General features: G+C 67.7%; 51 protein-coding genes (2 of these 51 only partly in view). 31 read left to right on the plus strand and 20 right to left on the minus strand.

Translation table 11 applies throughout. The features are described 5' to 3' along the window. The 3 genes from ON34_RS38265 to ON34_RS35700 form a co-directional block, all read left to right on the plus strand. On the plus strand, window positions 1-805 hold the 3' end of the coding sequence (locus tag ON34_RS38265) for an MFS transporter (RefSeq protein WP_040772650.1). Its footprint begins 839 nt before the window's first position; 805 of the gene's 1,644 nt are visible here — the last part of the coding sequence; its start codon lies beyond the left edge, outside the window; the stop codon is at window positions 803-805. Window positions 806-906: 101 nt separating this feature from the next. Continuing rightward, window positions 907-1,863 (plus strand): DMT family transporter, encoded by a 957-nt coding sequence (locus ON34_RS00285; protein WP_245547817.1) that lies wholly within the window; start codon window positions 907-909, stop codon window positions 1,861-1,863. A gap of 55 nt (window positions 1,864-1,918) precedes the next feature. Then, window positions 1,919-2,074, plus strand: a complete 156-nt coding sequence (locus tag ON34_RS35700; RefSeq protein WP_157172128.1) for a hypothetical protein — start codon at window positions 1,919-1,921, stop codon at window positions 2,072-2,074. 56 nt (window positions 2,075-2,130) lie between these two features. Here ON34_RS35700 and ON34_RS00290 read toward each other — a convergent pair whose 3' ends face one another. Together ON34_RS00290 and ON34_RS00295 are read right to left on the minus strand one after the other, a co-directional pair. Then, window positions 2,131-3,669: a Rieske 2Fe-2S domain-containing protein gene (locus tag ON34_RS00290; protein WP_040772654.1), complete on the minus strand. Its 1,539-nt coding sequence runs from the start codon at window positions 3,667-3,669 to the stop codon at window positions 2,131-2,133. A 41-nt stretch (window positions 3,670-3,710) separates the two neighbouring features. Next, window positions 3,711-4,649, minus strand: coding sequence for a hypothetical protein (locus ON34_RS00295; protein ID WP_051021979.1), 939 nt, complete (start codon window positions 4,647-4,649; stop codon window positions 3,711-3,713). A 119-nt stretch (window positions 4,650-4,768) separates the two neighbouring features. Between ON34_RS00295 and ON34_RS00300 the strand changes: the two genes are divergently transcribed. The 4 genes from ON34_RS00300 (at window position 4,769) to ON34_RS00315 (ending at window position 7,088) form a co-directional block, all read left to right on the plus strand. Next, the gene (locus ON34_RS00300; RefSeq protein WP_040772656.1) at window positions 4,769-5,518 is read left to right on the plus strand and encodes a lysophospholipid acyltransferase family protein; all 750 of its coding nucleotides are present in this window, start codon (window positions 4,769-4,771) and stop codon (window positions 5,516-5,518) included. 11 nt (window positions 5,519-5,529) lie between these two features. Further along, complete coding sequence (locus ON34_RS00305) at window positions 5,530-6,291, plus strand: lysophospholipid acyltransferase family protein (protein WP_040772658.1); 762 nt, start codon at window positions 5,530-5,532, stop codon at window positions 6,289-6,291. Between the two features lie 105 nt (window positions 6,292-6,396). Then, on the plus strand, window positions 6,397-6,630 hold the full coding sequence (locus ON34_RS00310; protein ID WP_157172129.1) for a hypothetical protein: 234 nt from the start codon (window positions 6,397-6,399) through the stop codon (window positions 6,628-6,630). Beyond that, window positions 6,594-7,088 carry a hypothetical protein gene (locus ON34_RS00315; protein WP_157172130.1) on the plus strand — a complete coding sequence of 165 codons (495 nt, stop codon included), beginning with the start codon at window positions 6,594-6,596 and terminating at the stop codon, window positions 7,086-7,088. Before ON34_RS00310 ends, ON34_RS00315 begins: the two co-directional genes overlap by 37 nt. A 111-nt stretch (window positions 7,089-7,199) precedes the next feature. Here the strand turns inward: ON34_RS00315 and ON34_RS00320 are convergent, their stop codons facing one another. From ON34_RS00320 to ON34_RS00340, 3 genes are all read right to left on the minus strand, one after another. Next, on the minus strand, window positions 7,200-7,673 hold the full coding sequence (locus tag ON34_RS00320) for an NUDIX domain-containing protein (RefSeq protein ID WP_040772663.1): 474 nt from the start codon (window positions 7,671-7,673) through the stop codon (window positions 7,200-7,202). Then, window positions 7,670-8,419: a DUF5919 domain-containing protein gene (locus tag ON34_RS00325; RefSeq protein WP_040772665.1), complete on the minus strand. Its 750-nt coding sequence runs from the start codon at window positions 8,417-8,419 to the stop codon at window positions 7,670-7,672. The genes ON34_RS00320 and ON34_RS00325 overlap by 4 nt, the downstream gene beginning before the upstream one ends. A gap of 929 nt (window positions 8,420-9,348) precedes the next feature. Further along, window positions 9,349-10,167: an AraC family transcriptional regulator gene (locus ON34_RS00340; RefSeq protein WP_218003841.1), complete on the minus strand. Its 819-nt coding sequence runs from the start codon at window positions 10,165-10,167 to the stop codon at window positions 9,349-9,351. Window positions 10,168-10,253: 86 nt separating this feature from the next. Between ON34_RS00340 and ON34_RS00345 the strand changes: the two genes are divergently transcribed. Then, a complete protein-coding gene (locus tag ON34_RS00345) occupies window positions 10,254-11,123 on the plus strand; it encodes an NAD(P)H-binding protein (protein WP_040772893.1) in 870 nt (289 codons plus the stop codon). Window positions 11,124-11,217: 94 nt separating this feature from the next. Then, window positions 11,218-11,562, plus strand: coding sequence for a hypothetical protein (locus tag ON34_RS00350; RefSeq protein ID WP_157172131.1), 345 nt, complete (start codon window positions 11,218-11,220; stop codon window positions 11,560-11,562). A gap of 265 nt (window positions 11,563-11,827) precedes the next feature. Here ON34_RS00350 and ON34_RS00355 read toward each other — a convergent pair whose 3' ends face one another. From ON34_RS00355 to ON34_RS00370, 4 genes are all read right to left on the minus strand, one after another. Further along, window positions 11,828-14,077, minus strand: a complete 2,250-nt coding sequence (locus ON34_RS00355) for a heavy metal translocating P-type ATPase (RefSeq protein ID WP_040772671.1) — start codon at window positions 14,075-14,077, stop codon at window positions 11,828-11,830. Window positions 14,078-14,119: 42 nt separating this feature from the next. After that, on the minus strand, window positions 14,120-15,064 hold the full coding sequence (locus ON34_RS00360; RefSeq protein WP_245547818.1) for a DUF8832 domain-containing protein: 945 nt from the start codon (window positions 15,062-15,064) through the stop codon (window positions 14,120-14,122). A 20-nt stretch (window positions 15,065-15,084) separates the two neighbouring features. Next, entirely contained in the window at window positions 15,085-15,294 is a 210-nt protein-coding gene (locus ON34_RS00365) for a heavy-metal-associated domain-containing protein (RefSeq protein ID WP_040772673.1), read from the minus strand. A gap of 135 nt (window positions 15,295-15,429) precedes the next feature. Continuing rightward, a complete protein-coding gene (locus ON34_RS00370) occupies window positions 15,430-16,179 on the minus strand; it encodes a carboxymuconolactone decarboxylase family protein (protein WP_040772897.1) in 750 nt (249 codons plus the stop codon). 127 nt (window positions 16,180-16,306) lie between these two features. On the opposite strand from ON34_RS00370, the gene ON34_RS00375 reads away from it, so the two are divergent. Further along, window positions 16,307-16,864 carry a TetR/AcrR family transcriptional regulator gene (locus ON34_RS00375; RefSeq protein WP_040772899.1) on the plus strand — a complete coding sequence of 186 codons (558 nt, stop codon included), beginning with the start codon at window positions 16,307-16,309 and terminating at the stop codon, window positions 16,862-16,864. A gap of 231 nt (window positions 16,865-17,095) precedes the next feature. Here the strand turns inward: ON34_RS00375 and ON34_RS00380 are convergent, their stop codons facing one another. Together ON34_RS00380 and ON34_RS00385 are read right to left on the minus strand one after the other, a co-directional pair. Further along, on the minus strand, window positions 17,096-17,812 hold the full coding sequence (locus ON34_RS00380) for a sterol desaturase family protein (RefSeq protein ID WP_083889054.1): 717 nt from the start codon (window positions 17,810-17,812) through the stop codon (window positions 17,096-17,098). Between the two features lie 23 nt (window positions 17,813-17,835). After that, window positions 17,836-18,558, minus strand: coding sequence for a FadR/GntR family transcriptional regulator (locus ON34_RS00385; RefSeq protein ID WP_040772674.1), 723 nt, complete (start codon window positions 18,556-18,558; stop codon window positions 17,836-17,838). Window positions 18,559-18,825: 267 nt separating this feature from the next. Here ON34_RS00385 and ON34_RS00390 point away from each other — a divergent pair, with 267 nt between their 5' ends. Together ON34_RS00390 and ON34_RS00395 are read left to right on the plus strand one after the other, a co-directional pair. Then, window positions 18,826-19,425, plus strand: a complete 600-nt coding sequence (locus tag ON34_RS00390) for a DUF2867 domain-containing protein (RefSeq protein ID WP_040772676.1) — start codon at window positions 18,826-18,828, stop codon at window positions 19,423-19,425. A 13-nt stretch (window positions 19,426-19,438) separates the two neighbouring features. Continuing rightward, on the plus strand, window positions 19,439-19,894 hold the full coding sequence (locus tag ON34_RS00395; RefSeq protein WP_040772678.1) for a DUF6463 family protein: 456 nt from the start codon (window positions 19,439-19,441) through the stop codon (window positions 19,892-19,894). A gap of 7 nt (window positions 19,895-19,901) precedes the next feature. Here the strand turns inward: ON34_RS00395 and ON34_RS00400 are convergent, their stop codons facing one another. The 6 genes from ON34_RS00400 to ON34_RS00425 are packed head-to-tail and all read right to left on the minus strand — an operon-like array spanning window position 19,902 to window position 27,722. Then, window positions 19,902-20,564, minus strand: coding sequence for a hypothetical protein (locus ON34_RS00400; protein WP_245547819.1), 663 nt, complete (start codon window positions 20,562-20,564; stop codon window positions 19,902-19,904). Continuing rightward, window positions 20,561-22,240 carry an ABC transporter family substrate-binding protein gene (locus ON34_RS00405; protein WP_040772680.1) on the minus strand — a complete coding sequence of 560 codons (1,680 nt, stop codon included), beginning with the start codon at window positions 22,238-22,240 and terminating at the stop codon, window positions 20,561-20,563. The genes ON34_RS00400 and ON34_RS00405 overlap by 4 nt, the downstream gene beginning before the upstream one ends. Window positions 22,241-22,272: 32 nt before the next feature. Then, window positions 22,273-23,973: an ABC transporter family substrate-binding protein gene (locus tag ON34_RS00410; protein WP_040772682.1), complete on the minus strand. Its 1,701-nt coding sequence runs from the start codon at window positions 23,971-23,973 to the stop codon at window positions 22,273-22,275. 13 nt (window positions 23,974-23,986) lie between these two features. Beyond that, window positions 23,987-25,831 carry an ABC transporter ATP-binding protein gene (locus tag ON34_RS00415; protein WP_040772684.1) on the minus strand — a complete coding sequence of 615 codons (1,845 nt, stop codon included), beginning with the start codon at window positions 25,829-25,831 and terminating at the stop codon, window positions 23,987-23,989. Further along, window positions 25,828-26,748: an ABC transporter permease gene (locus ON34_RS00420; protein ID WP_040772686.1), complete on the minus strand. Its 921-nt coding sequence runs from the start codon at window positions 26,746-26,748 to the stop codon at window positions 25,828-25,830. The genes ON34_RS00415 and ON34_RS00420 overlap by 4 nt, the downstream gene beginning before the upstream one ends. Continuing rightward, entirely contained in the window at window positions 26,745-27,722 is a 978-nt protein-coding gene (locus ON34_RS00425) for an ABC transporter permease (protein WP_040772688.1), read from the minus strand. Before ON34_RS00425 ends, ON34_RS00420 begins: the two co-directional genes overlap by 4 nt. Window positions 27,723-27,876: 154 nt before the next feature. Between ON34_RS00425 and ON34_RS00430 the strand changes: the two genes are divergently transcribed. Next, window positions 27,877-28,698: a Cof-type HAD-IIB family hydrolase gene (locus ON34_RS00430; protein ID WP_040772690.1), complete on the plus strand. Its 822-nt coding sequence runs from the start codon at window positions 27,877-27,879 to the stop codon at window positions 28,696-28,698. A 28-nt stretch (window positions 28,699-28,726) separates the two neighbouring features. Here ON34_RS00430 and ON34_RS00435 read toward each other — a convergent pair whose 3' ends face one another. Then, complete coding sequence (locus ON34_RS00435) at window positions 28,727-30,997, minus strand: N-acetylmuramoyl-L-alanine amidase (protein ID WP_245547820.1); 2,271 nt, start codon at window positions 30,995-30,997, stop codon at window positions 28,727-28,729. 279 nt (window positions 30,998-31,276) lie between these two features. Here ON34_RS00435 and ON34_RS00440 point away from each other — a divergent pair, with 279 nt between their 5' ends. Beyond that, window positions 31,277-32,974: a SpoIID/LytB domain-containing protein gene (locus ON34_RS00440; protein ID WP_083889055.1), complete on the plus strand. Its 1,698-nt coding sequence runs from the start codon at window positions 31,277-31,279 to the stop codon at window positions 32,972-32,974. Between the two features lie 107 nt (window positions 32,975-33,081). Here the strand turns inward: ON34_RS00440 and ON34_RS00445 are convergent, their stop codons facing one another. Beyond that, entirely contained in the window at window positions 33,082-33,582 is a 501-nt protein-coding gene (locus ON34_RS00445; RefSeq protein ID WP_040772692.1) for a MarR family winged helix-turn-helix transcriptional regulator, read from the minus strand. A 105-nt stretch (window positions 33,583-33,687) separates the two neighbouring features. Here ON34_RS00445 and ON34_RS00450 point away from each other — a divergent pair, with 105 nt between their 5' ends. Then, window positions 33,688-34,662 (plus strand): EamA family transporter, encoded by a 975-nt coding sequence (locus tag ON34_RS00450; protein WP_051021985.1) that lies wholly within the window; start codon window positions 33,688-33,690, stop codon window positions 34,660-34,662. 52 nt (window positions 34,663-34,714) lie between these two features. Then, window positions 34,715-35,479 carry a MerR family transcriptional regulator gene (locus ON34_RS00455; RefSeq protein ID WP_245547821.1) on the plus strand — a complete coding sequence of 255 codons (765 nt, stop codon included), beginning with the start codon at window positions 34,715-34,717 and terminating at the stop codon, window positions 35,477-35,479. A gap of 131 nt (window positions 35,480-35,610) precedes the next feature. Here ON34_RS00455 and ON34_RS00460 read toward each other — a convergent pair whose 3' ends face one another. Further along, the gene (locus ON34_RS00460; RefSeq protein ID WP_040772694.1) at window positions 35,611-36,255 is read right to left on the minus strand and encodes a TetR/AcrR family transcriptional regulator; all 645 of its coding nucleotides are present in this window, start codon (window positions 36,253-36,255) and stop codon (window positions 35,611-35,613) included. A 109-nt stretch (window positions 36,256-36,364) separates the two neighbouring features. Here ON34_RS00460 and ON34_RS00465 point away from each other — a divergent pair, with 109 nt between their 5' ends. From ON34_RS00465 to pks13, 15 genes are all read left to right on the plus strand, one after another. Then, window positions 36,365-37,087: an SDR family NAD(P)-dependent oxidoreductase gene (locus ON34_RS00465; RefSeq protein WP_040772696.1), complete on the plus strand. Its 723-nt coding sequence runs from the start codon at window positions 36,365-36,367 to the stop codon at window positions 37,085-37,087. Between the two features lie 244 nt (window positions 37,088-37,331). Further along, window positions 37,332-38,561, plus strand: a complete 1,230-nt coding sequence (gene glf, locus ON34_RS00470) for a UDP-galactopyranose mutase (RefSeq protein ID WP_040772698.1) — start codon at window positions 37,332-37,334, stop codon at window positions 38,559-38,561. 7 nt (window positions 38,562-38,568) lie between these two features. After that, entirely contained in the window at window positions 38,569-40,503 is a 1,935-nt protein-coding gene (locus tag ON34_RS00475; RefSeq protein WP_040772699.1) for a glycosyltransferase, read from the plus strand. Window positions 40,504-40,577: 74 nt separating this feature from the next. Continuing rightward, a complete protein-coding gene (locus tag ON34_RS00480) occupies window positions 40,578-41,138 on the plus strand; it encodes a phosphatase PAP2 family protein (protein WP_051022013.1) in 561 nt (186 codons plus the stop codon). A 1-nt stretch (window position 41,139) separates the two neighbouring features. Next, window positions 41,140-42,066, plus strand: a complete 927-nt coding sequence (locus ON34_RS00485) for a decaprenyl-phosphate phosphoribosyltransferase (protein ID WP_040772700.1) — start codon at window positions 41,140-41,142, stop codon at window positions 42,064-42,066. Window positions 42,067-42,070: 4 nt separating this feature from the next. Further along, complete coding sequence (locus tag ON34_RS00490) at window positions 42,071-44,008, plus strand: arabinofuranosyltransferase AftB family protein (RefSeq protein WP_051021987.1); 1,938 nt, start codon at window positions 42,071-42,073, stop codon at window positions 44,006-44,008. Window positions 44,009-44,235: 227 nt separating this feature from the next. Continuing rightward, on the plus strand, window positions 44,236-45,303 hold the full coding sequence (locus ON34_RS00495) for an alpha/beta hydrolase (RefSeq protein ID WP_245547822.1): 1,068 nt from the start codon (window positions 44,236-44,238) through the stop codon (window positions 45,301-45,303). A gap of 298 nt (window positions 45,304-45,601) precedes the next feature. Beyond that, a complete protein-coding gene (locus tag ON34_RS00500; protein ID WP_051021988.1) occupies window positions 45,602-46,663 on the plus strand; it encodes an alpha/beta hydrolase in 1,062 nt (353 codons plus the stop codon). Window positions 46,664-47,479: 816 nt separating this feature from the next. Continuing rightward, window positions 47,480-48,520, plus strand: a complete 1,041-nt coding sequence (locus tag ON34_RS00505; RefSeq protein WP_245547823.1) for an alpha/beta hydrolase — start codon at window positions 47,480-47,482, stop codon at window positions 48,518-48,520. A 217-nt stretch (window positions 48,521-48,737) separates the two neighbouring features. Further along, entirely contained in the window at window positions 48,738-50,537 is a 1,800-nt protein-coding gene (locus ON34_RS00510) for an alpha/beta hydrolase-fold protein (RefSeq protein WP_051021989.1), read from the plus strand. A gap of 290 nt (window positions 50,538-50,827) precedes the next feature. After that, a complete protein-coding gene (locus ON34_RS00515; protein WP_040772703.1) occupies window positions 50,828-51,346 on the plus strand; it encodes a DUF732 domain-containing protein in 519 nt (172 codons plus the stop codon). Continuing rightward, entirely contained in the window at window positions 51,337-52,329 is a 993-nt protein-coding gene (locus tag ON34_RS00520) for a cutinase family protein (RefSeq protein ID WP_373291840.1), read from the plus strand. Before ON34_RS00515 ends, ON34_RS00520 begins: the two co-directional genes overlap by 10 nt. Window positions 52,330-52,497: 168 nt before the next feature. Further along, the gene (locus ON34_RS00525) at window positions 52,498-53,541 is read left to right on the plus strand and encodes an LLM class F420-dependent oxidoreductase (protein ID WP_083889068.1); all 1,044 of its coding nucleotides are present in this window, start codon (window positions 52,498-52,500) and stop codon (window positions 53,539-53,541) included. A 190-nt stretch (window positions 53,542-53,731) separates the two neighbouring features. After that, window positions 53,732-55,648, plus strand: a complete 1,917-nt coding sequence (fadD32, locus tag ON34_RS00530) for a long-chain-fatty-acid--AMP ligase FadD32 (RefSeq protein ID WP_040772706.1) — start codon at window positions 53,732-53,734, stop codon at window positions 55,646-55,648. 107 nt (window positions 55,649-55,755) lie between these two features. Then, on the plus strand, window positions 55,756-57,671 hold the 5' portion of the coding sequence (gene pks13, locus ON34_RS00535) for a polyketide synthase Pks13 (protein WP_051021990.1). It continues 3,418 nt past the right edge of the window; 1,916 of the gene's 5,334 nt are visible here — the first part of the coding sequence; its start codon is at window positions 55,756-55,758; the stop codon falls past the right edge of the window.

Below are 57,671 nucleotides of genomic sequence, written 5' to 3' on the forward strand. Positions count from 1 at the left end.
CGGTTGCGCGTCGAACCCTGATCTAGGTGCGCCGGGAGATGCCGCTCGCGACGGCGAGACGGCAGTCACCGGCGGTGGCACGCCGGGTACGGACGGCCGCGTCGCCAGCTCGGACATGCCGGTCGGCCGCCCGGTTTCGGGTGTCGGCGAGCGACATGCGCTGCTGGAACGGCCGCGGCCGTTCGAGCGGTACCTGCGCATGCTGAAAGCCGGTGTGGCCGAAGCGATTCGTGTGCGGACAGTCCGCTATGCCGTGCTGCTGGAAGCGTTGCTGTTCGGCATCACGGCTTTCGACGAATACTTCGCTCTGCTCGCGCAGCAGGCGGGTGTCTCCACCGTCGTGGTGCCGCTGCTGGTCGGCCTCACCGTGCTCGGTTCACTGGTCGGTTCCGTGTTGGGCGGGCGGACCGAAGGGATGTCGGGCCGGACGATGGGAATCGTGATGGGTATCGCCGGTGTGCTCTTCCTCGGGGGCGCGCTGGTCGCGGGGCTCGCGGCCCGGCGGCCCGATGTGATGTATCCGCTGACGGTTCTCGGATTCACCGCGATCGGCATCTCCTACGGCATCGTGCACAACGCGGTGGTGGTCGCGGGCGCCCGCCTCCAAGACGCCATCGAGGGCCCGGCGCGAGCCACGGTGACCTCCGTCTCCGGCCTGCTGAGCGAGGTGGTCGCGCTCGCGGTCTTCGGCTTCGCCGCCGTAGTGACCATCCGGTACTCCATGTCCACCCTCCTGGCCTCCCTCGGCATCGCCATGCTCGCCATAGCCACCCTCGCCTCCCGCTGGCTTCCTCGTCGTCGGTGAGTGGCACATCATGGAGACCCGCTCTCGCGTTTTGCCGCACTGAGGTGCCACTCGCGTTGGCCGGGCATGGTGGCCGGTGGGGTGGCGGTAGCGTGCGGGTTGTGACTGTGCAGGTGAGGGTGGGGCTGGTCTTCGGGTTCGGGATCGGTGCTGGTGTCGCGGTGCAGGGACGGATCAATGGTGCGCTCGGTGCGCGCCTGCACGATGGGATTTTGGCTGCCGCCATCAGTTTCGGCGCTGGGCTGCTCGTGCTGGCGGTGGCCTTCGCGGTCAGCGGGCGGTTGCGCGACGGCGTGCGGCTGGTGCGGCGGGCGTTGACAGACGGTGCGTTGCGTCCGTGGCAGCTGCTCGGCGGCCTGTGCGGCGCGTTCTTCGTCGCCTGCCAGGGGCTCACCGTCGCGGCCATCGGGGTCACCGCGTTCACCGTGGCCGTCGTCGCGGGACAACTGCTCAGCAGCCTGATCGTCGACCGTCTCGGTCTGGGCCCCAGCGGCAGCACGCCGGTGACCACGGTGCGGCTGGCCGGTGCGGTACTCGGCGTGGTCGCGGTGCTGGTCGCCGGATTCGGTCACGGCCGCGCCGCAACCGGTGGTCTCTCCGTGCCGGAAACGCTGCGAGATGCGCCGACCGCTCTGCTGATCGTGCTTCCCGCGCTGGCCGGGATCGGTCTGGCCTGGCAGCAGGCGGTGAACGGCAAGGTCGGAGCCGTCGGCGGTCCCATGTCGGCGGCCCTGGTCAATTTCTGCGTCGGTCTGTTCGCGCTGCTCGTACTCGCGGCCGCGGTACTCGCCACCTCCGGTGGTCCGGCCGAATTCCCTACCGAGCCATGGCTGTATCTCGGCGGATTCATCGGCGTGGCGTTCATCGCGCTGGCCGCCCTGACCGTCCGCTGGATCGGTGTGCTGCTGCTCGGCCTCACCTCGGTCGCAGGGCAGCTGCTCTTCGCCCTGGTCCTCGACCTGTTCACCCCGACAACCGCGGGCCTGTCGATGACCGCGACCGTCGGTTGCGTGCTGACTCTCGTCGCGGTCGGCGTCGCCACTCGATCTCGGTCCTGAAAAGCCCGGTCGAGTCATTCATGTCCGAAGCGCATGAATGTGGCATGGTGCGCTCATGCTGATCGAATACGGGGTGTGGGTTTCGCGGCTCGCTCTGTGTGCCGTGTTCGGGCTGTCGGCGTCGGGCAAGCTGGCGGATCGGAGTGCGACCCGGCAGGCGATAGGGGACTTCGGTGTGCCGCCGTCGAGGCACACCCGCGAGATCAGCTAGTAGTTCGGTCGGCAACGCCTCCGGCCGACGTGGAAAACGTCGGCCGGAGATCGGGCTCAGCTCAGCTTGCGCGACCGCAGTTCGTGGCCCTTGGACGTCTTGCAGCGGCCCGACTCCAGATCCCACTGCCAGCCGTGCAGGTTGCACGTCAGTGTGTTGCCGTCCACCACGCCGAACTTCGACAGGTCCGCCTTCAGGTGGGGGCAGCGCCGCTGGACTTCCCAGCCGCCGAGTTCGGTGGAGGCGGAATCGTCGTGCGCCTCGGCGAACCAGCCGTCGGCATAGGCGATCCGCTCGTCGGTGAGGCATTTGAAGAAGGTGTAGAGGAATTCGTTGTAGCCGCCGATGCGCCAGGCTTGGAAGCGGGTGGACAGGAAGATGGTGTTCACCCAGTCCGGCTCCTGGTCGCGCAGCACCGTGCGCACCAGTTCCGGCGCGATGCGGAAGCCGTAGCGGTAGCGGCCCTCGCCCTCGATGGGGCCGCGCACCGTGCGCTTGGGGAAGTCCAGCACCACGGTTTCCTCGCCGATCACCAGACCGACCGGGTAACCGATGCCGTCGCAGATCAGGTCGCTCTGCGCCATGATCGGCTCGAACAGCTTCTGCAGCGGTTCCAGCAGCGAGCCCTCGCCGGTGGCCCAGGTCGCCTTCTCGGCTTCCAGCACGGGCGCGAGGCGCTGCGCCATCCGCTCGATGTACTCGGCCTTGTTGTCGTAGATCTCGGCGGGGTCGCTCGGATGGGTCAGCGTCAGCTCGGCGCCGCGCACGTCGGCGACCGAACCCGGGATCATCAGGATCCCGCCCGTGTTGCCGTGGATCTCCATCTGCTCCAGGAACACCTTCTGGTCCGGGAAGATGTTGCCTTCGTCGCCGCGGTCGTCATTGAGGTAGCGCAGCTCGTCGTCCAGGAACACCGGCGGACCCGCCGAAGGCACCACCCAGGTCGCGCCGACCTGTTCGATGTAGCTGCGAGCCCGGTCCATGCCGCGCTGACGTTTCTGCTTGCCGAAATTCGACTTGGTGCGGGCCGGGATGTCGTAGACCATCGGGTACCAGATCGCGCCCGAGTATTGCAGCAGGTGGATATCGACGTGACCGAACGCGTCGTGCAGCACGTCCATGTCGACCGGGCGGGCGTCGTTCATGTTGAAGCAGGTGGTCTCGCCGTCGGAGACGACCAGCCCGGAGTCGCCGATCGGGCCGTCGGCGGGCGCGCGCAGCGCGATGATCATGATGTCCAGGTCGCCACCCGGGCCGGTCACCGTGTGCTTGACCGAGTCCTCGGTTTCGAAGAACTTGTGGAAGCCCAGGTGCTCCAACTCCCGCCGCAGGTCCGGCACCGGGTAGTCCGGCAGCAGCACGGTCGCGTCCTTGTCGACGTGCTGGGCCAGTGTCTTCGCGTCGAAGTGGTCGCGGTGTAGATGCGAGACGTACAGGAAGTCGCATGCGCCCAGCTGGTCCCAATCCAGCTGGGTGTTGTCGGGGAACGGGAACCACGAACCGAAGTACGCGGGGTTCACCCAGGGGTCGCAAAGGATCGACCCGGCCGCGGTGCGGATGTGGAATCCGGCGTGTCCGACGCTGGTGATCTGCACTAGCTGCTCCTCCTGCTGTTACCAGCCAACCAGGGTAGTAGTTACGGCGAGACGTCGCCGATGCAGTAGCCGTCCGGCCCCGAGCGCAGGGTGAAGGTGCGGGTCTGCGTCACACCCGCGGAGTTGGTCACCGGGACGAGCACCGTGACGTAGTCGGCGTTCAGTTGCTCCGAGCGGATCTGCTGGTCGGCGAACTCGGTGGTCCCGGTCAGCATGCCCTGGTTGTCGGCCAGCGGGGCGGGGATCGGGCGTCCGGTTGAGGTGGGATCCCAGGTGGCTGGGGCCGCCTTGCAGACCAGCGGGTAGGTGCCCTCCTTGTCGGCCGGGTCCAGGGGAGACCCGACGAAGCGGGACAGGTAGCGGCGCACGGTGTGCCTGGCGTCGGCGTCGTTGTAGGTGATCTCCGCGCCCGCGGCGGCGACGCGCGGACAGGCGTAACCGGTCTCGATCTCGGCGCGGTCGACGGCGACCGTGGTGGTCCTGCTCTGCCAGACGACGGTGTCCTTGGTCGCCGTGCCCGGCTGGGCGAGGGCGGCCAGGATGGACTGCTGGTCGTCGTACATGTCGGCCACGTTCTTCGGCGCGATGGTCCAGCATTTTTCCTGCATCTCGGCGATGCTGTGCGATCGCAGATCGGCAGCCCAGCGCTGCACCGCGCTGGTCGCGGCGGGCAGTCCCTCGACCGCGCCGACCGGGGGAGCGCCGGCGGGTACCGGCGGCAGCGACGGGGTGCTCGGCGGCGCTGACGCCGGGACGGCGGCGGGTGGCGTCGTGCGCGGGGCAGCCTGTGGGGCGCTCTCGTCCGGGATGCCGACGACGGAATCGCAGCCGGTCAGCAGAACTGCTGCCAGCAGGGCGAAACCGACTCCGCCGACCCGGCGCCGGGGCGCGGATGACCGGCCCAGGTTCGTTGATGCCCGAATCCGATCGCGTGCTGAGCTGTTGTCGTATCCACGCGGTACCCGTCGGGCGCGTTCCACTTCGACGATCCTCTTCTCTAAGGGCGTGCGGTTGGGGCTGCTCAGGCGTCCTCGCTCCGGCGCTCACGGCTGGCGGCGCACTGCCGGAGGGGACGGTCAGCGACTACGCTAGCGGACTTGTGGAACCCGTCTATCGGACGATCATCGGGCTGGCCCGTGCCGTCTTCTTCATCGAAGGTCTGAAGTTCACCGTCAAGGGCGATGAACATATCCCCGCTCGCGGTGGCGCCGTGCTGGCGGTGAACCACACCGGCTACATGGACTTCACCTACGCGGGTCTGCCGGTGCGCACCCCGAAGCGCTACATCCGGTTCATGGCCAAGAAGGAGGTCTTCGACGACAAGATCTCCGGTCCGATCATGCGGGCGCTCAAGCACATTCCGGTGGACCGTTCGGCGGGCGCCGATTCGTACCAGGCCGCGGTGGAATATCTGCGCCGCGGCGAGCTGGTCGGCGTGTATCCCGAGGCGACCATCAGCCGCAGCTTCGAGATCAAGGAATTCAAATCCGGCGCGGCGCGCATGGCCATCGAGGCGGAGGTGCCGATCATCCCGATCGTCATCTGGGGTGCGCAGCGGGTGTGGACCAAGGGCTTCCCGAAGCGGCTCGGCCGCACCAACACGCCCATCTCGATCGCGGTCGGCGAACCGATCCAGCCGTTCGAGCCCGCCGCCGAACTCACCGCGAAGCTGCGCTCGACCATGCAGGAGATGCTGCTCGACCTGCAGAAGGACTACGTGCACGAGCCCGGCGCCTACTGGGTGCCCGCCCGGCTCGGCGGCAGCGCTCCTACCCTGGAAGAGGCGGACGCGATGGACGCCGCCGAGGCGAAGGAGAAGGCCGCTCGCAAGAACGCGGCGGAGCAGTAGCGGGAGTTGTGATGGCGCGGGAACCGGTGTACGACATTCTCACCGGCCTGGCCCGCACCATTTTCCTGGCGCAGGGCCTGCGCATCGACATCGAAGGCCAAGAGCGCATTCCCCGTTCCGGTGGCGGGGTCCTCGCCGTCAACCACACGGCCTATCTGGACTTCATGGAAGTCGGGCTGGTCGGGCGCAAGTCCGGCCGCAACGTCCGATTCATGATGAAGGCCGAACTCGAACACGGCATCATCGGCTTCCTCATGAAGCACTGCAAGGCGATCGGCGTCGATCGCACCGCGGGCGCGGAGTCGTACGCCCGCGCGGTGACGGCACTGCGCGACGGCGAACTGGTCGTGGTCTACCCCGAGGCGACGATCAGCCGCAGCTTCGAGCTGAAGGAATTCAAATCCGGCGCGGCCCGGATGTCCATCGAAGCCGACGTGCCGATCATTCCCCTGATCATCTGGGGCGCACACCGCATTTGGACCAAGGACATCCCGAAACAGCTGGGCCGCCACAACTTCCCGATCAACATCCGCATCGGCGCCCCGATCCCACCCGCCGAACCGGCGGACGCACTTACCGCCACGATGCGTGCCCGCATGAGCGAATTGCTGGAGGAAGCCCAGCGGAACTACCCGATGCCGCAGGGAGCGCGCTGGGTCCCCGCGCGCCTCGGCGGCTCCGCACCGACTCTCGCCGAGGCCGCTGTCCTGGAAAAGGAGGAAATGGCAAGGCGCAGAGCCAAGGCCGCCGGTCGTACTCCAGGCCAGGCCTAGCTGTCCTGGTCAGTTCGGCAACTTTTCGGATACGACATCTCGGCAGATCATGAGTGCGCGCCGACGGCATATGAGCCATCATGAGGATGGTCGAATCATCGGCGCGTGGGACGGAGCAGTGAAGTGGAGCAGGCCACGGTATATCGCTGGAACATCCGTAACGGCACCGGAGTGCTGACCCGCCCGGCCGGTCCGCCCGCATGGTTCCACCTGTCCAGCGTCGTAGAGGGGGATGTGCTCGTCCTGCAGGAGGGGGACCAGGTCGACGCTGAAATCGAAGATGTACCACAGGGGGAATTCGAATGCAGGGCAGTATCCGTGCGCAGGCACGTCGAATAGCCACTGTCGTTGCAGTACTCACGGCGATCATCGCGGCCATGCTCGCTTTGGTCCCCAACGTCACAGCAGAACTCGCCGGGGTCTATCACTACCATCCGAACGACACTCGCTATCGCTACGACGGGATACACGGCAGCTTCACAGGCGACGTGATCTACGCCAGCCAAAATCCGAACGGCGGAAATAGGCTGCTCTGGTCGCTGAAACTTTCGCCGTCCGTGCAGGCACTCGTGCAAGGCCCAATGACATGCGGCGCCATCGTCGAAGGCAAGCGTGGATACAGCGATTACCACGCTAGCGTCCCCGCGGACTACTGGTGGCACTCTGCTGTCACGGATCTCCAACTCGACACAACCTATCGGCTTCGCGCGCGGTGCGAGTTCACCGCCACAAACGGCCACACCATCGCCCCTGGCAACGTCCAATACAGTGTCGAGTTCACCTTGCATTCGACATAGAGAGCGATACGCGCAACACCGCAGTTGGGGCCGCGACACCCCTTCCGATCGACGGATCTCAGCCCATTTCGGCAGCGGGTGCTGCCCTGCAACAGGGGTTCGGCAATCCGTTCATCCTAGATACGGCTGCTTTCGATTTTCGGTGTGATGCCGCAAGCGGAGCCGGACGGTGTCGTGTACTGGTTCGTCTCGGAGCTGGTCCGGATGGAGGAAACGGACGTCGGTGGACTCGTCGCTGACCAGTAGTTGACCGCCGATCACCTGGGCGTAGTAGGTCACGTTGAATTCCTGCCGTACCTCGCCGTCGGAGTAGGCGATGACGTGTTCTGGATCGGTGTAAATGCCGAGTAGACCAGTAATTTCGATGTCGAGACCGGTTTCTTCCTTGGTCTCGCGGATCACGCACTGTTCGAGCGTTTCGCCGATTTCCATGGTGCCGCCTGGGAGGGACCAATTACCCGAATCGGCTCGGCGCTGCATGAGAATCGCACCATTATCGTCGACGACCAGGGCAGAGCCACCCGGCACGAGGCTATTGGCCTTCGGAGCGTTGGGGTCGCGGTAGTAGTCGCGTCGATTGCTCATTCTCCGCCCTTGGCTGAGTATGGGGTACCTGACTCCCAGATTTGTTCGAACTGGTCAGCGTACGAAGAGAAGATCCCGTGCGGCGACAGCCGACGTAGATGCAGCGCAGGGTGCTGATAGCCACGGGCCCGGACGAGGTATGGGGTGACGATCATCTGGTTGTCGAATCGAAATATCGAGTTGTATAGATGTGTGGTGTGCAGCCTGATAGCGCAGCCGCCGACCTCTGACAGAGGTCCGAGCATATTAAGAGCGTTGTTGATCCGACCTGGCAGCGTTCCGGCCATCTGCTCCAGGCTGTCACGTTCAGCGACGTGAGCACAGTCCGGATCTGCAAAGGCCAATCGAATTTCAGCCCCGTTCCGGCACTTGCCGACGATACGGTCGGCAGCGTCGGGCAATAGCTCGAGGATGAACGGGTACGCGTACCCGACGATGTCGATCCGCTCGGTGGCACTGAGCAGTAGAGACACCCACATCTCACGCGGAACATCGGCCCGATGTGCGTATGCGCCGATCACTTCGGCGGTGGCTGGCGCTCCGCTGCTGAGGTCCGGTCGTGTCTGCGGCCATAGACTCGCTTCGGACTCGCCCAATATGGTTGCGACCGCAAGGCGCGTGCGCCTGTGCGGCACTCGCCCGGCCAGCCAACGATTGACCGTCTTCACATCGACAGCAACGGCCGTTGCCAGTGCTGCCGCATCGAGCTGGGCTCGCAGCATCGCCGACCGCAGGCGCTGACTCATACCGCCACGGTAGCGGACACTTCTGAGACGTTTTCAGGCATTTGAAATGTCCCGCGAAGTGTCCTCGCCATAGTTCCGGCGTCCCGCCGCCGTTCGTAGCGTCGGAGTCATCGGCTTTCTATGTGAGCGAGGGGTTACGAATGGAAGCTTGTGGGGATACGCCGCGGTCGCGGTGCCTGTTCTATCGGCGGGAGTGCGATCTGCCCGCAGTGGTCGACCCGCCCGAGAGTGGTCGGGTCGTAGTGCGCGCCGGGTATGTGTGGGCGATGACGATGCCAACTCGGCTGGGGCAGGCGGTGAAGGCGCACATGCAGAGTCGAGGTCCGCTGGGGCCTGTTGTGGGACATCCGCGTTCGGGCCGATGGACGTTTCTGATCAGGCCGGATCTGCCTGATGATGTGCGGCTGTTCGCCGAGTTGTTCCGGCTGGACGTGTCGGTTGCGCGGGCCGGGGCGACCATCGCGCTGCCGTCGCCCACGGCGTCGGTCGGCGCGATTCGGTGCTGGATAGTGGCTCCACGCAGCAACTTTCGACCATCGGGGCAAGTTGTCGTCGAAGCGATTCGGGCGTGGGCGGACCAGGTTCCGCCCGATCACCGGGCTCACGGGTGATGCGGTATGCCGGATACCGAAATCTCCACGCTGGAATCGAGTGTGTGGTGAGTGGGGACGAGTCCCCGAATCCGTCGGAGCCGGATGTCCGCCTGAGTGTGTTCTGGCACGGACTTCGGCTGGAGTTCGCGGCGTGCTTCACCGCGGCGATGACGTTCGCGCAGGAGTGGCGGCGTGCTCATTACCCGGACGCGGTGGAGATCTTGCCCGATGGGGCTGAGGGTCTGCCTCGGCTTCCTTGCGAACGGTTGTATTCGGAGCCTGTCGACCTTCCGGAGAACCGAGACCCTTGCCGGTGAGGAAATGGGCCTTCGGTTCTCAGGAGCGAACAGGGCCGCCGCAGGGGGTAGCGGCCGGTACATCTCCGCGGAGGAATGACGTGGGTGGAACGCCCATCAGGCTCCGGAAGTCGGCTGTCATGTGGGATTGGTCGTAGTAGCCGGTGGTGGCGGCGATGTCGGCCCACGGGGTGTCCCTGGCCTGGGACAGGACTTTGCGGACTCGGTCGATGCGGGCGAATTGCTTGGGAGACACGCCGATTCCGGTGGTGAACAGGTTGCGGAGTTGGCGTTCGCTCACCGAGAGCCGCGCGGCGAGCTCGGAAACCGGGACGGGGTCGCCTTCGGCGATGGCGGCCACCGCCGTGGCGAGTAGACGGCGGTGGGCGCGCTGGGCCGGATCTTCGGCGGCACGACGTGGCAGTTCGTCTTCGAGATACGGAACAACTTCGTCGGGCGCGAGTTCGACCAGTTCCGTGGCGAGGTGGGCGGCTGGGCCGGGCAAATCCTCCAACCGCACGATCCGATCGGTGAGGTCTGCTGCCGAGACGCCGAGCAGCGAGCGGATGGCACCAGGAGCCAGACGCAGGCGCACGCAGCCCGCTGGTTTGTTCGCCCGCGAGTAGATCGCCTTGGTCTGCGGCCCGACCACCAGCGCGTCTCGCGGACCGTCGTGCTCCGCGCGCAGCACGATGGTGGTCGCCGTCTGCGGAACGTGCGCGAACGGCTCGGACAGGTCCACCACGGTCGGGATCCGACCGAGTTCGGCCAGCCACGGACGCAGCGACTCCGGCGCGGGCTCGGACGATTCGACCAGATCGGCCGTCACGACGGGCGGCGGGCGCAGCACGGTGGTCACCGCATCCACTGTAGGCAGTCCGCGCCCCGGCGGGTGTGCCGAAATTTCCTAGAAGACCTGCGCTGACGCACGGCACGGTGATCCTCATGATCGTGATCACCGGTGCCACGGGCACCATCGGGAGTGAAATAGTCCGTCAGCTCGCCGACCGGGACGTGCCGGTTCGCGCCGTCACCAGGGATCCTGGTCGCGCCCAAGTCCCGGCAGGCGTAGAGGTAGTTCGCGGCGACTACACCGACCTAGCGTCCATGCGGGCGGCGATGGACGGCGCGGACGCCGCGTTCATCGTCGGCGTGCTCGGCCCCGAATATGTGGACGCCGACCGCGCGCTGATCGCCACGGCGCGCGAGGCAGGGGTCGGCCGCATCGTCAAGCTTTCCGCCATCGGTACCGGCGAGGCCGGGCTCGGGCGCGTCGGCACCTGGCATTTGCCCGGTGAGCAGGCCGCGCGCGAGAGCGGCGTGGACTGGACCATCCTGCGCCCCAGTTCCTTTGCCTCCAACACGTTGAGCTGGGCCGAGGCCATTCGTTCCGGGAAGCCCGTGACCAACCTGACCGGCGGCGGCGCACAGGGCGTCATCGACCCCCGCGACGTCTCCGCGGTCGCCGTCGAAGCGCTGGTGTCCGCCGAGCACGCGGGCAAGATCTACACCCTTACCGGCCCCGAGTTGCGCACTACCCACGACCTGGCCGCCACCTTGGCTGATGTCGTCGGACATCCCGTCGAGGTCGTCGACATCGCGGAATCCGAAGCGCGGGAGTACATGCTCGCGTCCGGCATGTCCGCTGAATTCGCCGACGGGGCACTGGCAGGCCAGGCATACGTTCGTGCGGGACACAACGCGATCGTCACCGATGACGTGCGGCGCATCCTCGGTCGCGCCCGCACCTACGCCGAATGGGCCGCCGATCATGCGAGCGCGTTCCTGGCGGACGCGAGCGTGGCGACCCACTGACGCAGATGTGATTGAGGTCACATAGAATTGCCGAACTCTGCGCGCTGGGCAAGGGTGGCATGGCCAATGTGCCTATATGAAAAGGGGATTGCGGATGCGTCGTCGGGTCATGTCCGTCTTGGTCGCGTTGACAGCGGGAGGTTCGGCCGCGGCGTTCGGCGGCGCGAGCGCCTCCGCGGTGGCGCTCAACCCGTTCCCCGGCGGCACCGAGGTCTATTTCGACCACGGTGAGTCCACCGCGATCGCGAATCTGAACCTCGGACCGGCGCTGAGTCAGGTGGCGGTCGCCTGGTCGCCGCAGGCCAAAGCGACACTGGGAGCGGGTATCACCGAGCACGCTCAGTGGGCCAGCGAGTCTCCGACCGGTGCGGTGTCGATCGAGGTGTACGGCATGTTCATCCAACCCTCGCTCGTCACGGTCACCACCATCCGTGGCTGAGCCCCTTTCCATTTCGGATTCGGTTGCGGTCGGGGTAGTCTCGCCCATGGCGTTATGCGCATGCATTACCGGAACCTTCGCCGCTCGGGCGTAGGGCTCGGTGTGCCGCTGCCAGCACGCATGCGGCGGCGCATCGGGCTACCGCCCGCGCCGCCGGATGCCGCAGCACACGCGCCGCGCTGTTGGTGAATGCCGACATGAGGACCTCCTGGCGTATACCCGGACGGGACGACACTGCGTGTGTCGTCCCGTCCGGTGTTTTTAGTTATCGCGCCGTCGATCGGAAGCTGCGCAGCCGCAGACTGTTGCTGACCACGAAGACCGAGGAGAACGCCATCGCCGCGCCCGCGAGCATCGGGTTCAGCAGGCCCGCCATGGCCAGGGGGATCGCGGCCACGTTGTAGGCGAAGGCCCAGAACAGGTTGCCCTTGATCGTCGCCAGGGTCCGGCGCGAGAGGCGGATCGCATCCGCCGCTGCCCGCAGGTCGCCGCGGACCAGAGTCAGATCGCTGGCTTCGATGGCCACGTCGGTGCCGGTGCCCATGGCAAGGCCCAGGTCGGCCTGGGCCAGGGCCGCGGCGTCGTTCACGCCGTCGCCCACCATGGCGACCGCCTTGCCTTCGGCTTGCAACCGCTTCACGGTGTCCACCTTGTCTTGCGGCAGCACCTCCGCGATCACCTCATCGATGCCGACCTGCGCGGCGATCGCTTCCGCGGCGGCCTGGTTGTCGCCGGTGAGCATGATCGGGGTGAGACCGAGCGCGCGCAGCTGGGCGATCGCTTCGGCGGAGGTCGGTTTCACCGCGTCGGCCACGACCAGCACACCGCGGGCGGTGCCGTCCCAGCCGACCGCGACGGCGGTCTTGCCCTCGGCCTCGGCCGCGCGCATCGCCTCCGTCAGGTCCTCGTCCAGGTGCTGGGACCAGTCGGCGAGCAGCCGCGCCCGCCCGACCACCACCGCGTGACCGTCCACCACGCCCTGCACGCCCAGGCCCTCGACGTTGGCGAACCCCTCGACCGGCTTCAACTCGCCCACCCGCTCGCGAGCGCCCTTGGCGATGGCCTGGGCGATCGGGTGCTCGGAGGAATCCTCGAGCGCTCCAGCCAGTTCCAGAATCCGCGAGACCTGCTCGCCGTCGGCGGGGATGACCTCGAGCAGGGTCATCCGGCCCGCGGTGACCGTTCCGGTCTTGTCCAGCACGACGGTGTCCACCCGCCGGGTCGATTCCAGCACTTCAGGGCCTTTGATCAAGATGCCCAGCTGGGCGCCGCGTCCGGTGCCGACCATCAACGCGGTCGGTGTGGCCAGCCCCAACGCGCACGGGCAAGCGATGATCAGCACCGCCACCGCGGCGGTGAACGCCGCAGCCACCGATCCGCCGGTGCCGAGCCAGAATCCCAGTGTCGCGACCGACAGCGCGATCACGATCGGCACGAAGATCCCGGAGATCCGGTCGGCCAGCCGCTGCGCCTGAGCCTTGCCGGTCTGCGCGTCTTCGACCAGCTTCGCCATCTGCGCCAGCTGGGTGTCGGACCCGATCCGGGTGGCGCGCACGACGATCCGCCCGCCGACGTTCACCGTCGCGCCGACCACCGCGTCGTCGCGACCGACCTCCACCGGCACCGACTCACCGGTCAGCATCGATGCGTCGACGGCCGAGGAGCCCTCCACCACGACGCCGTCGGTGGCGATCTTCTCCCCCGGCCGCACGACGAATCGGTCCCCGACGATCAGCTGTTCCACCGGAATCCGCTGCTCGGTCCCGCCGCGCAGCACCGATACCTCTTTCGCGCCCAGCTCGAGCAAGGCACGCAGCGCCGCACCCGCACGCCGCTTGGCGCGTGCCTCGAAGTAGCGCCCGGCCAGGATGAAGGTGGTGACACCGGCCGCTGCCTCCAGGTAGATGCTGCCGGTGCCGTCGATGCGGGAGACGGTGAACTCGAACGGGTGGGTCATCCCCGCCGTGCCCGCGGTGCCCCAGAACAGCGCGTACACCGACCAGCCCAGCGCGGCGAGTGTCCCCATCGAGATCAGGGTGTCCATGGTGGCGGTGGCGTGGCGCAGGTTGGTCCACGCGGCACGGTGGAACGGCAGCGCGCCCCACACCACCACCGGGGCGGCGAGGGTCAGCGACAGCCATTGCCAATTGGTGAACTGCAAGGCCGGGATCATCGCCATGGCGACCACCGGCACCGACAGCACCAGCGATACCAGCAAGCGGGTCCGCAGCGCGGCTGCCGGGTCCTCCTCGGCGGGCGCGGTTTCCTCCGGTTTCGCAGCAGCGGGCAGGGCCGCGGTGTACCCGGCCTGCTCGACGGTGGCGATCAGGTCATCCGGCGAGACGTCGCCGGTGACCTCGACCCGCGCCTTCTCGGTGGCGTAGTTCACCGTCGCGGTGACGCCGTCGAGCTTGTTCAGCTTCTTCTCGATGCGAGCGGCGCAGGACGCGCAGGTCATGCCACCGATCACCAGCTCGACCTGGGCGGAGGACGGTGGTTGCGTCGCGGTGGTCATCGTGGATGCTCCGTTCTGTGCGGGCGGTGGTGGATCGACGGGTCAGTGGCTGTGGCCGCCCGGCACCAGCTGCTGACCAGTGTGTTCGGTGTGCGTGGTGACGCCTGCGGCGGGGGTGTCCTGGACGGTCAGGGTGAATTCGGCGGTGCGTACCACGCCCTCGTGCTGGAAGTCGAGGAACAGGCGGTAGTCGCCCGCGCTCGGCGCCGTGAGGGCGAAGGTGATGCCCGGTCCGGCCGCGGTCACGCCGTCACCCGGGTGGCCTTCCGGGTGGACGTGCAGGTAACCGAGGTCGGCGGCGCGCAGTGCCACCAGGTGGCCGTAGGCCCCGAGGTAGGGCTGGAGGTCGGTGACCGGCTTGCCGCCACGCTGCACCGACAGGGTCACCGTCGAGGGCCGACCGGGGACGACGACGCCGTCCAGCGCCACGGTGTAATCGCCGACCGTGGCGGTGGTGGTCGCGGCCGGGAGTTGTTGCGGGTCGTACTTACCCGCCACCCGGAGATCCGCGCCCAGGGTCATGTTTTCGCCGCCGTCCGGGGTGAAGTCGGCGAAGACCCGATAGTCGCCCGCGCGGGTGAGATCGAGCGGGACGCTCCAGGTTCCGTCTGCCCCCAGCACCGGGTGCACGTGCTGGAAGGCGACCATGTCGCGGCGGACGACGATCAGATGCAGATCCTTGTCGTGGCTGCGCACATAGCGAGTGACGGCCGTCCCGTTCTGGTCCAGGATGCGGAAGCGAAGCGGCACATCCGGTGCCGGTGCGGCCTGCGTGGTGTCGAGCCGCAGGGTGTATCCGCGGTCGGTTGCCATCATTCCTCCAGGTAGCGCCTCTGAGTGGGTCGCGCCCGGTTCGGCGGATCCGTCGTGTGTCCCCGAGTTGTGCGCGGCGGGCTCGGGGCCGATGACCGCGCCGGTTGCGAGAGCGATCCCGAAGACCGCCGCGAGGCCGAGGGCGAATCCGCCGAACTTGGTGGAAGCGTTCATCGGTGTGCTCCGTTCGGTGCTCAGTCGGCGACCGCGTAGCCCGCGCGGGCCACGGCGGCGGACACTTCGGCGCGCTCGACCGGGCTCGCGCTCTCCACGGTCACCCGGCCGCTGGCGAGGTCGACGGCGACGGAGCTGACGCCGTCGATACGGCCGATCTCGTCCCGGACCGAGGCGGCGCACCCGCCGCAGGACATTCCGGTGACGGTCACGGTGGTGGCGGTGCTCATGTCGCTCTCCTCTTCGGGTTGCCGTGTGTTGCTGCGTCTACCATACCCCCCTAGGGTATAACTCTGTCAAGAGTGCTCCGGCACACATGACAAAGCCCGGCCCGCGCGCGGACCGGGCTCGGTGAGCGGTCGGGATCAGGCCGCGTAGGTCACCACGGCGACCGCTGGGGCGGAGACGACCTGAACATCGGCCGATTCCGAGACCTTGACGTGCAAGAAGCCGCCCTCGATCGCGATCTGGACGTCCTCCACGGTGCGTGCGGGAACTCCGGCACTGTTCAGCAGGGAGTACCCCTCGACGAGCGCGACTTCGGTCGCGGTCCGCCACTGTGCGTTCATCGGTGCGCCTTTCATCGGTGCGGTGGGTGGGAAATCCAGTTCCGGTTCGGCGACGTGATTGAAGTAGTTGGACAGGATGTTCAGCGCGATGTGGCCGACGACCTCGGTCAGTTCCGCGTCGCTCACGCCGTGAGTTCGCGCGGCGGCGAGGACGCTGTCGTCGAGTCGGCCGCGGGAACGCGATACGGCGCGGGCGACGCGCAGGATCGCGTCGGCGTGCGGGTCGTCGGCGCGTGCCGCGCGAGTGTCGGCGATCGCCTGCTCGGTGAAGCCCATCTTGCCTGCCCGCATGGTGTGCGCGGCCACGCAATAGTCGCAGCCGTTCTCGCTCGCGACCAGCAGAGCGAGTTGTTCGCGAGTGCGGGCGGAGAGCTTGCCCCTGGTCAGTGCGTCGCGCAGGCCGAGGTAGCCGCGCAGGGTGGCCGGGCTGTTCGCCATGGCGGCGTAGAGATTCGGAACGCGGCCCAATTGGCGTTGCACCTCGGTGAGCAGGTCGGCCTGCTCGGCGTCGGCGGTGTCGGCGGACACCAGGGGTAGGCGGGACATCGAAGCCTCCAGCTCGGACAAGATGGTACCGATCGGTTCCGATCGGTTGAATCAAGACGGTACTGACCGGTTCCATGTAGGTCAAGCAAAACGGTACTGACTGGTGCCGTTCTGCTACGGTGTCACCATGGCAACCCGGGCCAAGCAGCGTTTGCTCACCACGGCGGAGGAGTTGTTCTATACCGAAGGCATCCGTGCCGTCGGCGTAGATCGGCTGCTCCAGGAATCGGGCGTGGGCCGCGCGTCCTTCTATCGCCACTTCGCGAGCAAGGACGATCTCGTCGTCGCGGTGCTGGAAGACCGTGACCGCCGCTGGCTGGACTGGCTGCGTGAATCCGTCGAGGCGCGAACCGACGACCCCGCCGCCCGCCCGCTCGCGGTCTTCGACGCGCTCGCAGACCGGTTCGCCCGCAAGGACTTTCGCGGCTGCGCTTTCATCAACACCATGGTCGAGGTAGCCGATCGCGAGAGCGCGGCGCACCAGGTCGCCGATCGCCACAAACGCCGCGTGATCGCCTACCTGACCGAACTCCTCACCGAGGCCGGTCGATCCGACGCCCCCGAACTGGCCACCGAACTCGCCCTCCTGGTCGACGGCGCCATCGTCACCGCCCTCCGCGAGGGCACTCCCGACGCAGCCGCCCGCGCCCGCGGCATCGCACAGCGCCTGCTCGCGGCGGGGTGATCCGCTCACTGAGCGGTGCTCGTCGACCGTCGGTGCGGCTCGACGGCGCGCCCTTGTCAGAGCCGAACTCGTGGACGCCCCTCCGGGGCTTTGCTCAGCGGGTCGCCAACAGCGGATCGTCGCCGTGGCACGCGAACCGTTCGCCGACCACGGACTAGAGCTCACCCTCCACGACGTGGCCGAGTGCGCTTTCGGGTCCTGATCCCCGCCAAGCGATGGCAGCTGCCGAGGTCAGGCCGAGTGCAAGTTGCGGGCGGTGGGGGAGGTTTCCGTCGTCGCCGGGTCGGGGTAGGTGCCGAAGAGGCGGTCGGCGGTGCCGGAGGTGGTGACCGTGAACCAGTAGTGCTCGTTCTTGTAGTGGTGGTGGCGGTGGTTGCGCCAGACGGCGCGGTAGAGGGAGCCTTGCGGTTTGTAGTCGGTGTGGATCAGGTAGTGCGTCCACTCGTAGCCGAGGCCGAGCAGTGTGATGGTGATCAGGAAGGCCAGGCCGAGGCCGAGGCGTGGGAAGGCGAACGCGGCGAGGGCGATCAGGACGACGATCAGGATGGCGAGCGTCCTCGTCGGGATGAAGATCAGTGGGATGTTGCGCGGATCGACATGGTGCTCGCGGTGTTTGCGGGCCAGCTCGCTGTCGAGCGGGATCGGGCCGAGCCGCCGCGGCCGCCAGTGCAACACGGTGACGTGCACGATCCACTCGAAGACCGGGAAGACCACCAGCATCACGGCGGGCACGAGCAGGTCGGGCGGTTGCCAGTCGCCGACGACGATCCGGCCGATCACCGCGCCGGCCAGCGTGGTCGCGATCATCCACGGCGAGGGATGCCGAAGGAATTCGCGGAACGCTTGCCCGAGGGTCAGCCCGCGGCGCAGTGCCCGCTCGTCCCGGCGTACTTTCTCGTGCGCCTGCGCCTCGACCGTATCCGGTTCGGACGCCTTGGATTTCGTCATGGTTGTTCCTACGTGATGCGTGATCAGGATCCGCCGAGGACCTCGATCAAAGCGGTGGTCGCCGGTTCGAGCAGCGCCCGAGCGGTAGTGGCGGCCTTCTGCGGCCGGCCCGCCACGATGGCGGCGGCCAGTTCGCGGTATGCCTCGACGTTGCCCACCTCGGCGGACATGATCGGGGCGAGCGCCGCGAGCGCCGGTTCATAGGCGGCGCGCAACATGTTGAACATCAGCCGGAACACGATGGAGTCGGCCGCGTCCACGACGTGATCCCAGAACTCCATCGCATGCCGTTGCTGGGCGATCGGATCCTGTTCGGCGGCAAGCGCTTCGACGGAGGCGCCGAGCAGCGCGCGGATCTCGTCGGCGCCGGCCGCGCCGACCCGGCGTGCGGCCAGCTCCGCCACCTTCGGTCCGTTGTGCAGCCGCGCCTCCAGGATGCTGCGCGCCACCGCGGGGTCCAGTTCCCCGGCTTGCACCAGCAACCTGGGCAGGACCTCGAGTCCGGCCCCGCGCCGGTAGTCCAGCACGGTGGTCGCGTCCCCCTGACGCACGGACACCAGCCCCGCAGCCGCGAGTCGCTGCAGCGCCTCCCGCACCGCGGGCCGCGAGACGCCGAGGGCCTCCGCCAACTGCCGCTCGCTGGGCAGGGTCGACCCTGGCGCCAGCTCCCCACTGAGCACGTCCGCCGCGATCTGCTCGAACACGTCCGCCGACACCGACCGCTTGACCACAGGTTGCAACGCCATGCGTCTACTGTGCGCCGAGTTGGTCAGGAGGTCAAGTGGTCAGACCAATTTGCCGCCATCGCCGTCATTGCTCTGCGACACGATGCCACCGTGGTGCGCAGCGCCACGGACTTCGTCACGATTCGGCGCACTGTCCCGGAACTGCACCACCTGTGGATCGGGCCGGGCGAAGCTGCTGGGCAACCCGCCGTCGCGGATTGAGTGCGGCGCATTTATTCGGTACCGTACAGGTGATCTATACGGTGCCGTATAAATGGGAGGCGAACCGTGTCACGACTCGCGACGACCACCTACACCGATCATCCGTGGCGTATCCACGAATTCACCAAGGACTTCTCGGTAGAGGACGTCTGGTCGTACCGCACTCCGGGAGCCGGGCCGGACGACTTCCCGACGATGCTCGCGGCCTTGCGAGCTGCGGGCGGACCGGCGAAACAGACCTGGCCGGTGCGGTTCTTGTTCGCCGTTCGGTGGAAGCTCGGTGCACTCCTCGGCTGGGACAAACCATCCGCGGGCGTCGGTAAGCGGGTGGCCTCGCTCCGCGACCGCCTCCCCGACGACATCCGTGACGCTCCCCGCGGATTCGACGACGAGAAAATGCCGCTCAAAGGGGTTTACGAACTCGACATGGAATCCGCCCGCGAGCTGGCCAACAAAACCGTGCACACCGTGATGCACCTCGGCTGGGTGCGAGGAGCCGACGGCGAGTACGAACTGCGAATGGCCGTCCTGGTCAAGCCCAACGGTTTGTTCGGGCGGCTCTACATGGCCGCCATCAAGCCATTTCGATACCTCATCGTCTACCCGGCGCTGACCCGGCAGTGGGAACGCGCATGGCGCGAGCGCGACGATGCCGAGGCGGAGTAGGAAGAAGGTCACGATGAACTCCGGAAAGCGTTTGCTCCGCTGGGCGAGCGGAATCATGGTCGTGCTGGGAACAGGGCATCTGGCCTTGCTCGCGCTCGCCGCCTGGGACGAGATCACCGGCTGGATGGACCAGGGGCTATGGGCAGCGGTGCCGCTCACGCTCACCGACGGAGACGCCGTCCAGACGGTGGAATCCCTGGAGAGCAGGGTCACTTTCTGGGCAGGTCCGGGAAGCTTCGCCGTGCCGCTGATTCTCTTGGGGTTGCTGACCTGGCACCTCGCTGGACGCGGGGTGGCCCTGCCCGCCGGAATCGGCTGGGGCATCGCGGCGTGGTGTGCGGTGGGTGGCGTCCTTCTCGTGCCATCCCCGTTCTTCGTCGGGATCATCCCCGGGGTACTCATCGTCTTGGCAGCACGCAAGGAAGAGCGGTCGGAAGCAACCCGAGATCCGCAGATGGACCTGGCCTGACCTGATTTCAGGTGGGGTCGGAACCGCGGATCGCGGAGATCCAGACGGTGGCAGCGGCGGCGATGGTGGCCGCGGCCAGGAAGACGGGCAGGCCGCCGCCGTCGATGTAGACCCACAGGAGAGCCGCGAAAGGCGCGGCGACGGTGGATTGGGCGTCGAGCAGAAGGCGGCGGCGCAGACGAGTGGCCGCCGCCGTCTGGGTGGGCGCGTCGGGGTCGGGGCGGCTGGGGTTGTCGATCAAACGGCCTGGCGGTTCGACGTCGCGGATGCGGCCGGAAGGGTAGAGGCGTCTTCCGGCAAGGTGAATCGTGCGGTCGTTCACGTCGGCTTCGGTTTCGGTGAGGGTGGTCAGCACCGGGTCGAAGTAGACCGGAAGCCAGCGCGGACGGCCCGTGCCGCCGACCTGCAACCAGGAACGGCTGACCAGGCGGTGCTGTTGGCGGACCCGAGTAACCCGCACGGTCCGCGCGGTACCCGAACGCCAGAACGGAAGCAGGCCGTACGCGACGCCGAGCCGATACCCCGTGTACCCGAGAATGCCGAGCACGACCGCCGCGATCGCCGCCACCTGATCCAGAGTGCCGAACGGCGCCCACGCGGCACAGACCGCGAGGGCGCCGATCGTCACTGTGAGCGGATAGGCCAGGGGATGGCCCGGTCCGAGACTCACTTCAAGAAACCGATTTTCGTGTAGTCCAGGGACGCCAGTCCGGCGGCGCCATAGTTCGCCAAGTTGGCGCGCACCCCGACATTGCCCGCCGACTGCATCAGCGGCAGCGAATGGCCCTCCTCGAACACCTTGCGGTCCACCTGGTTCGCCAGTTCGATCGCCTTCTGCGGGTCGAGTTCGGAGATCGTCTGCTCGATCAGCGCGTTCAGTTCCGGCGAGCCGATGCGGCCGTAGTTGCCCTGCAGGTCGTTCGGGTTGTAGCCGTAGATCTGGTTGAGGCTGCCGAGCGGGAACGGGTCACCCACCCAGGTCCACTGCGCGACGTCGAAGTTGCCCGGCTGGATCACGTCGGTGAAGAAGCCCTTGCCCGGCTTGGTCTCGATGTTGAGTTTGACGCCCACCGCGGCCAGGTTCTGCTGGATGATCTGCGCGATCTGCACCCAGGTGTCGTCCTGGTACATGACGTCGCGGATCTCCAGTCGGCGGCCGTCCTTCTCCCGGACGTCGCCGACCAGCTTCCAGCCCAGGTCGTCGAGCTCCTTCGCGGCGGCGGCCGGGTCGAAGCCGAGGCTGTTGTCCTGGTATCCCTTCTGCCCCTGGATGAAGATGTGGTTGTTCAGCGGTTTCGGGTTCTCCACCAGGCCGTTCTGGATGGCCGTCACGATGCCCTGCCGGTCGATCGCCTTCGAGATGGCCACGCGCAACTTCTGGTCGGCGAGGATGGAGCCGGGGGCGCCGTTGAAGGTGAAGTGGTTCCAGCTGTTGCCCGGAGCCCGGCGGATGGCGATGCCCGGCGTGTTCCGCGCGGTCCTCAGCTCGTCCCGGGTGCCCAGGCCGACCGCGTCGATCTCGTTGTTCTGCAACGCGGGCAATTGCGCGGAGGAATCGAGCACGCTGAAGGTGATCGTGTCGAGCTTCGGGGTGTCGCCCCACCACTTGGGGTTGCGGCCGAGCACGATTCGCCCCTGCGCCCGGTCGGTGGACTGCACGAGGAACGGCCCCGCGGTCAGCGCGATGCCGTCGACGAGGCTCTTGTTGAACGCCTCGGGCGTGGCGGTGACGGACTTGGGGAACAGGAAGGTGTTGCCCGCGAACTGCCCGCGCCATTCGGCGTAGTGCTGCTTGAAGGTGATGATCGCCTGCCGGTCGTCGACGCCGCGCTCGACCTTCTCCACCCGATCGAACCCGCTGTTGTTGGCGATCAGGAACGCCTTGTCCGCGCCGCTGAGCGCGTTCGCCTGGGACTGGATGTCCTCCCAGGTGATCGGGGTTCCGTCGGACCACACGGCCTTGGGATTGATCGTGTAGGTCACCTGCTGCGGATTGGTGTTCGTCAGTTGGACGTCGGTGAAGTAGTCGGTGTTGATCGACAGCTCGCCCGCCGCGTTGGTCCGGAAGGCGCGGGGCATCATCGGCCGCTCGATCGCGCCGGTCTCGGCGTCGTTCCCGTCGTTGGACAGGCTGTTCCAGTTCGCGGGGAACGCCGAGATGGCCAGGCGCAGGTTGCCACCGTCGCGCAGCTCGCTGACATCGTGCGGGTTGATGTCGTTCGTGGTGCCGAGCTCGGCGGCCGAGCCCGCTGGCGCGCCCTCGTCGTCCGAGCTACACCCGGAGGCCACCAATCCGATCGCGACGGCGGCAATCGCCAGTCGTGTCGTCAGTGAACGAATCCGCATGGTTCGCTCCTTCCCGCAGCGGCGCTGCGTGTCTACTTCAGGAAACCAATTCTGGTGTAGTCGTATGAGGCGAGCCCGGGGGACCCGTAGTTGGCGATGTCGGCGCGGATACCGAAGTTTCCTTCCGACTGGGTCAGCGGCAGCGAGTGGCCCTCTTCGAAGACCGCGCGGTCGACCTGGTTGGCGAGCTCGATCGCCTTCGCCGGGTCCAGCTCCGACAGGGTGCGATCGATGAGGGCGTTCAGCTCCGGCGAGCCGATGCGGCCGTAGTTACCCTGCAGGTCGTCGGGGTGATAGGCGTAGATCTGCGGAAGGCTGCTGAGCGGGAACGCGTCGCCGGAGAAGATGAACTGGGCGGCGTCGAAATCACCGGGCTGGATCACGTCGGTGAAGTAGCCCGCGCCCGGCTTGGTGTCGATCACCAGCCCGACGCCGATCGCGGCCAGGTTCTGCTGGACGATCTGCGCGATCTGCACCCAGGTGGGGTCGTTGTACATGACGTCGCGGATGACCAGCTTGCGGCCGTCCTTCTCGCGGATGCCGCCGACCGGCTTCCAGCCCAGATCGTCGAGTTCCTTCGCCGCGGCCGCGGGGTCGTAGCCGAGGCTGTTGTCGCGGTAGCCCTCCTGCCCTTGCAGGAAGACGTGGTTGTTCAGCGGTTTCGGGTTCTCCACCAGGCCGTTCTGGGTGGCGGTCGCGATGCCCTGGCGGTCGATGGCCTTGGCGATGGCCACGCGCAGTCTCGGATCGGCGAGGATCGAACCCGGGGCGCCGTTGAACGTGATGTGCCGCCACCGGTTGCCCGGCGCCCGGCGCACGACCAGCCCTGAGGTGCTGCGCACGGTTTTGACGTCGTCGATCGTGCTCAGCCGCACCGCGTCGAGTTCGTTGTTCTGCAGCGCACCCACCCAGGCCGCGCGGTCGAGCACGCTGAATGTGATGGTGTCCAGCTTCGGCTTGTCGCCCCACCAGTTCGGGTTGCGGGCCAGCACGATGCGGCCCTGGGTGCGATCGGTGGACCGGATCAGGAACGGGCCCGCGGTCGGGCCCATGTGGTCGGCCAGGCTGTGGTTGAACGAGTCGGGATCGGCGGTCACCGATTTGGGGAACAGCGCCATGTTCCCGGCGAACTGGCCGCGCCATTCGGCGTAGTGCTGCTTGAACGTGATGATCGCCTGCCGGTCGTCGACGCCGCGTTCGACCTTCTCCACCCGGTCGAAGCCGCTGGTGATCGCGATCAGGAAGCGTTTGTCGGCGCCGCTGAGCGCATACGCCTGGGAGCTGATGTCTTCCCAGGTGATCGGGGTGCCGTCGGACCAGACGGCCTTCGGATTGATGGTGTAGGTGACCTGCTGCGGTTCGGTACCGGTCAGTTGAACGTCGGTGAAGTAGTCCTTGTCGACGGTCAGCTGTCCCGCGGCGTCGGTGTTGAACGCGCGGGGCATCAAGGGCCGCTCGATGTCGCCGATCTCGCCGTCGTGCCCGTCGTTGGACAGCGTGTTCCAGTTCGCCGGGAACGAGGTGGTGGCCAGGCGCAGGTTGCCGCCCTCGCGCAGCTCGTCCGGGTGCCGCGGATTGATGTCGCTGGTGGTGCCGAGCGCGTCGGACAGCCCCTTCGCCGATTCGGCGTCGTCCGCGCCACAGCCCGCGACCACGAGTCCAAGCGCGACGAGCGGAACCGCCCAGCGCACCGGCCGCGGGCGGGTGCGGTTTCGGGTCGATCGGATCCGCATCGCGCTGTCCTTTCTAGCGGCTGACCACCGGTACCGGCACGGCATCGATCAGCGCACGCGTGTACTCGTGCGCAGGCGCCGCGAAAATCTGTTCGGCCGGGCCGTATTCGACGATCTTCCCGCGATACATGACCGCGATGTCATGGGCCAGATTGCGGACCACCGAGAGGTCGTGGGAGACGAACAGGTAGGACAGCGCGCGCTCGGTCTGCAGATCGCGCAGCAGGTTCAGCACACCCGCTTGGATCGAGACGTCCAGCGAGGACACCGGCTCGTCCAGCACGAGCAACTCCGGATCCAGCGCGAGCGCGCGGGCGATGCTGATGCGCTGTTTCTGTCCGCCGGAGAAGTCGGCGGGATAGCGGTCGGCGTGCTCCGGGCGCAGCCCGACCTGCTCGAGCAATTCCGGGACCCGCCGAGCGATCTCGGCCCGCGATCGCCCGTCGATGCGCAGCGGCTCGGCGAGCGCGTCGAAGATCGGCAGCCGCGGGTCCAGCGAGGCGGTGGGATCCTGGAAGACGATCTGCATCTTCCTGCGGATCTCCCGCCTGCGCGCCTTGCTCAGCGACGCCACGTCGCTGCCCATGATCTCGATGGTGCCGCCCTGGGGGCGAACCAGATCGAGAATCTGGGTGAGCGTGGTGGACTTCCCGGAGCCGGACTCGCCGACCAGCGCCAAGGTTCGCCCGGCCCGCACCTCGAAGCTGATGCCGTCGACCGCCCTGATCTCGCCCTTGCGGCGGCGCAGCACCACACCGGAGGTGATCGGGAAGACCTTCACCAGGTCGGAGACCCGCAGCACCACCTCGGAGTCCACCTCGGCCTCGGTCTCCGGCTCGGAAACCTCGCTGCGGTAGGCCTCGAACAGCGCGTCCGTGCCGACCTCGGCGGTGCGGATGCAGGCGGCGGAATGCCCGGGCTCGGTCAGCTCCAGCGGCGGTTCCGCGGCCCTGCACTCATCGAGCGCGACGGGGCAGCGCGGTGCGAACGTGCACCCCGGCGGCAGCGCGTGCATGGCGGGCGGCGCGCCGACGATCGGGATCAGCGGACGGCGCGGGGGACCGTCCATCCGCGGAATCGAGCCGAGCAGCCCCACGGTATAGGGCATCCGCGGCGCGTTGAACAGCTCCGCGGTGGCGGCGGTCTCGACGATCCGGCCCGCGTACATCACGGCGACGCGGTCGGCCAGCGTGGCGGCGATCCCCATGTCGTGGGTGATCATGATGACGCCCGCACCGGTGATGTCCCGCGCCTTGCGCAGCAGGTTGAGGATCTGCTTCTGCACCGTCACGTCCAGCGCAGTGGTCGGCTCGTCGCAGATGATCAGCGCCGGATCGTTGGCGATCGCCATCGCGATGACCACTCGCTGGCGCTGGCCGCCGGAGAATTCGTGCGGGAACGCCTTGGCCCGCACCTCCGGATCGGGGATGCCGACCAAATCGAGCAGTTCCACCGCCCGTTTCGCGGCCTCGGACTTGCTCATCTTGCCGTGCGCCAGCAGGGCCTCGGCGATCTGGTCGCCCACCCGGTAGACCGGGGTGAGCGCGGACAGCGGGTCCTGGAACACCATGCTGATGGAACTGCCGCGCAGCTGGGACAACTGCCGGTCGCCGAGCCCGAGCAGTTCGCGGCCGCGGAACCGGATGGAGCCGGTGATCCGCGCCTGCTCCGGCAGCAACCCCATCACCGCCAGCGAGGACACCGACTTGCCCGAACCGGATTCGCCGACGATGGCGAGCACTTCACCGTCGGACACCGTGTAGGTGACGCCGCGGACCGCGTCGATCCGGCCCTCCTCGCTCGGGAAGGAGACGCGCAGATCGGTGATCTCCAGCAGCGGTGTGGTCGAGTGGGTCATGCTTTCGCCTTCTTCTTCGACCGCGCTCGCTTGGCGCCGGGATCGAACGCGTCCCGCAGTCCGTCGCCGACCAGGTTCGCGCACAGCACGGTGATGATCAACAGACCACCCGCGAACAGGAACAGCCACGGATAGGTCAGCGCCGACTTGGTGCCCGTCGCGATCAGCGAGCCGAGCGACACGTCCGGGGGCTGCACGCCGAATCCGAGGAAGCTCAGTCCCGTCTCGGCCATGATCGCCGAGCCGACGGTGAGCGTGGTGTCGATGATCAGGATCGAGGCGATGTTCGGGATGATGTGGCTGAGGATCACCGTGCGGGTGGGCGCGCCCATATACCGTGCGGCGCGGACGAATTCGCGATCGCGCAGGCTCAGCGTCAGGCCGCGCACGATCCGCGCGGAGATCATCCAGCCGAAGCAGGACAGCAGGATGATCAGCAGCAGAATGGATCCGCTGCCCTTGGTGCGCGGCGCGAACAGCGCGATGACGATGAAGCTCGGAACCACGAGCAACAGGTCGACCAGCCACATGATCGCGCGATCGGTCCAGCCGCCGAGCAGCCCGGCCAGCGAACCGGTGGTCGCCGCGATCGCGGTGGAGAACAGCGCGACGCACAGGCCGATGATCAAGGATTTCTGCAGGCCGCGCAGGGTTTGCGCGAGGACGTCCTGGCCGATCTGCGTCGTGCCGAACGGGTGCTCCAGACTCGGCGGCTTCAGCAGCGCGGTGTAGTCCAACTGCTGGTAGTCGTACGGCAGCACGGGCGGGAGCGCGAAACTGGCGACGAACAGCAAGATCAGGACGATGCCGCCGGCGACGGCCGGTTTGTTGCGCAGGAATCGTCGCAGGACCAGCCTGCGCCGTCCGGTCGCGGTGACTTCAGGAGCACCTTGGACGATGATTTCGGCTTCCGTCATCCCACACGCACCCTGGGGTCGAGAATCGCGTACACGATGTCGGAGAGCAGGCCGGACACCAGCACCACCAAGCCCGCGAACGCGGTCACCGTCACCACCACGTACAGATCCTGGGCGTTGATCGAGTCGACCAGCCATTCGCCGACACCGTGCCAGCCGAAGATCTTCTCGGTGAACGTCGCGCCCGTGATCAAACCGCCGAGGCTGTAGGCGAACAGCGTCGCCATCGGGATCAGCGCGGTACGCAGGCCGTGTTTGTACAGCGCTCTGCTGCGGGTGAGCCCCTTGGCGCGGGCGGTGCGGATGAAATCGCTCTGGAGCACGTCGAGCATGGCGTTGCGCTGGTAGCGGCTGTAGCCCGCCATGGCGCCGAGGGCCAGGGCGGCCGTGGGCAGGATCAGGTGCTGGATCCGGTCGAGCAACTGCCCCCAGAAGCCATCGATCGCGGTGGCCGACGTCTCGCCGGTGTAGAGGAAGATCTGCTCGCCGCTGACCGAATTCACCTCCAGCGCACCGTATTTCAACAGCGTCGCGAGCAGGAACACCGGCGTGCTCAAGACCAGCAGCGACACCACCGTGGTGAAGTAGTCGCTGAATTTGTATTGCCGGATCGCCCCGGCCGCGCCGATCAGAACCCCGAGCACGGTACCGACCAGCGAGCCGACGAGCAGCAACCGCAGACTCACCGCCACCCGCCGCGGCAGTTCCTCGCTCACCGGCTGACCGGCCAACGTGGTGCCGAAATCACCCTGCGGGATGCCCTTGATCCAGGTGAGGTACCGCTCCGGAATCGGATCGTTGAGGTGCAACTCCTCGGCCTTGGCGTCGATCACTGCCTGCGGCGGTCGCGGGTTGCGTTGTTCGAGACTGTCCAGGGGCCGGAACGTCAGGGACGCCAGGCTGAACGTCAGGAACGAAGCCAGCAGCAACAGCACGACATAGTTGAGCGCGCGTCGTAGCAGGAAGCCGGTCATCAGTCCTCTGGTCTTTCGGCGGTATTAGCCCCCGATCATAAGGACGTGCTCGGCTGCGCGCGTGCCACGAGACGTTCGGGCATGTCCGACCCGATCCGGGGACGGACCGGGCACTGGCCAGGGGTTGTCCGGCAGGATGGAAGAGGTGAGGCCCATGCACCTGCCCAAGCCGAAGATGGTCGCCACCGATGTGGACGGCACGCTCATCGATCACGACGAGCGGGTCACCGCGCGGACCAAGGCCGCGGTGGGAGCGCTGGTCGCGGACGGTGTGCCGTTCGTGCTGGCCACCGGGCGTCCGCCGCGCTGGATCGCGCCGGTGGTCGAGGGCTTGGGGTATGCGCCGCTGTGCGTGTGCGGCAACGGCGCGGTGGTCTACGACAGCGCGTCCGATCGGGTGCTGGCCAGCAGGACGTTGGACGTGGCGACGCTGGCCTGGCTCGCCGATGTCGCCGAGCGGGCGTTGCCCGGCTGCGGTCTCGCGGCGGAACGGGTGGGCGAGAGCGCGCACGACGCGGTGACGCCGCAATTCGTCAGCTCGCCGCAGTACGAGCACGCCTGGCTCAATCCGGACGACACCTCGGTCGCCCGCGAGGAGGTCATCGACGCACCGGCCATCAAGATGCTCATCCGGCTACCCGGCGCGCGCAGCTCGGATATGCGCACGGTGCTCGCTCCGCTGATCGGGGAGCGCGCCGACATCACCTACTCGACCGAGCACGGCCTCATCGAACTGTCCGCGCCCGGCATCACCAAAGCCTCGGGTCTCGCGGTGGTCGCCCAGCGTCTCGGCGTGGACGAGGCCACCATCGTCGCGTTCGGTGACATGCCCAACGACGTGCCCATGCTCACCATGGCCGGACACGGCGTGGCGATGCGCAACGCCCACCCCGAAGCCATCGCGGCCGCCGACGAGATCGCCGAATCCAATTCCGATGACGGAGTCGCCCGCGTGCTCGAACGCTGGTGGGTTTGAGTCGAACCGCGGCCCGGTCCGGGGATGGTCACCGGAGCCCCGCGACCGGGCTGTTTCGGTTCGATTGCTCTTGGTGGGTGTCGTTGTAGGTCTTCAAGACTGTGGTGACGATGCCGGTGAGCTGGTTGAGGATCAGTGAGCCGTGCTGGAAGTCGGCACGCAGGCCGTCGGGGACGGGGTAGGCGTTGCGCAGCGGGAGTCCGAGTATGCCGGTGTCGGCGCCGAGTTGCAGGAAGCGGTCCAGGATGGTGCCGAGCACCTCGACGATCTGGCCGTCCGGCACGGTGTAGACGTAGCCGTTGGTGAACTTCGCATACTGCTGGCCGTGCGCTGCGGGCAGCACCTCCGACTGTGCGGCGCCGAGCGGTCCGTTCGGTCCACCGGACATCGACCAGTGCCTGGCGATCATGTTGTCGTGCACCATGTTCAGCAACTTGGTGGTCAGCTCGGCGAGGGCGGCCACATCGGTGCTCGGGGCGGTCGAACTGTGGAACCCGCCGGGGCCGCCCGGCGCACCGGCGGCGATGTCGCGGATCCGGTCCATCAACGCGTACGCGGCGTCGCCGGGGCAGCTGGTGTTGCCGACATCGCGGTGTGCGAAGACGATCGGCAACCGTACGGCCTCGCCCAAGGCGTACGGGGTGAACGACGTCCCCTCGGAGTACATCGTGGTGTAGCCCTTGGGATCCAGCCCGGCGACCTTGGCGCGCCAGCCAACGAAAGCGCCGATCGCGTTGATCGACTCCTGCGTCGGTGGAATGGATTCGTAGTTGCCCATCAGCGCGACACCTGAAGTGTTCTCGTTGAACCCGCCGGCATGCGCGCCCTGCACCGGCCGGTCGAGGCCGCCGAAGCGTCCCTCGAAGACCTGGCCGTACTTGTCGACCAGCGCGTTGTATCCGATGTCGCACCAGCCCAAAGTCTGCGCGTGGTAGGTGTAGATCGCGCGGACGATTCCGGCCGATTCAGCCATGCTGTAGTCGTTTCGACCAGCGGTGTGATGCACGGTGACGCCGCCTAGGCCGTCGTCGTAGGTCGGTTCGTCGCAGCGGATCGATTCGTCCGCGCCCCACTGGGCCCGTGTGATGACCGGCGGGCCGCCACCGGGCAGTGCCGCGGCCACGTTGTGCAGGGAACCATCGATGGCGCCGCGCCCGGGATCGATGAGCACGGCGGTCAGGTCGGGGGTCTGCTGGGCGACGTCGTCGGAGCGGGGTTGCGCCAGTTCGCCGGGGCGGGGATCGAACGGTTGGGCGGGGTCGGCGGAATGGGGATCGGTCTGCTGGGCCGGGTCGGCGGAGTGCGGGTCGGTCCGCTGGGCGGGGTCGCCGGGGTATGGGTCTCGTGGGGTGGGGTCGCTGGACTGTGGGTCGGTCTGTGGGGCGGGGTCGCCGGAGTGTGGGTCGGTCTGTGGGGCGGGGTCGCCGGAGTGTGGGTCGGTCTGTGGGGCGGGATCGCCTGACTGTGGGTCGGTTCGGTAGACCGAATCTTCCTCGCTCGCAACGGGCTGCGCCACCGGCTTGCCCTCCGGCGACGAGGTTCGGGCCCGCGTAACCAGCACTTGTACCGCGTTCGTATTGCCGACGTAGATCGGTTCGGTGCCCTCGGTCGCGCCCGGGCCGGAGTGGTCGGTGCGGTGGGTGTCGACCGGATCCGCGTCGTACCAGGGCCCCCAGGTGCCGTCGGGTTGCCGGGCTCGGATCATGGCCTTGGTGTTCGCCAGATCCTTGGCCGTGAGCGCCACCATGCTGAACGGGGTGTCGCGGGAGAGTTCCTTCACCTGCGCCCCGACTTGGCTCATCAGTTCGGGGGGCAGAGCGCCGGGCGACAGCGCTGGAGTCTCGGGAGTGGTGCCTGGCTGAAGCCGGTCGGGATCTGCGATGAAACGCACGCTCCCCGGGGCGCGTCCGGTATTCGCCGGAGCGGGGGAATTCTCGCTCTTGGACGTAGGACCTCGGGTTATATCCGAACCGGAGGTTTGGCCGGGATGGATTTCGGGTAGGGGTATTCGCTCGGGTAGCCGCACGCCGGGTGGCAGCGGTAGTCCGTCCGGCACCGGAATGGATTCCGGAATCGACAACATGCGCAGGTCGGACAGGCGCAGATCCGGCAGGTCCAATCCGGTGAGTTCGCGCAGCGGCAGCACGATGTCGGGTGCTCTGGTGAGCGCGACCTCGGCGAGTTGGGCCGGTACGGCGGCCGGTTCGCTGTCGTTGGCGGCCCGGTAGTCGGTCGAATCGCTGAGTGTAAGTGTGACGAGCGGCGCCGCTACCGCGAGGGCGGTGACCACCGGGAGCACGACAGAACGTTTCGGTTTGCGGTACCGCACGAGTGTCTCCAATCAGGTCGAACCGGGGAGCATGAGCAATTCGGCGTAACTACCTGATGTATCAATGGTCACAATAGCCACATCAATCACAGACTAAACCTCTACTAGAGAATTATGTTTGCTTGAATGTAACTCTCGGATTGTGACCGGCGGGGGACGACATGCCGACCGGTACGAATCGCCGGTCCCGGAAACCGTGGGAGTGAAGCGATGCACCGGAATGCAGCAGCGCGGTGGTTGGCGAAATGCATGGTCGGACCCATCCGCGGTGCCGAACCCCGTGCGGTGCGGGGTCGGCGGGGGTCCACGCCGCGGCCGGTCTCGGTCGGCACAGCCGCGCTGCTCACCGGCGCCGTGTTCGTGCTGTCCGGCTGGCCGGGTGACGCGCCGTATCGAACCGTGGCCGGGCCGGGACATGGGCGCGGCATGAGCCAGGTCGGCGCGTTCGAAAGCGCACGGGGCGGGTGGGTGGCCGAACGGATTCTCACGCACTATTACCCCGGCGCGGTGCTCGCCGCCGTCGCGCCCACGGCGGTCCGGGTCCGCCTCATGGCGCTGGACGGCTCGTCCCTGGACGCCTTTGCCGCCGCTGGTTTGCGGGTCGCGGGCCGCGACGTGGCACCCGGTCACGTGGCGCATCTGACGCCGCTGCCCGGCGGTGGCGCGAACGTCGTCGTGACGGTCGGCTGTGACGGCGAGGTGCTGTGGCAGGCGGCAACCGACGACCAGTGGATCCACCCGCTCGATCCCCGGCCGAATCGTCCTGTCGCCGAACATCTCACGCTGTGCGGGGGACCCGCGTATCGCGGCGCGCTCGGCGTCACCGTCGAGGACGGCGCACCCCGCACGGTGAACCAGGTGGACGTCGAGGACTATCTGCTCGGCGTTGTCCCGGCCGAGGTGCAGGCCAACTGGGCGGACAAAGGCGCGGCCGAGGCGCTGCGCGCGCAGGCGATCGCGGCACGCTCGTACGCACTGGCCGAGCGGCGTTATCCGTACGCGCAGACCTGTGACACCACCGACTGCCAGGAGTACCCCGGCACGGCGCGGGAAGATCCGCGGGCGGCCGCCGCCGTCGCCGCCACCGCGGGCACCGTGTTGCTGCGCGATGGCCGGATCCTGCGCACGGAGTACTCCGCCGCGCCCGACGGTGGAACACCCGCGGACATCTACACCTTCGACGTCGGTCCCGCCCCTCACGAGCTGCTCGCCACCGCACCGCCCGAGGATCCGCACGAGCAGACGCCCGGCACGGAATCGGCGATCGAAGCCGAGTATCGCCGGATCGGCGGCGCGACCAGCGCGGTCGGCACACCGATCGGCCCCGAGATGATCCTGCCGCAACACGCGGGCACCTACCGGCTCTTCACCAACGGCGTCATCATCGCGACGCCGACGCTCGGCGCGCAGGTGGTCGACTTCACCACGCTGTTGCAGTTGGTGCCGGATTCACCTGAGGGAAAGGCGATTCCACCCACTGCTGGTACGCCCAGTGCTGAAGCTGCGCATCCATCTGGAGGTGCGCCCCCCGCCGCGAGTGTGGCCCCCGCTGCCGGTGCGCCTCACGCTGCCGGTGGGCCCAGGGCTGATGTTGCGCCTCCGTCCGATGCTGCGGCTGCGTCTGGTGCCGTGCCGCCGCCTGGCACTGTGCCGCCATCCGGTCCTGCGGTTGCGTCTGATGCGGCGCCTCCGTTCGATGCTGCCGCCTTGTCCGATGTTGTGCCTGGGGCTGATGGTGCGGCTTCGGTTGGTGGCGCGCACACGTCGACAGTCGCAAGTCCGCCTGCTGCATCCGTGCCGTCCGCGAATACCGTTCCGCGCGCTGACTCCACGCCCAACACGGGTGCGGTTCCGCCTGGCGATACCGCGTCTGCCAGTTCAGTTCCGCCCGGGGGTACGGTCCCAGCCGGTTCGGTTCCGTCTGTCGCGTTGCCGACTGCCGAATAGCGACACGGCCCTCGACTCTGCCGAGCCGATGGCTGGTCGGGAGCGCCGAGCGCCACTCGCGCGGGCTTCGCTCTCAGACGTGTTGCTGCTCCAGACGCGCGATGGGATCACTCCGGCGGTGTGTCCCCGAGTGACTCGGCCAGGGTGCGCAGCAGCTCCGCCAGCTGGTCGCGGGACGAAATATCCAGGGCAGCCAGCAATCGCTGTTCGTTCGCCATGTGGCGGGGCAGCAGGTCATCGATCAGTGCCCGGCCCTGCTCGGTGAGCCGGACGCGAATGGCCCTGCGGTCTTCCGGGCAGGGCTTGCGCTCGACGAGTCCCTTGGCCTCCAGCCGGTCGATGCGATTGGTGATCGCGCCGGAGGTCACCATGGCGACCTTGATCAGCGCGCCCGCGGTGAGTCCGTCGGCGCCGCCGGACCGGCGCAGCGTGGCCAGCACGTCGAATTCCCAGAATTCCATGCCGAATTCGCCGAAGAAGCGCTTGAGGTCCTGTTCGATCAGCCGGGCCAGTCGCTGGATCCGGCCGAGCACCAGCATCGGTGAGACGTCGACCTCGGGCCGCTCCCGATGCCAGTGCGACACGAACAAATCCACCGCGTCCGACATCGCAGTTCCTCTCTGTGCAAAGAATCTCAATGTTCATCTACTTGACGCCAAGACAGCTACGGGAGTAGATATCTGAACGTTGAGATTATCAATGAGGAGTCAGACATGACGACACGCACCGCCGGACCGGCCGACGCCTCGGTCGCGGGCACCTTGGCGCTCACCGCTCTCACCCCCGTCGTCTGGGGGTCCACCTACGCCGTCACCACTGAATTCCTGCCGCCGGACCGCCCGCTGTTCACCGCGCTCACGCGCGCGCTGCCCGCGGGTCTCGCGCTGCTCGCGTTGACCCGAGTGCTGCCCCGCGGGAGGTGGATCGGCCGCGCGGCGGTGCTCGGCATTCTCAATATCGGCGCGTTCTTCCCGCTGCTGTTCCTGGCCGCCTACCGGCTGCCCGGTGGCGTCGCGGGGGTACTCGGCGCCGTCGCGCCGGTCTTCGCGCTCGTCATCGCGGCGGGCGTGCTGAGCGAGAAACCGAGTGGCCGCAAGCTGATCGCGGGCGTCATCGGAGTACTCGGCGTCGCGCTCGTCGTGCTGCGTGCCAACGCGCAACTCGACACCGTCGGTGTGCTCGCGGGTCTGGCGGGCGCGGCGTCGATGGCCGCGGGCACCGTGCTGACCAAGAAGTGGGGACGACCCGATGGTGTGGGCCCGCTGGCCATGACCGGCTGGCAGCTCACCGCGGGCGGCGTGTTCATCGCGCCCTTGGCGCTGCTCGTGGAGGGCGCTCCGCCCACGCTTGACGCAGAAGCCGTCGGCGGATACCTCTACCTCGGCGTGGTCGGGACGGCGGTGGCCTACTGGCTCTGGTTCCGCGGCATCGCACGGGTGCCCGCCACGTCGGTGGCCTTCCTCGGCTTGCTCAGCCCGGTGTCGGCCGCGGTGATCGGGTGGGTCGCGCTCGGACAGGCGCTCACCCCGCTACAGGTCCTCGGCATGGTGATCGCGCTGGGCGGGACCCTGCTCGGCCAGGCGGTAGGTGCTCCGAAGGCCGCGGTCCGGCCCGTCGCACCTCCCGTCTCGGCCGCTCCGGCGCTGGCTGCCGGAATCTCGGCGAAACAAGGCTTGACCTTGACGTAACGTCAACTTGCAAGCTGGTTGCACCGACGAGACAAGAAGGGAGAACGCGGTCATGACGATGGTCACCGGGGAATGGTCCATTCAGGATCTGGCGAAGGCGGCCGGTACCACCAGCCGCACGCTGCGCCACTACGGGCAGCTCGGGCTGTTGCCGCCCAGCCGGATCGGCGCCAACGGGTATCGCTACTACGACCAGGACTCCCTCGTGCGGCTGCAACGCATCCTGCTGTTGCGAGAACTCGGCCTCGGCCTTCCGGTCATCGCCGAAGTCCTTGCCGGAGAACAGGACACCGCCGCCGCGCTGCGCACGCACCTGGACCTGCTACGGCAGGAACAGGATCGGATCCGGCGCCAGATCGAGTCGGTGCAAACCACGCTGCACAAGACGGAAAGAGGTGAACAACTCGTGGCAACAGAAGTTTTCGACGGCTTCGACCACACGAAGTACAAGGACGAGGTGATCGAACGCTGGGGCAAGGACGCCTACGAGAGCGGCGACCGCTGGTGGCGCTCGATGTCCGAGGCGGACAAGAAGGCCTTCCAGCAAACCCATCTCGACATCGCCGCCGACTACGGCCGTGCGCACGCGGCAGGGGTCGCGGTGGACAGCGACGAGGTGCAGGCCATCGTCCAGCGCCACTACGACTGGATCGGCGTCGGCTGGCAGGGGCGGCCGGTGGTGCGGGAAGCCTTCATCGGCCTGGGCGAAATGTACGTCGCCGACCCGCGTTTCGCGGCGAACTACGACGTGCACGGTGCGGGCACCGCGGAATTCGTGCGCGACGCGATGAAGGTCTACGCCGAGCGGAACCTGTAGATCACACCTGACCGACGGCCGGTACGCGAAGTATGCGTACCGGCCGTCATCCGTTGGGCGCAATGCTCTGTGAGCGCGTCTTTCGGATCGATCATCGGTTGTGGAGCGGGGTAAGGGCTGCCGTCGCGCAGCTACGTGTGGTCGTCGCTGCCGGGCGTACGTCCGAGCGCGTGCATCAGCTGGTCTTCGGTGATCGGGGGAACCGGCAGCGGATGGGCGGCCTCCGCGCGCAGGCCGTCGAGCACCAAGGCGAGATGGCGGCGCCAGGCGTCGGGGGCGACGTGGCCGGTCGCCTCCACGATCCTGGTGTGCGACCAGGTGATGAACGCGATGTCCTCGAGCACCCAGTCGGGGCGCAGCACTCCCGCTTCCTGGGCGCGGGTGATGATCCGCCGCATCAGGCCGTGCCCGTACTCCTGAGCTTGCGCGATGGCACGGCTGGGGGCCGCGCGGACGGCGAGTTCGCTGAGCAGGCGGTCGGCGGCTTGCAGCGCGCAGACCCGCTCCACCAGGTAGACGAACGACTCCCACGGGTCATCGATGGCCAGCGCGTCTTCGGCGATGCGACTGCCTGCCTCGATCCGGTCCTCGACGGCGGCGGCGATGAGGTCGTCGCGGGTGGGGAAGCGGTTGTAGAGCGTGCCGATGGCGACACCGGCCCGGGTGGCGATCTCCTTCAGGGGCGCGTCGAGGCCGCGTTCTTCGAAGACGGCTCGTGCCGCCGTCACGAGCGCGTCCCGGTTGCGCTGGGCGTCGCTGCGTAACGGCTTGTCCACGGGCCGATCCTACAAATCCGTCAGACGGGATAAGTTGAGCATAGGTTCAAGTTAATGCTAGGGTCGGCAAGTAACTTGAACCATGTCTCAACTTAATCAGGAGCGGAAAATGTCCAAGACCATCGCGATCTTCGGGTACGGACCCGGCCTGGGCGTCGGCACCGGACGCCGATTCGGCCGCGAAGGGTTCCGGGTGGCCGTGATCGGGCGCGATCCCGACAAAGCGCGGCGGCACGCGGACGAGCTGACGGGTGAGGGCATCGAGGCCGCCGCCTTCCCCGCAGACGTCACCGACGCGGCGCAGGTCACGGGCGTGATCGAGAAGATCGAGGCGACCTTCGGCCCGATCGACGTGGCGATGCACGGCGCGGCGGGCGACATCGCCAGCCGGACTTCGTCCACGCTGGCGGTGGATGTCCCGGCGCTGGATCCGCCGATCGCGCTGAAGCTGCACTCGCCGATCCTGGTGACGCGGGCGCTGGCGCCCGGCATGGTGGAGCGCGGCGACGGTGCTCTGCTGTTCTCGTCGGGTTCCTCCGAGCACCATCCGCTGCCCTATCTGGCCAACTGGGGCGTCGCCCTGGCCGCGCAGCGCGGTTACCTGCGCCAGCTCGCGATCGAATTGGACGGCACCGGCGTCTACGTCGGGCTGCTCAATATCGGTGCGCTGATCGACGGAAGCAAGGCCGCCCGGCTCGTCGACGAGCACCCCGAGCTGGTTCCCGACGGAGTCGAGATCGTGCGCATCGGCAGTACGGAACTCGGCGATCACTACTGGCGGCTGTACACCCAGCGGGACAAGGTCGAGCTCGACGTGGGCTTTCCCGCCTGAGATCCGGGTGCGAGGGGCGCTCGATCGCGCCTCGGAACGGGCGAACGACGTGACGCGTACGACCGTGCGCACTGGGTCGGCCGGACAGTAAAACGCCGGTCGGTTGCCGTCGAGCCCCCTTTCGGCAAACGTCCGGCGAAATTCGGAGGTCCCCGGTGTGAACCCAGGCCGGGAAGCGTGCCCGCCCAGCACAGGTTCCGACTCCACCAGGACACGGCGGGGACTTCCGATACTCTGGGCTCCCGTGACCGTCGCATCGTCCCCGGGTAACTCCGTCAATTCCGCCTCACAGTTCGATCTGATCGTCGTCGGCTCCGGATTCTTCGGGCTGACCGTTGCCGAACGCGCCGCCACCGTGCTGGGTAAACGGGTTCTGGTGATCGAGCGCCGCCACCACATCGGTGGCAACGCCTACTCCGAGCCGGATCCGGAAACCGGGATCGAGATCCACAAGTACGGCGCGCACCTGTTCCACACGTCGAACAAGCGGGTGTGGGACTACGTCACGCAGTTCACCGAGTTCACCGGGTACCAGCACCGCGTGTTCGCGATGCACAAAGGGCAGGCCTACCAGTTCCCGATGGGCCTCGGTCTGGTCTCCCAGTTCTTCGGCCGCTACTTCTCCCCGGAAGAAGCGCGCAAGCTGATCGCCGAGCAGGCGTCGGAGATCGAGACCAAGGACGCGCAGAACCTCGAGGAGAAGGCCATCTCGCTGATCGGCCGCCCGCTCTACGAGGCGTTCGTGCGCGACTACACCGCCAAGCAGTGGCAGACCGACCCGAAGGAACTGCCCGCGGGCAACATCACCCGCCTGCCGGTCCGCTACACCTTCGACAACCGCTACTTCAACGACACCTACGAGGGCCTGCCCCGCGAGGGCTACACGAAGTGGCTGGAGAACATGGCCGCCTCCGACCTGATCGAGGTGCGGCTGAACACCGACTGGTTCGAGGTCCGGGAGCAGTTGCGCGCCGAGAACCCGGACGCGCCGGTCGTCTACACCGGCCCGCTGGACCGCTACTTCGACTACAGCGAGGGCGAGCTGGGCTGGCGCACCATCGATTTCGAGACCGAGGTGTTGCCGGTCGGCGACTTCCAGGGCACCTCGGTGATGAACTACAACGACGCGGACGTGCCCTACACCCGCATCATCGAGCCGCGCCACTTCCACCCGGAGCGCGACTACCCCACCGACAAGACCGTGATCATGCGGGAGTACTCCCGGTTCGCGCAGACCGGCGACGAACCGTACTACCCGATCAACACCCCGGAGGACCGGGCAAAGCTGCTGGCCTACCGCGAGCTGGCCAAGAAGGAGACCGAGGCGGCGAAGGTCGTCTTCGGCGGCCGGCTCGGCACCTACCAGTACCTGGACATGCACATGGCGATCGGCAGCGCGCTGAGCATGTTCGACAACGTGCTACGCCCGCACCTGGAAGACGGCGCGCCGCTCGCGACCGACCAGGAGGCATAGGAGCAGAATGACCTCCCAATCCATCTTGGCAGAGCAGACCACCGAGACCCGCGCGAAGTCGCTGCTACAGCGCATCATCCTGCCCCGCCCCGGCGAACCGCTGGACGTGCGCACCCTCTACGTCGAGGAGTCGGCCACCAACGCCAGGCGCGCGCACGCCACCACCCGCACCTCGCTGTCCATCGGCGCGGAATCCGAGGTCTCGTTCTGCACCTACTTCAACGCGCTGCCCGCGAGCTACTGGCGGCGCTGGAGCATCCTGTCGTCGGTGGTGCTGCGGCTGGAACTGGCCGGCCACGGCCGGGTCGACATGTACCGGTCGAAGGCCGACGGCTCGCGCATCCACGTGCAGGGCAAGGAGTTCGCGGTCGCCGGCGGCGCCGACTCGGTGGTCGTGGAATTCGAGACCGACCTGGGCCCGTTCGAGGACGGCGGCTGGATCTGGTTCGACATCACCACCGACACGGCGGTCACGCTGCTGTCCGGCGGCTGGTTCGCACCGGTCGAGGCGCCCGGCGAAGGCAGCATCGCGGTCGGCATGCCCACCTTCAACCGGCCGACCGACGCGGTGAAGACCCTGGCCGCCCTCGGCTCGGACCCGCTGGTGCTGGAGAAGATCGAGGCCGTCATCATCCCCGACCAGGGCACCAAGAAGGTGGTGGACGAGCCCGGTTTCGCGGAGTCGGCCGCGGCGCTCGGCGGCAGGCTGGCCATCTACGACCAGCCCAATCTCGGCGGTTCCGGCGGCTACAGCCGGGTCATGTACGAGGCGCTGAAGAGCACCGACGCCGAGTACATCGTCTACATGGACGACGACATCGAGATCGAGCCGGACTCGATCCTGCGCGCGCTGGCCTTCGCCCGCTTCGCCAAGTCGCCGGTGCTGGTCGGCGGCCAGATGCTCAACCTGCAGGAGCGCTCGCACCTGCACGTCATGGGCGAGGTGGTCGACCGCGGCATCTTCATGTGGACGGCGGCGCCGAACGTCGAATACGACCACGACTTCTCGAAGTACCCGCTCAAAGACCGGGACAACTCCAAGCTGCTGCACCGGCGCATCGATGTCGACTTCAACGGCTGGTGGACCTGCGTCATCCCGCGGCAGGTGGCCGAGGAACTCGGCCAGCCGCTGCCGCTGTTCCTGAAATGGGACGACGCGGAGTACGGTCTGCGCGCCCGTGCCGCCGGGTATCCCACCGTCACGCTGCCCGGCGCAGCCGTGTGGCACATGGCCTGGAGCGACAAGGACGACGCCATCGACTGGCAGGCGTACTTCCACCTGCGCAACCGCTTGGTGGTCGCCTCGCTGCACCTGCCGGGCAACGGCCGCGGCATGGTGGTCAACACCATCAAGGCGACCCTGAAACACCTGCTCTGCCTGGAGTACTCGACGGTCGCGATCCAGAACCTGGCCATCCGCGACTTCCTCGCCGGGCCCGAGCGGTTGTTCCAGCTGCTGCCCAGCGCGCTTGGCGCGGTGCACGAACTGCGCAAGCAGTACCCGGACGCGGTGATCCTGCCCTCGTCCACCGAACTGCCGCTGGCCAGTCACATCGGCGTCGGCGCGGTGGGCGAGCCCGCCAACCCGATCGCCAAGGTGGTCCGGCTGGCCAAGGGAGTGGTGCACAACTTCCGCCCCGCGCGCACCGAACATCACGAGACTCCGCAGCTGAACGTGCCGACGCTGGACGCACGGTGGTTCCTGCTCTCCCAGGTCGACGGCGTCACCGTCACCACGGCCGACGGCCGCGGCGTCGTCTACCGCAAGCGCGATCCGCGCCAGGCGCTGGGCCTGTTCAAGGAGGCCATGCGCCTGCGCAAGGAGTTGGCCGCGCGCTTCCCGGAGATGCAGCAGCGCTACCGCGCCGCCCACCCGCAGCTGACCAGCACCGCGGCATGGGAAAAGGTCTTCGGCATCGACACGAAGGATGGACAGCAGTGAGTCTCGGAGCCAGCGCGGCCGACGACGCGGCCGTGCACCTGCCGCCGCAGAGCGCCAACGGCCACGGCGGCCCGGTGTACGCGGAGCCCACGCAGGCGCCGACGCCGCCGCCCGAGGTCGCGATCATCAACGCCGTGCAGGCCACGCTCGGGAACAAGCCCGCCGTGGTCTCCGCCGCGCGGGGCATGTCGCATTTCGGCGAGCACGCGCTCGGCTGGATCGGCATCGCGGCGGCCGGCTGGCTGCTGGACAAGCCGAGGCGCAGGCAGTGGGCCGGTGTCGCGGTCGGCGCGGTCGGCGCGCACGCGGCCTCGATCGTCATCAAGCGCGTCGTCCGGCGGCCGCGCCCGAACGATCCGTCGGTGCAGGTCAACGTCGGAACGCCGAGCAAACTGAGTTTCCCGTCCTCGCACGCGACCTCGACTACGGCGGCGGCCGTGTTGCTCGGCAGATTGACCGGGCTACCCTTGCCTGCGGTGCTCGTTCCCCCGATGCTGCTTTCCCGAGTGGTCCTGGGGGTGCACTATCCCTCCGACGTGCTCGCCGGTTCCGCGCTCGGTGCCGCGTCCGCCGCTGCCCTGCTTGCCGCCGAAAAGAGACTTGATAGTGACCGGACAAGAAAGAGCCTTGGTTGACATGAGTGAAGAGCCGACCGGCGCCGACCTAGCCGAGGCGGTTGTCAAGGGCCCGCCCAAGACGCTGGCCGGGGGTCTGATCAAGGCTGTCCGTCCGCGGCAATGGGTGAAGAACGTCCTGGTGCTCGCCGCACCGCTGGCCGCGGGCACGGCCACCGAGGTGGACGTGCTCGCGCACGTCGGCATCGCCTTCGTGGTGTTCTGCGCGGCCGCTTCCGGCATCTACCTGGTGAACGACGCGCTCGACGTCGAGGCCGACCGAGCGCATCCCACCAAGCGGTTCCGGCCGATCGCCGCGGGCGTGGTCCCGGTGAACCTGGCCTACCTGCTGGCGACAGTGCTGCTCGCCGGATCCATCGCGGGATCGTTCCTCGCGTCGTGGCACCTGGCCGTGGTGATGACGGTCTACATCGGCATCCAGCTGGGTTACTGCTTCGGTCTCAAGCACCAGGCGGTGCTGGACATCTGCATCGTGTCCTCGGGCTTCCTGCTGCGCGCTGTGGCGGGCGGCGCGGCGGCGAGTATCCCGCTGTCCCAGTGGTTCCTGCTGATCATGGCCTTCGGCTCACTGTTCATGGCCGCGGGCAAGCGTTACGCCGAACTGCAGATCGCGCTGGGCACCGGGGCCAAGATCCGCAAGTCGCTGGAGTACTACACCCCCACCTACCTGCGCTTCATCTGGACGCTCGCCGCGACCGCGGTGGTGGTGTTCTACGGGCTGTGGGCCTTCGAGCAGGACCGCGACAACCACACCGAGTGGTTCGCGATCTCGATGATCCCGTTTACCATCGCAATCCTGCGTTACGCGGTCGACGTCGATGGTGGCGAGGCCGGTGAGCCCGAAGAGATCGCGCTGGGGGACCGCGTCCTGCAGTTCCTCGCAATTGCCTGGATCGGAGCGGTAGGTGTCGCTGTCTATCTCACCTGACGAGATGCTGGTAGCGGGGCGAACGGAATACGCGGGGGAGCGGCCGGCCGATGAGGCGGCACGCTCTGTGTCGCGTTTCGCGCGCCTATCCAAAGCCACTTTCGTCGGTGGGATCGCGCTCACCGTCGTCCTTTTCGCGGTCGGAGGCTGGCAGCGGCGCTGGATCGCCGACGACGGCCTCATCGTGTTGCGCACCGTCCGCAACCTGCTGGCGGGCAACGGCCCCGTCTTCAACGCGGGCGAGCGCGTCGAAGCGAACACCAGCACGGCGTGGACGTATCTGGTGTGGTTCTTCAGCTGGCTGACCCAGGCGCGGCTCGAGTACGTGGTGCTCGGCGTCGCGCTCACGGTGTCGCTGGCCGCGGTCGTGTTCGCCATGCTCGGCTCGGCACGACTGTGGGGCGGAACCCGCGCCGGACTGCTGCTGCCCGCGGGCGTGCTGGTCTACATCGCGCTGCCCCCGGCCCGCGATTACGTCACCTCCGGACTGGAGAGCGGCCTGGTGATCTGTTGGATCGGCCTGCTGTGGTGGCAGCTGATGCGGTGGAGCCAGGCGAAAACCCTTCATCTGCCCGGTCTGCTCGGCCTGGTTTTCCTCGCCGGGCTGGCCCCGCTGATCCGTCCCGAGATGACCCTGGTCGGCGCCTTGGCGCTGCTGATGATCTTCCTGGCGCCCCTGCCGGAGACCGGACTGCGCCCGATCGTGTTGCGTGCGGTGATCGTCGCCGTCGCCGGGCTGGTGCCGATGGGTTATCAGATCTGGCGCATGGGCTACTACGGCCTGCCCTACCCGAATACCGCTGTCGCGAAGGACGCGGGCGGCGCCAAATGGGGCCAAGGCTTCACCTACCTGTGGGATCTGGTCGGTCCGTACTTCCTGTGGGCGCCGCTGCTGGTGCTGCTGATCGCCGGTGTGGTCGCCGCACGCACCCGAGCAGATCGGACGGCGCGGGCGGACCGCGACGAAGCGCGTGGCTGGTCTGTCGGCCGGGTCAGGAGTTGGCTGCGGTCGCCGGGCGCGGTGGTCGCCATGGTGCTGGTCAGCGGATTCCTCCTCACGGTGTACGCGCTGCGGGTCGGCGGCGACTTCATGCACGGCCGGATGCTGCTGCCGCAGCTGTTCCTGTTCCTGCTCCCGGTCGCGGTGCTGCCGATCCGGTTGCCCGTGGGCGGTGTGCGCGCGTCGACGGCCGACTGGTCCTTCGCGGTGCTCGCGGTCGCGCTCGTCGGCACCGCGGGTTGGGCGCTGTTCGCGGCGGGCACCACCGCGATCAAGACCGGTACCAAGATCACCTCGACCGGCATCGTCGACGAGCGCGTCTACTACGTGCTCAACACCGGTCACGACCATCCGATCCTGGCCGAGGACTACCTGGACTACCCGCGGGTCCGCGCGATGGTCAACGACATCGCCGCCAGCCCGAACGGCGGTCTGCTGCTCAACTCGCCGTCGTTCATGTTCTGGTACGTCGCCCCGCCGCCGCAGCCCATTCCCGTTGGCGGCGCCGGGCACACGGTCTACTTCCTCAATTTGGGCATGACCAGCATGAACGTCCCGCTGGACGTGCACGTGATCGACCCGATGGGCCTGGCCTACCCGCTGGCCGCGCACACCGACCGGCTGACCGACGGCCGGATCGGGCACGACAAGAGCCTGTACCCGGACTGGGTCATCGTGGACACCGGCATGGTCGACAAGAAGCCGTGGATGCCCTGGTACCTGGACGAGAAGTGGGTGACCCAGGCGCGTACCGCGATGTCCTGCCCGGACACCCAGGCGCTGCTGATCTCCTCCCGCGATCCGCTCACCTTCGAGCGCTTCCGGCACAACCTGCGCAACGCGTTGCGGTTCGCGAAGTACCGCATCGACCGAGTGCCGAAGTACGAGATCCAGCGGTGCGGGCTGGTCGATCCGATCCCGCAGCCGGTCGCGCCGCGCTGATAATGCCGTAGCGGTGGGCCCGAACCAGCACGCTGGAGCGGGCTCACCGTGCGAGTTCGATAAAGTGGCGTACGCCGCTTTATCTCTTTTTGATAACGCCCGCGCATCGATACCGATATACGCTACGACCGTAGGCCCGGCCGTGGCGTCCCACCGGTCGTGGGCATCGGCGGGTTACCGTGTGGACGGCTTGCCGCTGTCGCTTGTGGAACGAAAGGTTGAAACTGATGCGAGGCGTGATCGGGCGTCGTCTGAATACTCGAAGAGCAGGCTCTTGGCTCAAGCGGTCCATGCTGGTATCGCTGGCTGTTCTGCTGCCGCTCGGGGTGTCGGTGGCAGGCCCTGCCGCCCCGGCGTCCGCCGCGTTCAATCCGGACGGCTTCGACTTCTGGGTCGATTCCGAAATGGGGCCGATCAAGTCGCGCATCTTCCGTGCCGCCGACGGCAACACCGGGCGCGTGGTGTACGCGCTGGACGGCATGCGGGCGCGTAACGACCTGAGCGGCTGGGAGATCGACACCGAGGTAGCGCGCGAGCTGACCAAGTGGAACATCAACGTGGTCATGCCGGTCGGCGGTCAATCCAGCTTCTACGCCGACTGGAACGGTCCGAGCGACTTCTTCGGTCTCGGCAGCGCGGGCTCCTCCTCCAGCGGTTCGGCGAACTCGGGCTCCGGCCTGCTGACCGGTTCCGCGGGCGGCCCGGGCAAGTCCAGCACCTACAAGTGGGAAACCTTCCTCACCAACCACCTGCGCTGGGCGCTGCGCGACCGGCTCGGCTTCAACCCGAACGGCAACGGCGTGTTCGGCCTGTCCATGGGCGGCAGCGCCGCGCTCACCCTGGCGGCCTACCACCCCGACCAATTCCGTTACGCCGGTTCGTATTCCGGGTACCTGAACATCTCCGCGCCGGGTATGCGCGAGGCGCTGCGCGTCGCCATGCTGGATGCGGGCGGCTACAACATCGACGCCATGGCGCCGCCGTGGGGCCCGCAGTGGCTGCGGATGGACCCGTTCGTCTTCGCGCCGCGGCTGAAGGCCAACAACACCCGTCTGTGGGTGTCCGCTGGCAGCGGTCTGCCGAGCGCGGCGGACGGCTTGAGCTTCAACACGGTCAACGCGATGGGGCTGGAGGCGCTGGCGCTGGCCAACACCCGCGCGTTCCAGGTCCGCATGCTGACCCTCGGCGCGAACAACGTCACCTACGACTTCCCGGCCGTTGGCGTGCACAACTGGAACTACTGGGCCGACGAGGTCTACCGGATGATCCCGGACCTGTCCGCGAACATCGGGTAGGCAGGCAGTAGCCGACCGCCGACCGCCCTGTGCCTCTGGTACAGGGCGGTCGGTCTTTTTCCGGGGTCGTCCCGGATTTTCTCGGCAACGAATAGGAAGACGAAACGCTTCGGTAGTTGTGCACTGGATCACTATCCAGCAACATGAAGGCATTCGTTTCCGATTGATACGTGAACAACATGCACAGAGGTCGATTCGTCCGCTTTGTGACGGACGCCGGTCTCGGTGTCCGATAAGGGCGCCGGTGAAGATCGCTGGATGTTTGCCGATAGGTCGCCTGAGGGAAAGGTCGAATGTGATGGGAAGTGCGCGCTGGAAACGCGGTCCCGGTAGGTATCGATCAACCGGTTCGTGGTTGCGGCGGTTCGTTCTCGGTGTCGCCGTGGCAACGCTGTTACCGCTCGGAACGACCATCGCGGGCCTCGGCGCCCCGGCATCGGCGGCGTTCAACCCTGCCGCCTTCGACTTCTGGGTCGATTCACCTATGGGACCGATCAAGTCCCGGATTCTGCGCGCCGCCGACGGCAACACCGGTCGCGTCGTCTATGTGCTGGACGGCATGCGGGCCCCGGAGAACCTGAATGGCTGGGAGATCGAGACCAACATCCCGGACGTCCTGGCCCGCAACAACATCAACGTGGTCATGCCGGTCGGCGGCATGTCGAGTTTCTACGCCGATTGGAACGCGCCGAGTGAGTTCTTCGGCGTTCCGGCGGGCGCGGGCTCGAGCACCGGCTCCGGAATACTCGACGGGTTCGCCGGCGGACCGGGCAAGAGCTACCGGTACCAGTGGGAGACCTTCCTGACCAACAACCTGCGCTGGGCGCTGCGCGACCGGCTCGGGTTCAACCCCTACCGCAACGGCGCATTCGGCCTGTCCATGGGCGGCAGCGCCGCGCTCACCCTGGCGGCCTACCACCCGGATCAGTTCAGCTTCGCCGGCTCGTTCTCCGGCTACCTGAACATCTCCGCGCCCGGCATGCGCGAGGCGATTCGCGCGGCCATGCTGGACGCGGGCGGCTACAACGTCGACTCGATGGCGCCGCCGTGGGGCCCGCAGTGGCTGCGGATGGACCCGTTCGTCTTCGCGCCCAATCTGGTGCGCAACGGCACGCGCCTGTGGATCGCGGCGGCCAGCGGGCTGCCTTCCGCGACCGACCCGCCGAGTTTCAACACCCTCAACGGCATGGGTCTGGAGACGCTGGCGCTGGCGAACACCCGGGCATTCCAGGTCCGGATGGCGACGCTGGGCGGCGGCAACGCCGTCTACTCTTTCCCGCCCTTCGGCATTCACGCCTGGAACAACTGGGCCGACGAGGCGATGCGGATGATTCCGGACATGTCGGCGAACATCGGCTGAATTTGATTGCAGCGCCTGCGGCGCTGCGTGTTCGCGGCTGTGCTGGTTCGGCCGCGACTTCGTCGCGGAGTGTTCGCGGCCCACCTGTGGCTCACGTCCGAGCGACCGCCGCTGGCGACTTCGTCGCGGACGCGTCGGCCGCTCGGACGCGAGCCGGGCCGCGAACGGGCAATGCTCGGTCTCGCTTCGCTCGAAAAGTCGTTGTCGGGACGATGTGGTTGCGAATTCCGCTCGGCAGGCTCGAGCGCGCGTCAAAGTGACGCTGGTTCAGCCGTGTGGCGGCAGGCCCTCATGGGTCGTCGAGTTGGCTCATTAGTAGCTGCGGGAGCGCGCTCAACGTGACCGGCGGGCGTTCGACGTCCAGTCGCTGCGGCTATCACAGCAGATCACGGCCTTGATCACAGTTTGTCTCGACGCAGGAGTCCGGCTTTTGGGCTGATTGTGCACATTCGAGCCGACTCCACACCGTGGGGAGTCGCCGCTTCCAACAAGATCTCGCGTCGGTGACAGTTCCCGCCAGCGACTGAAATATCTTGGCTTTCAACACGACATCACCCTGCGAACGCGATAAGGTCACCGCACCATTACCTTGCGCAAACGGAGGGATTTCGACCACCGGAAAGGCCCCGATCTTGCTAAAGCGAGGGGCGTCGAATATCGTCCAGCGAGCGCAAGTGTGACCAGATCGTTGTAGCGCCGTCACAGGACCGGATAGTCGGGACCGTGCTCGTGATGTGCGTCTCGTTGGCAACACGGGTGCCGCTCCGCCCTCCGGGCGGCGAGTGGCACCACAACAGCAGAAAGAGAGCAGGATTCATGCGTTTCGGCAGGGCGGCCGCGCCGAAGAGAACACCGTCGGGACGGCGAGGCGCACCTCGCGGTTGGCGTAATCGAATTCTGGCTGTCGGTGCCGCCGTACTGGCGCTACCGACCGCCGCAGGACTGGCGACCCCGACCCTCGCCACCGCGGCCCCGTCGGCGCACGCGCCGGTGTTGCGGGCGCCCGCGGGTGGCTACGAGGACCTCATGGTTCCCTCCAGCATGGGGCCGATCAAGGTGCAGGTGCAGTGGGCATCGCGCGGTGGTAGCGCGGCGCTCTACCTGCTCGACGGCCTGCGTGCCCGCGACGACCGCAACGCCTGGTCGTTCGAGACCAACGCGATGCAGCAGTTCGCGAACGACAACATCACCCTCGTGATGCCGGTCGGCGGCCAGTCCAGCTTCTACACCGACTGGTACGCGCCGTCGAACCTGAACGGCCAGAAGACCACCTACAAGTGGGAGACCTTCCTCACCAAGGAGCTCCCGGCCTTCCTGGAGGGCTACGGCGTTTCGCGCACCAACAACGCGGTCGTCGGCCTGTCCATGGGCGGTAGCGCGGCGCTGGCGCTGGCGGCCTACCACCGCGACCAGTTCAAGTTCGCCGCCTCCTACTCGGGCTACCTGAACATCTCCGCGCCGGGCATGCGTGAGGCGATCCGCATCGCGATGCTCGACGCGGGCCGCTACAACGTCGACTCGATGGCGGCTCCGTGGAGCCCGCAGTGGCTGCGGATGGACCCGTTCGTCTTCGCGCCGCAGCTGCGCGGCCTGCCGATGTACATCTCGGCGGCCAGCGGCCTTCCGGGCCAGTACGACCAGCCGAACTCGGCGGTCGGCGTGTTCAACACCGGTAACGCGATGGCGCTGGAAGCCCTGTCGCTGGTGAACACCCGCGCGTTCCAGGCTCGCCTGAACTCGCTGGGCATTCCGGCCCGGTACGACTTCCCGGCGGCGGGCACCCACGCCTGGAAGTACTGGGAGGGCCAGCTGTTCAACTCGCGCAACATGATCCTGGACGCCACCGGCGCCTGGTGATCTGATTCGCTCCTGACGCGTTCAGGCCGCACCGATCTCGGTGCGGCCTGAATTGCGTTCGGGGTGACCCGACTGGAGCGAACAGAGTTTGCTGTGCAGCGCGTGTCTCGCGTGAACCCCGCCATAACCGGAGTACAAAGCTCATGTGACAGGGACAACGCGCGGTAGCTGGGGCAAATTCGGGCGCCTCGTCGCTCGTTCGGCACGTGGGCGGCTGATGCTGCTCGCCATCGCTTCGACGGTCCCGCTAGCCGCGAGCCTGTCGGTTGCCGCCCCCGCCGTCGCGCAGCCCGCCGCGGTGTCGGCAGCGCCGGTCGTGCAGAAAGTCCACTGGCTCAGCGACCGTCGCGTCGCGCTGTGGGTGACCTCGCCGTCCATGGGCGCGCCGATCCAAGTGCAGCTGCTCTTGGCCAGGGACTGGAACTCTCGGCCGGAGGCGCGGTTCCCCCTCCTGTTCCTGCTGGACGGCTTGCGCGCCACCGAGGACGAGAGCGGCTGGACCAAGGAGGCGGGCGCGGTCGAGTTCTTCGCCGACAAGAACGTCACCGTCGTGCTTCCGATCGGCGGCCAGTCCAGCTTCTACTCCGACTGGCTGGAGCCGGACAACGGTCGCAACTACAAGTGGGAGACCTTCCTGACCAAGGAGCTCCCGCCGCTGCTGGAGAGTCAGTGGCGAGCGTCGGATGTGCGCGGCATGGAGGGTCTGTCGATGGGCGGCACGGCCGCGATGTTCCTCGCGGCGCGCAATCCCGGGTTCGTGCGGCACGCCGCGTCCTATTCCGGTTTCCTGACCACGACGACGCTGGGCATGCCGCAGGCCATCCAGTTCGCCATGCGCGACGCGGGCGGTTTCGACTCGGCCGCCATGTGGGGCCCGCCGACGAGCCCGGAATGGGAAGGACACGACCCGTACGCCCTGGCCGACAAGCTGAGGGGCGTGAGCCTCTACGTCTCCAGCGGCAGCGGTGCGATCGGTCCGTTCGACCAAGCCTCGTCCATTCCCGGGGTGAGCACCAACTTCGCGGGCATGGGCCTGGAGATCCTGTCCCGGCTCACCTCGCAGAACTTCGTCACCAAACTGGCCAACCTGGCCATTCCGGCGCAGGTGAACTACCGCCCGTCCGGCACCCACTCCTGGCCGTACTGGGATTTCGAGATGCGCCAGTCCTGGCAGCAGGCCGCGACCGCGCTCGGCGTCGACCTCGGCAAGCCCGCCTGCCAGACGGGTGGCGCGATCGGGGCGGTGGCCGCGGCGGCGGGCTGGCTCGGCGAGTGCCTCACCGGCGAGTATCCGGTGGCGGGCGGCATGGCCCAGGACTTCAGGGGCGGCCGGGTGTTCTTCGTGCCGGGCAGCGGCGCGTATCCGGTCGGCGGCATGATCGGCGCCGGTTATCAGGCCGCTATGGGCCCCGGCGGCCCGCTGGGGCTGCCGACCGGCGAGGAGCGCGCACTCGACGACGGACGGGGCAGGTTCCAGACCTTCCAGCACGGTTCGCTGTACTGGACGCCGCAGACCGGCGCCCAAGTGGTTCGCGGCGCGATCCTGGAGGAGTGGGGCAAGCAGGGGTTCGAGCGCGGCCCCGCGGGTTATCCGACCGCACCGGAAATCAAGACGCCGCATCGAGACGGGGTCGTGCAGGCATTCGAGAACGGCCCGTTCTACTACAGCCAGGCCACCGGCGTGCACCGCGTCCAGGGTTTGATCCTGGGCAAGTACGCCCATCTCGGCTACGAGAACAGCCCGCTCGGTTTCCCGGTCGCCGAGGAGCAACCGCTGAAGGATCTCGGCCGGTTCAGCCGATTCGAGGGCGGCAACATCTATTGGAGCCCGCTGTCGGGAGCCTGGGCGGTCCGCAACGGTCCGGTACTGGACGCCTGGCGCGAGACCGGTTACGAGAACGGCAAACTCGGCTATCCGATCAGCGACGAGTTTCCCATTCCTGGCGGCATCCAGCAGAACTTCCAAGCCGGGTTCATCACGGTGCACAACGGCAAACCGGAGGTTCACGGCATCTGAGACGGATCTCGATGACCGCCTCCGCGGCCGCCCGGTGGTGAGCGAAGCGAGGCCGAGCATCTCCGTGCGCGGCTCGGCTGGTGCCGAGGGGGCGAAGCGCGGACGCGGTGGAGTCCGTACTCTTCAAGGCTGAGCTACCAACCGCTCGATCCAAGACGTGTCAGCCCCGTCGGGTGCGAGTCTTACGAGCATTTCGCGGCCCGGCTCGCGTCGGACCCCCGAGCCATCAGGGGCCGCGAACACGCAGCGTCGCAGGCGCTGCAAAATTGGACACAGGAGGACAAGGATTCATGCATCGGACCCGTGGAAAGGTATTCGGCGTGGTTGTGGCGATCGCCGCGACCGGCCTGCTCGCCGCGTGTGGCGACAATGACTCGACCGCGACGAGCACGCCGACGCCGACCCGCACCACGACGGTGACCCAGTCGCCTGCCGCGACGACGCCCGCCGACACCGCGCAGCCCGCTCCCGCGCCGGAGCAGACCACCGCGACCGACGCGCCCGAGCGTCCGCAGCCGGTGCCGACCGAGGCCGTCCCGCCCGCGGATACCTCGAAGCTCACCGACAAGGACAAGCGTTTCCTCGACGAGCTGGCGAAGCAGGGCATCACCCCGTCCACCCCGGACATCGCGCTCAGCATCGGCGCGTACGTCTGCCAGGGCACCGCCGCCGGGGCGTCCGACCAGGATCTGATGACCTTCGTGAACGCCATGGCCGGTTCCGACCCGTCGTTCGATCCGTCGAAGATGCCGGTCGAGAAGGCCGGACAGATCTACATCTCGACCGCGCGCGCGACGTACTGCCAGTGAGTTCGCGTGCTCGTGCGGCATCCCGCCGGTCCAAGCCGGTGGGATGCCTGATCGCGATCGGCGTCATCGTGCTGATCGTCCTCGTCGTCCTGCTGCTGTGGTACCTGCTCGCGGGACGGTTGCGCCCGCCCGCTCCGGGGCCGAAGCCGCCGGAACGGCCGACCTCGCAGCCCGCGAGTTGCCCGGACGTGCAGATGATCTCGGTCCCTGGCACCTGGGAGTCGAATAGCTACGACGACCCCCACAACCCGACCGCCAACCCGTTGTCGCTGATGCTCAACGTCTCCGGCCCAGTCGCCCAGCGATTCCCGGCGGAGCGGCTGGACGTGTACACCGTCCCGTATGTCGCGCAGTTCTCCAATCCGATCGCGCTTCCGCCGGACGGCCAGCAGTCCTACAACAACAGCCGATCCGAGGGCACCCGGCGGATGGTCGATGCCATGGCCGCCCGCCATCAGGAGTGTCCGCTGACCACCTACGTGCTCGCGGGCTTCTCCCAGGGCGCGGTGATCGCGGGTGACGTCGCCGCGCAGATCGGCGCCGGAAAGGGCCCGGTGCCCGCCGACCTTGTGCTCGGCGTGACGTTGATCGCCGATGGACGGCGCACCGGCGAGACCGGCCCCGGTCAGCCGATCCAGGTGGGGACGCCGCCGCCCGGCGTTGGTGCCGAAGTCGCGTTGCGGGGGCTGAATGTGCCCGGCATCACGATGACCGGTCCGCGTCAAGGGGGCTTCGGCGCCCTCGCCGACCGCACCTACACCATCTGCGCGCCCGGTGATCTGATCTGTGACGCGCCGCGCGAGGCACTGAATCCGTGGAACATCGTCGGCAGCGTGAACGCACTGGTCAGGGCGGCGGGGAACCCGGTGCACGCCCTCTACAACGGCTTCGTCGTCGACTCCGATGGCACCACCGCGACGCAGTGGACGGCCAACTGGGCGGCGGGCCTGATCGAGGCCGCGCCGCATCCCGCGCATTCGTGAGAATTCACAGGCCGTGAGATACTCCGCACCCCGTTGGCGTGACAAGCGCAACTCGAGTTCGGCAGCACGCTGTAAAGTGCGCTGGTGATCGCGACGCCGGGCAACGCCGCAGCAGACCTCGCCACGGGTGTCGCGCCCGTATTTCCTTACAGCCAGGAGCATGAGTTCATGACAGAAGCCGCCGCACCGGCCACCACGGCGAGCCGCGACGCGGATGCTGCGTTGACCGCGCTGGGCACTCCGTTGCGTCCGTTCCGCTTCGCGGCGGCCGGCGAGGGAAACAAGCAGGAGGGCGGCGCACGCAAGTTCGTCCAGACCGCCCAGCAGGCCGAGGAGTACGGCTTCGACACCTTCGTCGTGCCGGACCACCTCGGTGAGCAGATCGGCCCGATCGCCGCGCTCGGCGCGCTGACCCAGGCCACCGAGCGGATCCGGCTCGGAACGTCGGTGCTGGCGAACGGTTTCCGCCACCCGGTCGTGCTGGCCAAGGACCTCGCCACGATCGACGTGCTGTCCAAGGGCAGGCTCGAGGTCGGCCTCGGCGCGGGCTGGATCAAGGAAGAGTTCGAGAACGCGGGGATCCCCTACGAGTCGCCCGGTGTCCGGCTGGAGAAGCTGGACGAGGCGCTGACCATTCTGGACGTGCTGCTGCGCGGCCAGGAGTGCACCTTCGAGGGCAAGCACTACCAGGTGCGCGGCGTCAAGGGGACTCCCCGGCCGCGGCAGGGCCCGCGCCCGCCGATCTGCACCGGCGGCGGCGGCCCCAAGATGCTGCGCCTGGCCGCCAAGCACGCCGACATCATCTCCGTCGTTCCGGTGACCACTAAGAACGGCAAGGGCCTGCTCTCCGGCATCACCATCGAGAAGGCCGTCGAAAAGGTGGATCTGATCAAGGAGGCCGCCGGTGACCGGTTCGCCGACATCGAGCTGAACTGGGCCATCACCGCCGTCGTGATCACCGACGATCGCGAGAAGACCGCGGAGATGGCGCTGTCGGCGTTGGACCGGGGACTGCACCCGAACCTGGAGGTGGACGTTCAGCTGTCCGTCGAGGACATCCTGAACTCGCCCTACGTGGCGATCGGCACGTTCGAGGAGATCGCCGAGCAGATCCGACGTGTGCGGCAACTCACCTCGATGTCCTACGTCGGTGTATTCCCCACCCAGATGGACGCGTTCGCCCCCGTTATTCCCCTGCTGCGGGATGAGTGAGCCGGTCTTCTCTGTAACATGACTCTGGTTTGAGTACATCTAGCCGATAGGCGGTCACCGCGCAGACCGCACAAAATCTGCAGGCTGGCTCTGCACTTGGAGCACCCGCGGGCGAAAGCGAGTCGGGGCCTCACAGGTAATAGCGGCGATCTCGCCGTCTTGCTGCGTGTGCCTCGGAGGAGAAGAAGGAATGGAAGAGACTTTCGACGACTACCTGGACGAAACCGGGAACATCCGGATTCCCGAGGATCACACCCTGGTTGATCACGTCGAGAAGCACACTCGGAACGACGCGAACACCCTGGCGTATCGCTACATCGACTACTCGCGCGAGCGCGACGGCGAGGCCCAGGAGCTGACGTGGCGTGAGTTCGGTATTCGGCTGCGCGCGGTGGCCGCTCGACTGCAGCAGGTGACCAACCCGGGCGACCGGGTGGCGATCCTCGCTCCGCAGGGCTTGGACTACGTGATCTCCTTCTTCGCCGCGATCTACGCGGGCACCATCTCGGTCCCGCTGTTCGACCCGGACGAGCCGGGCCACACCGACCGCCTGCACGCGGTGCTCGGCGACTGTGAGCCCTCCGCCATCCTGACCGCCAGCTCCTCCGCGGCCGGGGTCCGGCAGTTCTTCCGCTCGCTGCCCGCCGCTCAGCGCCCGCGCATCATCGCGGTGGACGCGATCCCGGACAGCGTCGGCGAGAGCTGGGTGCGCCCGGACATCGCCATCGACGACATCGCCTACCTGCAGTACACCTCGGGCTCCACCCGGGTTCCGGCCGGTGTCGAGATCACCCACCGGGCCGTCGGCACCAACCTGCTGCAGATGGTGGACGCGATCAAGCTGGACTGGAACTCACGCGGCGTCACCTGGCTGCCGCTGTTCCACGACATGGGCCTGCTGACGGTGATCCTGCCCGCGGTGGGCGGCAAGTACATCACCATCATGTCGCCGAGCGCGTTCGTGCGCCGCCCCTATCGGTGGATCAAGGAGCTGGCCGCGGTCTCCGACGGCGCCGGAACCTTCGCCGCGGCACCGAACTTCGCCTTCGAGCACGCCGCGGCGCGCGGTCTGCCGAAGCCCGGCGAGTCGCTGGACCTGTCGAACGTCATCGGCCTGATCAACGGCAGCGAGCCGGTGACCACGTCGTCGATGAAGAAGTTCAACGAGGCGTTCGCGCCCTACGGCTTGCCCAAGACCGCCATCAAGCCGTGCTACGGCATGGCCGAGGCGACGCTGTTCGTCTCCGCCACCAAGGCCGAGGACGAGGCCAAGGTCACCTACGTCGACCGCAAGGAGCTCAACGCCGGTCGCATGGTGAAGGTCGATCCCGGTCACGAGGACGCGATCGCGCAGGTGTCCTGCGGCTACGTCGCGCTCTCGCAGTGGGCGACGATCATCGACCCGGAATCGGTGGAGTCCGAGGGCGGCGGCCGTGAGCTGCCCGACGGCCGGGTCGGCGAGATCTGGCTGCACGGCAACAACATGGGCATCGGTTACTGGGGTCGTCCGGACGAGACCACGGCGACGTTCCGCAACAAGGTCACCCACCGGCTGCCCGAGGGCAGCCACGCCGAAGGCACCGAGCCGGACGCGAACTGGATGCGCACCGGCGACTACGGCGTGTACTTCGAGGGCGAGCTGTACATCACCGGCCGCGTCAAGGACCTGGTGATCGTGGACGGCCGCAACCACTACCCGCAGGACCTCGAGTACTCCGCGCAGGAAGCCAGCACGGCGCTGCGACCGGGCTTCGTCGCCGCCTTCTCGGTGCCGGCCAACCAGCTCCCGGCCGAGGTGTTCGAGCAGGGCAGCCATTCCGGCCTGAAGTTCGACGCCGACGACGCCTCCGAGCAGCTGGTCATCGTCGCCGAGCGCGGTCCCGGCGCGGGCAAGGCCGATCCGCTGCCGATCGCCGACGCGGTGCGGGCGGCGGTCTCCCAGCGCCACGGCGTGACCGTCCGCGACGTGCTGCTGGTGCCCGCGGGTTCGATTCCGCGCACGTCCAGCGGCAAGATCGCCCGGCGGGCCTGCCGGGCCGCCTATCTGGAGGGAACACTGCGGGGTGGTTACACCCAGCAAGCCTTCCCCGATGCACCGGAAGAGTAATTGCCAAGGGCGGCCTCGGACCGACCATTGACGCTCGGCGCCGACCTTCCCACGCCGAGCGTCAATCACGGTACGCCCGGTACGCAGACAGGTAGCTTGAGGAATTGATGGCTGACAACGAGGGCACGCCCACCCAGACGACCGACACCCCGCCCGCGGACACCGTCGCCGACGCGACGGCCCCGGCCGAGTCCGCGAAGGGCGGCGCGCAGACCGACATGTCGGTGGCGGAGCTGCGCGAGTGGCTGCGGCGGTGGGTCGCCGACGCGACCGGACAGCCGATCGAGCAGATCACCGTGGACCGGCCGATGGAGGAGTTCGGGCTCGCCTCGCGCGACGCCATCGCGCTCGGCGGTGACATCGAGGAACTCACCGGGGTGATGCTGAACGCGACCATCGTGTACCAGCATCCGACCATCGCCGCCCTCGCCGAGCGGATCATCAACGGTGAGCCGGACGCACCGGCGGAATCGTCCGACGACGCCTTCTACACCGCGGGCTACACGCCTGGCGAGGCGCACGACATCGCCATCGTCGGTCTGTCCACCCGCCTGCCCGGCGCGGGCAACACGCCCGAGTCGACGTGGGAATTCCTCATCGGACGCGGCGACGCGATCCGGGAACTGCCCGAGGGCAGGTGGGAGGAGTTCGCGAGCGATCCCATGGCGGCCAAGGCGATCGCCGAGGGCAACACCCTTGGCGGTTATCTCGACCAGGACGTGGTGAAGAGCTTCGACGCGGAGTTCTTCGCGATGTCGCCGCTCGAGGTGGAGCGGGTCGACCCGCAGCAGCGCCTGATGATGGAGCTGACCTGGGAGGCGCTGGAGCACGCCAGGATTCCGGCCAGCGAACTCAAGGGCGAGTCGGTCGGCGTCTTCATCGGCACCTCCACCAGCGACTTCATGCTGATCGCCGCGCTCGGTCTCGGCGCGGAGGATCCGTCCGCGCCCGCCTCCGCCGCCGCGTACGGCTTGACCGGCAGCTCGTCGTCGATCATCCCGAACCGCATCTCCTACTTCTACGACTTCCGCGGCCCCTCCGTCGCTATCGACACCGCGTGCTCGTCCACGCTGGTCGCGGTGCATCAGGCGGTCCGGGCGCTGCGCAACGGTGACGCCGATCTGGCGCTGGCCGGTGGCGTGAACATGCTGCTGGCTCCGATGGCCACGCTCGGCTTCGACTCCGTCGGCGCGGTCGCGAAGAACGGCCGGATCAAGGCGTTCTCTTCCGATGCCGACGGCATGGTGCGGTCCGAGGGCGGCGGTCTGGTGGTGCTCAAGCGGCTCGCCGACGCCGAACGTGACGGCGACCGCATCCTCGGCGTGGTCAAGGGATCGGCGGTCAACTCCGACGGCCGCTCCAACGGCATCGTCGCCCCGAACCCGGACGCCCAGGCCGACGTGCTGCGCCGCGCCTACCGCGACGCGGGCATCCCGCCGTCCACGGTCGACTACATCGAGGCGCACGGCACCGGAACGCTGCTGGGCGACCCGATCGAGGCCGACGCGCTCGGCCGAGTGGTCGGTCGCGGCCGCGAGGCCGACAAACCCGCGCTGCTCGGCTCGGCGAAGACCAACTTCGGCCACCTGGAGTCCGGCGCTGGCGCGGCCGGGCTGGCGAAGGCGCTCATGGCGTTGCAGCACAACGTCATCCCGCCCAACATCAACTACGCCGGTCCGAACCCGTACATCCCGTTCGACCAGGCGCACCTGAAGGTCGTCGACGAGCCCACCGAGTTCCCGCGCTACAGCGGCAAGGCCACCATCGGCATCTCCGGGTTCGGCTTCGGCGGCACCAACGCGCACGTCGTCATCCAGGAGTACGTGCCCGCCGCAGACCGGGCGCACGCTCCCTTCGCCGAACTCGAGACGCAGCTGAACGAGGACGTGCTGGACGACGAGACCACCGACGTGGTCGCGGAAGCCGACGCCGTGGCCGCCGAAGCCGCCGCAACCGCCGCGCGCGTTTCCGAATGGACCGCCGAGCGCACCGAGCCGCTGCCGCTGATCCTTCCGGTATCGGG

Origin of the sequence: Nocardia pneumoniae NBRC 100136, from assembly GCF_000308755.1 — a bacterium.
Classification (GTDB): domain Bacteria; phylum Actinomycetota; class Actinomycetes; order Mycobacteriales; family Mycobacteriaceae; genus Nocardia; species Nocardia pneumoniae.

Coding starts and splice junctions, on each gene's coding strand:
- ON34_RS35700 (WP_157172128.1), top strand. CDS start 1,919: ATGCTGATCGAATACGGGGTGTGGGTTTCGCGGCTCGCTCTGTGTGCC.
- ON34_RS00305 (WP_040772658.1), top strand. CDS start 5,530: ATGGCGCGGGAACCGGTGTACGACATTCTCACCGGCCTGGCCCGCACC.
- ON34_RS00315 (WP_157172130.1), top strand. CDS start 6,594: ATGCAGGGCAGTATCCGTGCGCAGGCACGTCGAATAGCCACTGTCGTT.
- ON34_RS00320 (WP_040772663.1), bottom strand. CDS start 7,673: ATGAGCAATCGACGCGACTACTACCGCGACCCCAACGCTCCGAAGGCC.
- ON34_RS00325 (WP_040772665.1), bottom strand. CDS start 8,419: ATGAGTCAGCGCCTGCGGTCGGCGATGCTGCGAGCCCAGCTCGATGCG.
- ON34_RS00345 (WP_040772893.1), top strand. CDS start 10,254: ATGATCGTGATCACCGGTGCCACGGGCACCATCGGGAGTGAAATAGTC.
- ON34_RS00350 (WP_157172131.1), top strand. CDS start 11,218: ATGCGTCGTCGGGTCATGTCCGTCTTGGTCGCGTTGACAGCGGGAGGT.
- ON34_RS00355 (WP_040772671.1), bottom strand. CDS start 14,077: ATGACCACCGCGACGCAACCACCGTCCTCCGCCCAGGTCGAGCTGGTG.
- ON34_RS00360 (WP_245547818.1), bottom strand. CDS start 15,064: ATGAACGCTTCCACCAAGTTCGGCGGATTCGCCCTCGGCCTCGCGGCG.
- ON34_RS00365 (WP_040772673.1), bottom strand. CDS start 15,294: ATGAGCACCGCCACCACCGTGACCGTCACCGGAATGTCCTGCGGCGGG.
- ON34_RS00370 (WP_040772897.1), bottom strand. CDS start 16,179: ATGTCCCGCCTACCCCTGGTGTCCGCCGACACCGCCGACGCCGAGCAG.
- ON34_RS00375 (WP_040772899.1), top strand. CDS start 16,307: ATGGCAACCCGGGCCAAGCAGCGTTTGCTCACCACGGCGGAGGAGTTG.
- ON34_RS00380 (WP_083889054.1), bottom strand. CDS start 17,812: ATGACGAAATCCAAGGCGTCCGAACCGGATACGGTCGAGGCGCAGGCG.
- ON34_RS00385 (WP_040772674.1), bottom strand. CDS start 18,558: ATGGCGTTGCAACCTGTGGTCAAGCGGTCGGTGTCGGCGGACGTGTTC.
- ON34_RS00395 (WP_040772678.1), top strand. CDS start 19,439: ATGAACTCCGGAAAGCGTTTGCTCCGCTGGGCGAGCGGAATCATGGTC.
- ON34_RS00405 (WP_040772680.1), bottom strand. CDS start 22,240: ATGCGGATTCGTTCACTGACGACACGACTGGCGATTGCCGCCGTCGCG.
- ON34_RS00410 (WP_040772682.1), bottom strand. CDS start 23,973: ATGCGGATCCGATCGACCCGAAACCGCACCCGCCCGCGGCCGGTGCGC.
- ON34_RS00415 (WP_040772684.1), bottom strand. CDS start 25,831: ATGACCCACTCGACCACACCGCTGCTGGAGATCACCGATCTGCGCGTC.
- ON34_RS00420 (WP_040772686.1), bottom strand. CDS start 26,748: ATGACGGAAGCCGAAATCATCGTCCAAGGTGCTCCTGAAGTCACCGCG.
- ON34_RS00425 (WP_040772688.1), bottom strand. CDS start 27,722: ATGACCGGCTTCCTGCTACGACGCGCGCTCAACTATGTCGTGCTGTTG.
- ON34_RS00430 (WP_040772690.1), top strand. CDS start 27,877: ATGCACCTGCCCAAGCCGAAGATGGTCGCCACCGATGTGGACGGCACG.
- ON34_RS00440 (WP_083889055.1), top strand. CDS start 31,277: ATGGTCGGACCCATCCGCGGTGCCGAACCCCGTGCGGTGCGGGGTCGG.
- ON34_RS00445 (WP_040772692.1), bottom strand. CDS start 33,582: ATGTCGGACGCGGTGGATTTGTTCGTGTCGCACTGGCATCGGGAGCGG.
- ON34_RS00450 (WP_051021985.1), top strand. CDS start 33,688: ATGACGACACGCACCGCCGGACCGGCCGACGCCTCGGTCGCGGGCACC.
- ON34_RS00455 (WP_245547821.1), top strand. CDS start 34,715: ATGACGATGGTCACCGGGGAATGGTCCATTCAGGATCTGGCGAAGGCG.
- ON34_RS00465 (WP_040772696.1), top strand. CDS start 36,365: ATGTCCAAGACCATCGCGATCTTCGGGTACGGACCCGGCCTGGGCGTC.
- ON34_RS00475 (WP_040772699.1), top strand. CDS start 38,569: ATGACCTCCCAATCCATCTTGGCAGAGCAGACCACCGAGACCCGCGCG.
- ON34_RS00485 (WP_040772700.1), top strand. CDS start 41,140: ATGAGTGAAGAGCCGACCGGCGCCGACCTAGCCGAGGCGGTTGTCAAG.
- ON34_RS00490 (WP_051021987.1), top strand. CDS start 42,071: ATGCTGGTAGCGGGGCGAACGGAATACGCGGGGGAGCGGCCGGCCGAT.
- ON34_RS00495 (WP_245547822.1), top strand. CDS start 44,236: ATGCGAGGCGTGATCGGGCGTCGTCTGAATACTCGAAGAGCAGGCTCT.
- ON34_RS00500 (WP_051021988.1), top strand. CDS start 45,602: ATGGGAAGTGCGCGCTGGAAACGCGGTCCCGGTAGGTATCGATCAACC.
- ON34_RS00505 (WP_245547823.1), top strand. CDS start 47,480: ATGCGTTTCGGCAGGGCGGCCGCGCCGAAGAGAACACCGTCGGGACGG.
- ON34_RS00510 (WP_051021989.1), top strand. CDS start 48,738: ATGCTGCTCGCCATCGCTTCGACGGTCCCGCTAGCCGCGAGCCTGTCG.
- ON34_RS00515 (WP_040772703.1), top strand. CDS start 50,828: ATGCATCGGACCCGTGGAAAGGTATTCGGCGTGGTTGTGGCGATCGCC.
- ON34_RS00525 (WP_083889068.1), top strand. CDS start 52,498: ATGACAGAAGCCGCCGCACCGGCCACCACGGCGAGCCGCGACGCGGAT.
- fadD32 (WP_040772706.1), top strand. CDS start 53,732: ATGGAAGAGACTTTCGACGACTACCTGGACGAAACCGGGAACATCCGG.